At 37.1% G+C, this 57,671-nt stretch carries 56 protein-coding genes and 2 pseudogenes (1 of these 58 only partly in view); 46 read left to right on the top strand and 12 right to left on the bottom strand.

Annotated features, from left to right (window positions below; translation table 11 throughout):
- The 8 genes in view from NXS10_RS01695 to NXS10_RS01660 are tightly spaced (at most 48 nt apart) and all read left to right on the top strand, a layout consistent with a single transcriptional unit that may run on beyond the window.
- Positions 1–198: the 3' end of a sugar transferase gene (locus NXS10_RS01695; RefSeq protein ID WP_259136956.1), read on the top strand. 1,185 nt of this gene lie to the left of the window's left edge; the window shows 198 of its 1,383 coding nt (coding positions 1,186–1,383); the start codon falls outside the window, past its left edge; it ends in the stop codon at positions 196–198.
- Positions 199–1,377 (top strand): beta 1-4 rhamnosyltransferase Cps2T, encoded by a 1,179-nt coding sequence (cps2T, locus tag NXS10_RS01690; RefSeq protein WP_259136954.1) that lies wholly within the window; start codon positions 199–201, stop codon positions 1,375–1,377. It abuts the gene before it with no gap.
- A 2-nt stretch (positions 1,378–1,379) separates the two neighbouring features.
- Positions 1,380–2,318 (top strand): glycosyltransferase family 2 protein, encoded by a 939-nt coding sequence (locus NXS10_RS01685; protein ID WP_259136952.1) that lies wholly within the window; start codon positions 1,380–1,382, stop codon positions 2,316–2,318.
- 9 nt (positions 2,319–2,327) lie between these two features.
- On the top strand, positions 2,328–3,356 hold the full coding sequence (locus NXS10_RS01680) for a glycosyltransferase family 4 protein (RefSeq protein ID WP_259136950.1): 1,029 nt from the start codon (positions 2,328–2,330) through the stop codon (positions 3,354–3,356).
- A 48-nt stretch (positions 3,357–3,404) separates the two neighbouring features.
- The gene (locus tag NXS10_RS01675) at positions 3,405–4,586 is read left to right on the top strand and encodes an O-antigen ligase family protein (RefSeq protein ID WP_259136948.1); all 1,182 of its coding nucleotides are present in this window, start codon (positions 3,405–3,407) and stop codon (positions 4,584–4,586) included.
- Positions 4,587–4,614: 28 nt separating this feature from the next.
- On the top strand, positions 4,615–5,769 hold the full coding sequence (locus NXS10_RS01670) for a glycosyltransferase family 4 protein (RefSeq protein ID WP_259136946.1): 1,155 nt from the start codon (positions 4,615–4,617) through the stop codon (positions 5,767–5,769).
- A gap of 16 nt (positions 5,770–5,785) precedes the next feature.
- Positions 5,786–7,198 (top strand): oligosaccharide flippase family protein, encoded by a 1,413-nt coding sequence (locus NXS10_RS08595; protein ID WP_259136944.1) that lies wholly within the window; start codon positions 5,786–5,788, stop codon positions 7,196–7,198.
- A 33-nt stretch (positions 7,199–7,231) separates the two neighbouring features.
- Entirely contained in the window at positions 7,232–8,440 is a 1,209-nt protein-coding gene (locus tag NXS10_RS01660) for a nucleotide sugar dehydrogenase (RefSeq protein ID WP_259136943.1), read from the top strand.
- A 47-nt stretch (positions 8,441–8,487) separates the two neighbouring features.
- Here NXS10_RS01660 and NXS10_RS01655 read toward each other — a convergent pair whose 3' ends face one another.
- From NXS10_RS01655 to NXS10_RS01645, 3 genes are read right to left on the bottom strand one after another with little or no spacing between them, the layout of a single operon-like run.
- Positions 8,488–9,051 (bottom strand): ECF transporter S component, encoded by a 564-nt coding sequence (locus NXS10_RS01655; protein WP_259136941.1) that lies wholly within the window; start codon positions 9,049–9,051, stop codon positions 8,488–8,490.
- 19 nt (positions 9,052–9,070) lie between these two features.
- Complete coding sequence (coaC, locus tag NXS10_RS01650) at positions 9,071–9,616, bottom strand: phosphopantothenoylcysteine decarboxylase (RefSeq protein ID WP_259136939.1); 546 nt, start codon at positions 9,614–9,616, stop codon at positions 9,071–9,073.
- Complete coding sequence (locus tag NXS10_RS01645) at positions 9,609–10,295, bottom strand: phosphopantothenate--cysteine ligase (protein WP_259136937.1); 687 nt, start codon at positions 10,293–10,295, stop codon at positions 9,609–9,611. Before NXS10_RS01645 ends, coaC begins: the two co-directional genes overlap by 8 nt.
- 158 nt (positions 10,296–10,453) lie before the next feature.
- Between NXS10_RS01645 and NXS10_RS01640 the strand changes: the two genes are divergently transcribed.
- From NXS10_RS01640 to NXS10_RS01600, 9 genes are all read left to right on the top strand, one after another.
- Positions 10,454–12,124: a formate--tetrahydrofolate ligase gene (locus NXS10_RS01640; RefSeq protein ID WP_259136934.1), complete on the top strand. Its 1,671-nt coding sequence runs from the start codon at positions 10,454–10,456 to the stop codon at positions 12,122–12,124.
- A gap of 102 nt (positions 12,125–12,226) precedes the next feature.
- Positions 12,227–13,828: a cardiolipin synthase gene (gene cls / locus NXS10_RS01635; protein WP_373317976.1), complete on the top strand. Its 1,602-nt coding sequence runs from the start codon at positions 12,227–12,229 to the stop codon at positions 13,826–13,828.
- Positions 13,829–14,118: 290 nt separating this feature from the next.
- A complete protein-coding gene (locus tag NXS10_RS01630) occupies positions 14,119–15,195 on the top strand; it encodes an aspartate-semialdehyde dehydrogenase (RefSeq protein WP_259136929.1) in 1,077 nt (358 codons plus the stop codon).
- 34 nt (positions 15,196–15,229) lie between these two features.
- Positions 15,230–16,159, top strand: coding sequence for a 4-hydroxy-tetrahydrodipicolinate synthase (gene dapA, locus NXS10_RS01625; protein ID WP_259136927.1), 930 nt, complete (start codon positions 15,230–15,232; stop codon positions 16,157–16,159).
- Between the two features lie 109 nt (positions 16,160–16,268).
- Complete coding sequence (locus tag NXS10_RS01620; protein ID WP_259136924.1) at positions 16,269–16,607, top strand: ATP cone domain-containing protein; 339 nt, start codon at positions 16,269–16,271, stop codon at positions 16,605–16,607.
- Positions 16,608–16,703: 96 nt separating this feature from the next.
- Positions 16,704–17,273 (top strand): TMEM175 family protein, encoded by a 570-nt coding sequence (locus NXS10_RS01615; RefSeq protein ID WP_259136920.1) that lies wholly within the window; start codon positions 16,704–16,706, stop codon positions 17,271–17,273.
- A 94-nt stretch (positions 17,274–17,367) separates the two neighbouring features.
- Positions 17,368–17,937 (top strand): restriction endonuclease subunit S, encoded by a 570-nt coding sequence (locus NXS10_RS01610; RefSeq protein WP_259136918.1) that lies wholly within the window; start codon positions 17,368–17,370, stop codon positions 17,935–17,937.
- A gap of 84 nt (positions 17,938–18,021) precedes the next feature.
- Complete coding sequence (gene folE, locus NXS10_RS01605) at positions 18,022–18,585, top strand: GTP cyclohydrolase I FolE (protein WP_259136917.1); 564 nt, start codon at positions 18,022–18,024, stop codon at positions 18,583–18,585.
- Positions 18,586–18,641: 56 nt separating this feature from the next.
- A complete protein-coding gene (locus NXS10_RS01600; RefSeq protein WP_259136915.1) occupies positions 18,642–20,003 on the top strand; it encodes a DUF2130 domain-containing protein in 1,362 nt (453 codons plus the stop codon).
- 54 nt (positions 20,004–20,057) lie between these two features.
- Here the strand turns inward: NXS10_RS01600 and NXS10_RS01595 are convergent, their stop codons facing one another.
- From NXS10_RS01595 to NXS10_RS01585, 3 genes are read right to left on the bottom strand one after another with little or no spacing between them, the layout of a single operon-like run.
- The gene (locus NXS10_RS01595; RefSeq protein ID WP_259136913.1) at positions 20,058–20,861 is read right to left on the bottom strand and encodes an ABC transporter (permease); all 804 of its coding nucleotides are present in this window, start codon (positions 20,859–20,861) and stop codon (positions 20,058–20,060) included.
- A gap of 9 nt (positions 20,862–20,870) precedes the next feature.
- Positions 20,871–21,569 carry an ABC transporter ATP-binding protein gene (locus NXS10_RS01590; RefSeq protein ID WP_259136910.1) on the bottom strand — a complete coding sequence of 233 codons (699 nt, stop codon included), beginning with the start codon at positions 21,567–21,569 and terminating at the stop codon, positions 20,871–20,873.
- Position 21,570: 1 nt separating this feature from the next.
- The gene (locus tag NXS10_RS01585; RefSeq protein WP_259136909.1) at positions 21,571–21,939 is read right to left on the bottom strand and encodes a GntR family transcriptional regulator; all 369 of its coding nucleotides are present in this window, start codon (positions 21,937–21,939) and stop codon (positions 21,571–21,573) included.
- 182 nt (positions 21,940–22,121) lie between these two features.
- Between NXS10_RS01585 and NXS10_RS01580 the strand changes: the two genes are divergently transcribed.
- The 3 genes from NXS10_RS01580 to pyk all read left to right on the top strand — a co-directional run bounded on the left by NXS10_RS01580 (position 22,122) and on the right by pyk (position 27,881).
- Positions 22,122–25,223 (top strand): DNA polymerase III subunit alpha, encoded by a 3,102-nt coding sequence (locus NXS10_RS01580; protein ID WP_259136907.1) that lies wholly within the window; start codon positions 22,122–22,124, stop codon positions 25,221–25,223.
- Between the two features lie 81 nt (positions 25,224–25,304).
- Entirely contained in the window at positions 25,305–26,318 is a 1,014-nt protein-coding gene (gene pfkA, locus NXS10_RS01575) for a 6-phosphofructokinase (RefSeq protein WP_259136905.1), read from the top strand.
- A gap of 60 nt (positions 26,319–26,378) precedes the next feature.
- Positions 26,379–27,881 (top strand): pyruvate kinase, encoded by a 1,503-nt coding sequence (pyk, locus tag NXS10_RS01570; protein ID WP_259136903.1) that lies wholly within the window; start codon positions 26,379–26,381, stop codon positions 27,879–27,881.
- 175 nt (positions 27,882–28,056) lie between these two features.
- Here pyk and NXS10_RS01565 read toward each other — a convergent pair.
- The 3 genes and pseudogenes from NXS10_RS01565 to NXS10_RS01555 all read right to left on the bottom strand — a co-directional run bounded on the left by NXS10_RS01565 (position 28,057) and on the right by NXS10_RS01555 (position 29,297).
- A pseudogene (locus NXS10_RS01565) lies at positions 28,057–28,616 on the bottom strand (nucleotidyltransferase family protein).
- Between the two features lie 7 nt (positions 28,617–28,623).
- The gene (locus tag NXS10_RS01560; protein WP_259136901.1) at positions 28,624–28,806 is read right to left on the bottom strand and encodes a hypothetical protein; all 183 of its coding nucleotides are present in this window, start codon (positions 28,804–28,806) and stop codon (positions 28,624–28,626) included.
- A gap of 140 nt (positions 28,807–28,946) precedes the next feature.
- Positions 28,947–29,297 carry a hypothetical protein gene (locus NXS10_RS01555; protein ID WP_259136899.1) on the bottom strand — a complete coding sequence of 117 codons (351 nt, stop codon included), beginning with the start codon at positions 29,295–29,297 and terminating at the stop codon, positions 28,947–28,949.
- Between the two features lie 605 nt (positions 29,298–29,902).
- Here NXS10_RS01555 and truB point away from each other — a divergent pair.
- The 17 genes from truB to NXS10_RS01470 all read left to right on the top strand — a co-directional run bounded on the left by truB (position 29,903) and on the right by NXS10_RS01470 (position 45,701).
- Positions 29,903–30,784, top strand: a complete 882-nt coding sequence (truB, locus tag NXS10_RS01550) for a tRNA pseudouridine(55) synthase TruB (protein ID WP_259136897.1) — start codon at positions 29,903–29,905, stop codon at positions 30,782–30,784.
- 12 nt (positions 30,785–30,796) lie between these two features.
- Positions 30,797–31,729, top strand: a complete 933-nt coding sequence (locus NXS10_RS01545; protein ID WP_259136896.1) for a bifunctional riboflavin kinase/FAD synthetase — start codon at positions 30,797–30,799, stop codon at positions 31,727–31,729.
- Between the two features lie 43 nt (positions 31,730–31,772).
- Positions 31,773–32,186: a transcriptional regulator Spx gene (gene spx / locus NXS10_RS01540; protein WP_259136894.1), complete on the top strand. Its 414-nt coding sequence runs from the start codon at positions 31,773–31,775 to the stop codon at positions 32,184–32,186.
- Complete coding sequence (locus NXS10_RS01535) at positions 32,179–32,457, top strand: UPF0223 family protein (protein ID WP_259136892.1); 279 nt, start codon at positions 32,179–32,181, stop codon at positions 32,455–32,457. Before spx ends, NXS10_RS01535 begins: the two co-directional genes overlap by 8 nt.
- Complete coding sequence (locus NXS10_RS01530) at positions 32,447–33,220, top strand: inositol monophosphatase family protein (protein ID WP_259136890.1); 774 nt, start codon at positions 32,447–32,449, stop codon at positions 33,218–33,220. Before NXS10_RS01535 ends, NXS10_RS01530 begins: the two co-directional genes overlap by 11 nt.
- A gap of 72 nt (positions 33,221–33,292) precedes the next feature.
- The gene (locus NXS10_RS01525; RefSeq protein WP_259136888.1) at positions 33,293–33,664 is read left to right on the top strand and encodes a CidA/LrgA family protein; all 372 of its coding nucleotides are present in this window, start codon (positions 33,293–33,295) and stop codon (positions 33,662–33,664) included.
- 26 nt (positions 33,665–33,690) lie between these two features.
- A complete protein-coding gene (locus NXS10_RS01520; RefSeq protein ID WP_263008814.1) occupies positions 33,691–34,362 on the top strand; it encodes an LrgB family protein in 672 nt (223 codons plus the stop codon).
- 93 nt (positions 34,363–34,455) lie between these two features.
- Positions 34,456–35,760 carry an RsmF rRNA methyltransferase first C-terminal domain-containing protein gene (locus NXS10_RS01515; RefSeq protein WP_259136885.1) on the top strand — a complete coding sequence of 435 codons (1,305 nt, stop codon included), beginning with the start codon at positions 34,456–34,458 and terminating at the stop codon, positions 35,758–35,760.
- Positions 35,761–35,915: 155 nt separating this feature from the next.
- The gene (locus NXS10_RS01510) at positions 35,916–36,782 is read left to right on the top strand and encodes a phosphate ABC transporter substrate-binding protein PstS family protein (protein ID WP_259136883.1); all 867 of its coding nucleotides are present in this window, start codon (positions 35,916–35,918) and stop codon (positions 36,780–36,782) included.
- Positions 36,783–36,803: 21 nt separating this feature from the next.
- A complete protein-coding gene (gene pstC / locus NXS10_RS01505) occupies positions 36,804–37,721 on the top strand; it encodes a phosphate ABC transporter permease subunit PstC (RefSeq protein WP_259136881.1) in 918 nt (305 codons plus the stop codon).
- Complete coding sequence (pstA, locus tag NXS10_RS01500) at positions 37,711–38,595, top strand: phosphate ABC transporter permease PstA (RefSeq protein WP_259136879.1); 885 nt, start codon at positions 37,711–37,713, stop codon at positions 38,593–38,595. Before pstC ends, pstA begins: the two co-directional genes overlap by 11 nt.
- Before the next feature lie 27 nt (positions 38,596–38,622).
- Complete coding sequence (pstB, locus tag NXS10_RS01495) at positions 38,623–39,426, top strand: phosphate ABC transporter ATP-binding protein PstB (protein WP_259136876.1); 804 nt, start codon at positions 38,623–38,625, stop codon at positions 39,424–39,426.
- An 8-nt stretch (positions 39,427–39,434) separates the two neighbouring features.
- Positions 39,435–40,196 (top strand): phosphate ABC transporter ATP-binding protein PstB, encoded by a 762-nt coding sequence (pstB, locus tag NXS10_RS01490; protein WP_259136874.1) that lies wholly within the window; start codon positions 39,435–39,437, stop codon positions 40,194–40,196.
- Positions 40,197–40,224: 28 nt separating this feature from the next.
- Positions 40,225–40,878, top strand: a complete 654-nt coding sequence (gene phoU, locus NXS10_RS01485; RefSeq protein ID WP_259137339.1) for a phosphate signaling complex protein PhoU — start codon at positions 40,225–40,227, stop codon at positions 40,876–40,878.
- Positions 40,879–41,019: 141 nt separating this feature from the next.
- Complete coding sequence (locus NXS10_RS01480; protein ID WP_259137337.1) at positions 41,020–43,566, top strand: M1 family metallopeptidase; 2,547 nt, start codon at positions 41,020–41,022, stop codon at positions 43,564–43,566.
- 142 nt (positions 43,567–43,708) lie between these two features.
- Positions 43,709–44,389: a response regulator transcription factor gene (locus tag NXS10_RS01475; RefSeq protein WP_259136872.1), complete on the top strand. Its 681-nt coding sequence runs from the start codon at positions 43,709–43,711 to the stop codon at positions 44,387–44,389.
- Entirely contained in the window at positions 44,373–45,701 is a 1,329-nt protein-coding gene (locus NXS10_RS01470) for a sensor histidine kinase (RefSeq protein WP_259136870.1), read from the top strand. The genes NXS10_RS01475 and NXS10_RS01470 overlap by 17 nt, the downstream gene beginning before the upstream one ends.
- Positions 45,702–45,773: 72 nt before the next feature.
- On the opposite strand, the gene rpsT is transcribed toward NXS10_RS01470, so the two are convergent.
- Positions 45,774–46,025 (bottom strand): 30S ribosomal protein S20, encoded by a 252-nt coding sequence (gene rpsT, locus NXS10_RS01465; RefSeq protein ID WP_259136868.1) that lies wholly within the window; start codon positions 46,023–46,025, stop codon positions 45,774–45,776.
- A gap of 53 nt (positions 46,026–46,078) precedes the next feature.
- Positions 46,079–46,999, bottom strand: a complete 921-nt coding sequence (gene coaA / locus NXS10_RS01460; protein WP_259137335.1) for a type I pantothenate kinase — start codon at positions 46,997–46,999, stop codon at positions 46,079–46,081.
- 115 nt (positions 47,000–47,114) lie between these two features.
- Between coaA and NXS10_RS01455 the strand changes: the two genes are divergently transcribed.
- The 9 genes and pseudogenes from NXS10_RS01455 (at position 47,115) to nox (ending at position 56,346) form a co-directional block, all read left to right on the top strand.
- Positions 47,115–47,714: a class I SAM-dependent methyltransferase gene (locus NXS10_RS01455; protein WP_259136866.1), complete on the top strand. Its 600-nt coding sequence runs from the start codon at positions 47,115–47,117 to the stop codon at positions 47,712–47,714.
- Positions 47,701–48,977: pseudogene (locus NXS10_RS01450) on the top strand (pyrimidine-nucleoside phosphorylase). The gene NXS10_RS01455 and the pseudogene NXS10_RS01450 overlap by 14 nt, the downstream one beginning before the upstream one ends.
- Before the next feature lie 37 nt (positions 48,978–49,014).
- Positions 49,015–49,680: a deoxyribose-phosphate aldolase gene (gene deoC / locus NXS10_RS01445; protein WP_259136864.1), complete on the top strand. Its 666-nt coding sequence runs from the start codon at positions 49,015–49,017 to the stop codon at positions 49,678–49,680.
- Complete coding sequence (locus NXS10_RS01440) at positions 49,667–50,068, top strand: cytidine deaminase (protein ID WP_263008808.1); 402 nt, start codon at positions 49,667–49,669, stop codon at positions 50,066–50,068. Before deoC ends, NXS10_RS01440 begins: the two co-directional genes overlap by 14 nt.
- 61 nt (positions 50,069–50,129) lie before the next feature.
- A complete protein-coding gene (locus NXS10_RS01435) occupies positions 50,130–51,179 on the top strand; it encodes a BMP family lipoprotein (RefSeq protein ID WP_259136862.1) in 1,050 nt (349 codons plus the stop codon).
- Between the two features lie 135 nt (positions 51,180–51,314).
- Complete coding sequence (locus NXS10_RS01430) at positions 51,315–52,841, top strand: ABC transporter ATP-binding protein (RefSeq protein WP_259136860.1); 1,527 nt, start codon at positions 51,315–51,317, stop codon at positions 52,839–52,841.
- Positions 52,841–53,902, top strand: a complete 1,062-nt coding sequence (locus NXS10_RS01425; RefSeq protein ID WP_259136859.1) for an ABC transporter permease — start codon at positions 52,841–52,843, stop codon at positions 53,900–53,902. The genes NXS10_RS01430 and NXS10_RS01425 overlap by 1 nt, the downstream gene beginning before the upstream one ends.
- A gap of 1 nt (position 53,903) precedes the next feature.
- Positions 53,904–54,857: an ABC transporter permease gene (locus NXS10_RS01420; protein WP_259136857.1), complete on the top strand. Its 954-nt coding sequence runs from the start codon at positions 53,904–53,906 to the stop codon at positions 54,855–54,857.
- Positions 54,858–54,978: 121 nt separating this feature from the next.
- The gene (gene nox, locus NXS10_RS01415; protein ID WP_259136855.1) at positions 54,979–56,346 is read left to right on the top strand and encodes a H2O-forming NADH oxidase; all 1,368 of its coding nucleotides are present in this window, start codon (positions 54,979–54,981) and stop codon (positions 56,344–56,346) included.
- 105 nt (positions 56,347–56,451) lie between these two features.
- On the opposite strand, the gene NXS10_RS01410 is transcribed toward nox, so the two are convergent.
- Entirely contained in the window at positions 56,452–57,441 is a 990-nt protein-coding gene (locus tag NXS10_RS01410; protein WP_259136852.1) for an L-lactate dehydrogenase, read from the bottom strand.
- Between the last annotated feature and the right edge of the window lie 230 nt (positions 57,442–57,671).

The following is a 57,671-nucleotide window of genomic DNA, read 5'->3' as shown; positions in this document are numbered from 1 at the left end:
TTGCATCACTTTAAACGCTTAGCCATGAAACCTGGTATTACGGGTATGTGGCAGGTTAACGGTCGCAGTAATATTACGGACTTTGAAGAAGTTGTTGCCCTTGATATGTACTACATCAAAAATTGGTCTATCTGGTTAGACGTCAAAATTTTTCTAAAGACGATAAAAGTGATTTTAGTTAAAGAAGGGAGTAAATAGATGCCTCAATCCGTATATATCATAGGCTCAAAAGGGATACCTGCTAAGTACGGAGGTTTTGAAACTTTTGTCGAAAAATTGACACAGTATCAAAAAAATACAGAAATTCACTACTACGTGGCTTGTATGCGAGAAAATTCTGTTAAGTCTGATATTACAGCAGATAAGTTTGAATACAATGGTGCCACTTGTTTTTCGATTGATGTTCCAAATATCGGTCCAGCAAGAGCCATTGCCTATGATATTAAAGCTTTGAATATGGCAGTTGATCTAGCCGTTCAAAATCAGGATGAGTCACCTATTTTTTACGTTCTCGCTTGTCGTATAGGTCCTTTTATTAAAGAAATTAAGAAAAAAATAAAATCTATCAACGGTAAGCTGTTAGTTAATCCAGATGGTCATGAGTGGCTACGTGAAAAATGGTCTCTTCCTGTTCGCAAGTACTGGAAAATATCTGAGCAATTGATGGTAAAGCATGCTGATCTTTTGGTATGTGATAGTAAAAATATCGAAGCATATATTCGGAATGATTATAGCAAGTATCATCCGCATACAGCCTATATCGCCTATGGTACCGACTTGACCAAGTCATCTTTAATGCGAGATTCTAAAAAAGTTCGCCACTGGTTTTCAGAAAAAGCGATTACAGAAAAAAACTATTACCTTGTCGTTGGACGCTTTGTTCCAGAGAATAACTATGAGGCAATGATCAAGGGATTTATGGCATCGAACTCCAGTAAGCAGCTTGTCTTAGTTACTAATGTTGAAAAAAATGCTTTTTATGAAAAGTTGCGTAAAAAAACAGGCTTTGATAAAGATTCACGCATCAAGTTTGTTGGAACTGTCTATGATCAGGATTTATTGAAATATATCCGTGAGAATGCTTTTGCTTATTTTCATGGTCATGAGGTAGGAGGAACCAACCCCTCACTACTAGAGGCACTTTCTTCCACCCCTTTAAATCTTCTCTTAGATGTCGGCTTTAATCGTGAAGTCGGTGAAGATGGTGCCTTGTATTGGCAAAAAGATAAACTCCAACAGACTATTGAACAAGCAGAGCAAATGACACAAAAAGAACTGGCAGAGATAGAAAGAAAAGCTTATCAACGTGTAGCCGATGCTTATAATTGGGATGATATTGTTGAAATGTATGAAAAATTATTTATAGAAGGAAGATGAGAATGAAAAAAATTGCGATTATGATGGCAACTTACAACGGTGAGAGCTATATCAAAGAGCAACTCGATTCTATCTTATCTCAGACTAATCAAGATTGGATGTTGTTTATCCATGACGATCACTCAAGTGATAATACGTCTATGATTTTAAAAGAGTACGCTAAAAAATATTCTGAGATTGTACTCATTACGGATAGTAGTGTGGTCGGCGGTAGCTCCGAGAAAAATTTTTCAGCAATTCACAAGTGGGTGACAGACCATTACGATTTTTCTTATTTTATGTTTGCAGATCAAGATGATGTCTGGTACGAAACCAAAATCGAAGAGAGCCTTAAAAAGCTAGAGTCTGTTCCTGAATACAAGATTAAGCCTGTACTTGTGCATACGGATTTGGAGATTGTTGATGAACATCTAAACCAATTGGGAGAGTCTTTTTTTGCTTATCGTGCCTTAGATGCTTCGGTGAACGATTTAGCTCATTTATTAGTCCAAAACAATGTAACAGGCTGCACCATGTTTTGGAACAAGGCGTTAAATGTTAGATTACATTTAGATAGTGATAATGTAGCAATGCATGATTGGTGGATAACTCTGGTAGCAGCTAGTTTTGGTCGTATCGTTGTCCTCAATAAACCAACCATAAAATACCGTCAGCATGCACGTAATGTTGTTGGAGCTACTAAAGTCAATACTATTGGCTTCATTTTAAAAAGACTGATGGGAAGCTCCCACGTCAAGCAGACGCTTGCTTTGTCTTTTAAACAGGCAGAAGCTTTTTATAGTGTTTACATCGATCAGTTAGATACTCAATCAAAGAATATTTTAGAGCGTTTTATCGCCATTCCAAATAGAAATAAACTATCTAGAGTGTATCAAGTGACGAGATATGGATATCTTAAGCAAGGCAAAGTGCAAATTATTGGTGAGTTGCTCTTTGTGTAGGAGGCAAAGATGAAGATTAACTTTATACTACCTTTTAAGCGTATGACTGGAGGTATTCGAGTTGTTTATATTTATGCTAATTATTTGGTAGAGCAAGGTCATGATGTGACTTGCTATGTTCCTATGATTAGCTATAAAGGAAAAGGACAGTCAGCGCTTTATCGTCTCAAAGCCTCTTTAGGAAATACGATAAAAAAAGAGCAGTGGTTTGATCGAAAATTTTCCATTCAGTTAGTACCTTATATTAATGAAAAGTTTATACGAGATGCAGATGTTTCGGTTGCTACTGCTTGGCAAACAGCTTATGATGTTGCTCGTTTTTCTGAGAAAAAAGGTAGAAAATATTATTTTATCCAAGGATATGAGATTTTTAATGGTGATAAGAATCGAGTTGAAGCTTCCTATGAGTTGCCACTTCATTTGATAACTGTGACCAAGGGTCTAAAGAAAACGATATCTCAATTTACCTCAAAAGACATAGATATCGTTTATAATGGTTTGGCAGATGATGAGTATATCAAGGGCGATAAATCATTAGAGGCGACACCAAGTGTTGTGATGATGTATCATGAAAGTGAGCATAAACGTACACAAGATGGCCTAAAGATTATTAAAAAATTAAAAGAACGCTATCCTAGCTTAAAAGTCAACATATTTGGACGTAGGATTCCAGAAAAATTACCAAATGCTTATCATGTTGCAGTCAATCCTGAGCGTTTTGTCATTTTGGAAATGTATCGCAAGTCTGACATCTATTTATTTACGAGTGATATTGAGTCATGGGGGTTGCCAATTGTTGAAGCGATGGCAAATAAATGTGTTGTTGTCGGTAGAAAACTTGGTGCTCTATCTGAGTTAGGAAATGAGACGAATGCTGTTATCGTTGAGCATTTAGAGGATATAGAAGAGGCGGTATCCTCTCTATTAGAGGATAGAGACAAGCTAAAAAAAATTCAAGAAAAAGCTTATCAGACAGTGCAACCTTTACACTGGAAGAACTCTTGTCGAAAGTTTGAAGAACTTTTACTAGAAGATTAAAAGAAGTGGAGAAACGTTTTGTTATTGAGAAAACTGTTCGCTAATATCATGCCACTGTTTTGGTTATTTTTAATGGCAACTCTGTATACGGGGCAAAATGTAAATGCGTTTATTGTTTTGGCGTTTTTGTTAGGAACTGTTTATTTTGCTATATTCCACAAAAAACTAATACTGTCTAAAGATGATATTCCGATACTTTTTTTTATCTTTTATTATCTAATAATTACTATAATAAATGGTCAAAACATTATAGGATTTATCATTAGATTTGTTTGTCTCCCTTTTATTGTGATTGTTTTTGATCGTAGCCAAAGATACGACAGGTTGCACATCTTAAAACAGTTTCGAGATTTCATCGGTTTAACTGCTATATATGGTCTTGTGGAGTATATTATCCATTTTAATTACATGGCTTATTTTGTCAAAATTGATGCCGTTGAGTGGATAATTAAAATGAACAACGCTCCACTTTACTACCCTAGCTCAATATTTTTGCACTATACTTATTTTTCATATGTACTGCTGGTAGGCTTTATTTTAGAGCTAGTATTGCCTTATAAGCAGAAAATATTTAGTATACTATACCGATTACTGGTAGTAATAAATATTTTTTTATCTCAATCGCGTATTGTCTGGCTTGCCTTTCTTGTTGTGTTTCTTGTTAATTTGCTCTTTTTTACATCTAGGATGAAAATCGAGCGAAAAAAACTGATAAAATGGATGATTGCTTTCACCTGTTTTGTAGTATTCTCCATAGTATTTCATTTCTTTCAATTTATTTTTAGTTACATTACACAACGCTTCATCTCCCTTTTTTCTTATGGGTTATCTGATGGTTCTTTAGGTCAGCGTGTAGGAACGTTAAACAACTGGGGCGAATACTTTGATTTAAGTAGCGTAAAGGCTATATTTGGATCAGGATTTGGAGGAGTATCAGATTACTTACTCAATTATTCTTACTTCTCAGGGTATAGCACAGCAGACTCCACTATTACGGTGTTCTTGGTTGAATCTGGAGTAGTGGGACTCATATTATTTATTATAGCAATACTCAATTTACTGATACATGTTATAAATGTCAAAAATGAGTTTTCTCGTTTGTTGTTACTTTTGATAATAGGGACTTTATTAACGAGCCTAACAGTTGACTTTACTGCCAATTATGTTGTATTATACCTTTTCTATGTTGTTCTTATAGTATCATTGATGAATATAAGATATAAGGAATAGAGAATATTTGGATAGGGAAAACTATACTATGAAACACAATATTATGTATTTTTCATCTGTTTCTGATTTAACTTCGGGAGCAAGTCATTCCTTAGTTAAACTGGTATCCTTAGTTCAGAAGGCAGGACACAATGTTGTTGTTATTTTGACAGAACATGGTCCAATAGAGGACAAGTTAAAACAAGAAAAGATTTCCTACCATGTCATTAAACAATGCAGTTGGAATGTTTGGATGAAAAATGTAGCGGACAAGAAAGATTTCATATATCATCTCAAATATCCTCTGCGTCAGTTTATTAATAAACTTGCCATTCAAAAAATCACACGACTCGTTAGACAATATCACATTGATGTTATTCATATGAATACTCTGACTTCTTTTGTGGGAGCTGAGGTTGCCAAAAGAGAACATATCAAGTTAGTCTGGCATATACGTGAATTTATGGAAGAGGATTTGGGAATAGAGTTTTGTCAACCTAAAAAAGCAGTAGCTCTTGTGCATCAGGCAAATGCTACAATTGCGATTTCTCAGGCGATTGATATTAAGTTTGCTCCTATTTTTGCAGTTGATTGCCATGAAGTGATTTATAATGGTGTTTCTATAGAAGATTATTTTATTGATAAAACTCCTTTTTCAGCTGGCACTATTAGGTTATTGTCGTCAGGACGTATCATGCCTGGTAAGGGGCAAAAAGATTTGCTATTAGCACTTGCTATGTTATCAGAGCAAACACGTCGTAAGATTGTGTGTGACATGATTGGAAATGTTGAGAGTCAAGCTTACTTTGATGAACTCATGTCTATTAAAGAAAAGTACCAGTTAGACAACGTTCACTTCCATGGTTTTCAAAATGATACCAAGGCATTCTTTGAAAAGGCAGATGTTTTGTGTGTTTGCTCAAAAAAAGAAGCTTTTGGGCGTATCACTGTTGAGGGGATGCTATCTGGTGCGCTTGTTATCGGAACAAACTCTGGTGGAACAAAAGAAATTATCGATCATCATAAGACAGGATATCTTTATTCTCCAGAAAATGCGAAAGAGCTATGCACTATTTTAGAAGAAGTGGTCAAACATCAAGAAAAAGCGCAAAAAATTGCTAAAAAAGGACAAAATAAAGCGATTAAAATGTTTTCAGATACTGCAAATGCTCATAGTGTAACGTCTGTTTATGACTGCGTATAAAGTGATGGAGGCGTAAGTGAAAAAAAATTATCTTTATTTATTTAAAAATATTGGTTTACTAACACTTAGTAATTTTGGTTCGAAAATCCTTGTCTTTTTGCTTATTCCTCTTTATACGAGCGTTTTGACAACTGCAGATTATGGCATTTATGACTTATTTTACACCTCGATTTCTTTGTTGCTTCCGATTTTGACATTAAATATTTCAGAAGGTGTTTTGCGATTTGCGCTTGATAAAGAAAATGATGAGAGCATTATCTATTCCATTGGATTCAAAGTGACGGGGATTGGTTTTGGCATTCTAGTTGTTGCTTGCGTATTAAATCTTATTTTTAATCTCTCTCCTCTGTTAAATGAATATGGTTTTTATTTTGTTTTGTTGTATCTCACAACAGCAGTTTATCAGTTATTAACGTCATTTATCAGAGGAATTGATAAAGTGACGATATTATCTATATCCTCTGTCCTCAATACCATAGCTATTTTGATTTTTAATATTTTATTTTTACTCGTTATCAAAGAGGGATTGATTGGTTATTTTTGGGCAAATATCTTAGGAACACTACTGCCTATTGTGTATCTTGTCTACAAAATTCATCGTTATAACATTACACTAACAAAGCGCCAAGACAAAGGATTAGAGCGTGAGATTATTGCTTACAGTCGTCCTCTTATTTTAAATTCATTAGGCTGGTGGTTGAACAATGCTGCAGATCGGTATATAGTTATTGCTTTTTGTGGTGTTGCGGCTAGCGGTGTTTATTCTGTAGGCTATAAAATTCCATCGATTTTAAATATTTTTGCCAATATTTTTAATCAAGCATGGGTGTTATCTTCTGTAAAATCTTTTGACAAAAAAGAGGATATCACTTTTTTTGAAAAGGTCTATAGCAATTACAATATGATGTTAGTGATTTTGTGTTCATTGTTAATTGCAAGTAGTAAACTGTTAGCGGTATTTTTATATGCAAATGCTTTTTATAAAGCTTGGATTTACGTACCGTTTTTATTGATTGCCAATGTTTTTGGGGCGATTTCAGGATTTGCTGGTGGCATTTTCTCAGCCGCTAAAGATTCTAAAATCTACAGTATCTCGACTTTGATAGGAGCAGGTGCTAACATTATCTTTAATGTTATCTTGGTCTATTCGATTGGAGTGATTGGTGCTGCTATCTCTACTATGTTATCTTATTTTGTTGTTTGGCTCATTAGGCTATACACCATGAAAAAGTATATCTCACTTAATCTGACATTATTACGCGATTGTCTAGCTTATCTGCTTTTAGTTGTTCAGTCAGTGGCTCTGATAGTAATCTCTAAAGATACTGTCATGTATCTTTCACAATGTGTAGCAATCGTCCTATTGATCTTACTGTTTAGAAGAGAGGTGGCAGGTATAAAATCCTCTCTTTTGACCTTATTTAACTGAAAATCTTCTATTTGACATATAAAGGAGGCAAAAATGAAAATAGCAATTGCAGGTACAGGTTATGTTGGTTTATCATTGGCAACTTTACTATCTCAGAATCACGAAGTGACAGCTGTTGACATCATTCCTGAAAAAGTGGAAATGATCAATCAGCGCATTTCACCTATTCAAGATGATAGAATTGAAGAATATTTTGCGACCAAGACATTACATTTAACTGCAACTTTAGATGCACAAAGCGCTTATCGTGATGCAGATTTTGTCATTATAGCTGCTCCAACTAATTATGATAGCCAGAAAAATTTCTTTGATACTTCAGCAGTGGAAGTAGTCATTGAGCAGGTTTTAGAAGCCAATGAGACAGCAATCATGGTCATTAAGTCAACGATTCCAGTTGGATACACTAGTCATGTTCGCCAAAAGTATAATACAAATCGTATTATTTTTAGCCCAGAATTTCTCAGGGAATCTAAGGCACTTGAGGATAATCTTCATCCTTCACGTATTATCGTAGGGACAGATTTGTCAGATGAGCTACTGGCCCAAAAAGCTCATGATTTTGCCGAATTGTTAAAAAAAGAATCCTTAGATAAGGACACACCAATGCTCGTGATGGGCTTTACAGAGGCGGAGGCTGTTAAGCTATTTGCCAATACTTACCTTGCTTTGCGTGTTTCTTACTTTAATGAGCTAGATACCTATGCTGAAAGTAGAGGACTTGATACAAAGCAGATTATTGAAGGAATTGGTTTAGATCCTAGAATCGGCAGTCACTATAATAATCCTAGCTTTGGTTATGGTGGCTATTGTCTGCCAAAAGATACCAAACAGCTACTTGCCAATTATTCAGACGTTCCTCAGAATATGATGTCAGCTATCGTTGAGAGTAATCAAACTCGAAAAGATTTTATTGCTGAACGTGTCTTGCAATTGGCAGGCTTTAAAGAAAATCAGAAGGAAGTTGTTGTCGGTGTCTATCGCCTCACCATGAAGAGTAATAGTGATAATTTTCGTCAAAGCTCTATCCAAGGAGTCATGAAACGTATTAAATCTAAAGGGGTTAAAGTTATTATTTTTGAACCTAGTTTAAAAAACGAAGAACGTTTCTTTGGCAGTGAAGTCGTTAATGATTTAGAAACTTTTAAAAAAATGAGTCATGCTATTGTTGCTAATCGTTATGATGAATCCTTAGATGATGTTAAGGATAAAGTTTATACACGTGATATTTTTAGACGAGATTGAAAAAAACTAGTTCTATACGATTATCGTATAGAACTAGTTTTTTTAGGTTAGCGCTGTTTTAAAACAGGAACGATAGCCAGTGTCAGAATGATAGAGATAATGAGCTCAACTAGAGAATTGGCAGAGAGAATGACAGCAAGGAGATTTTTAAAGTCATTGCCGTAAAAATGTCCAAAGAAAATGTAGATGCCTAATAGAACAAAAATGGTATTTGTCACAGAACCAACAGCTCCTGCTAGCGCTAATGCTAATTTTCCGTGTAGGAATCTAGCGATATAGTAAGGAAATACACCAATCAATATACGTGGCAAAAAGGCGATGACAAGGGATGCTAGATTGCCATGCTCAACAAAGGGAGAAAATAGATAACTAGAAGGCATAAGTATAGTTGTATTGACAATCATACTGAGTAAGCCCATAAGTCCCCCTAAAGTTGCTCCGATACGAGGTCCATAGATGATAGAGGCGATAATCACAGGAATATGAACGATGGTTGGTCTGATTGGAACAGGCCAGAGATTAAAGATAAAAATCGTGAGAAAGTGGATGACAAGCATAATAGCAAAAAAGATAGCTATAACAGCAATGTTATATGATTTTTGTTTTTTCATAAGAACTCCTCAGATGTAGCTAATGTAATGTATCGTTGATAGTTTGAATGATGACCTCGAGATGAGCGAGAGCACCACGTCCAACATCTCCGCAAGCAAGCAAACTCTCCCGAGGTTTTATCTCACAAAAACCAGCTTGTTTGAGGAGGGACAAATTCGCCTGGGTGATGGGATTGTCGTACATTTTGGTATTCATAGCTGGAGCCAGAATCTTTGGCACATTTTGGGAAAGAGCCAGCGCTGTAGCCGTTACGATATTGTCAGCAAATCCGTGTGCTAAATGAGCGATAGTATTTGCTGAAGCAGGTGCTAACAAAAAAAGGTCACAGCTTTTTGCTAAGTCAATATGGTTGATGACTTTGGGATTTTCCTCAGTCATGAGATTCATATGAACGGTATTTTTAGAGAGTACTTGCAGCGTTAGTGGTGTGATAAATTGACTGGCAGCTTGTGTCATAAGAACCTGCACATCATAGCCAGACTGTGTCAATTGATTGGCTAAATCAGCAGATTTGTAAGCAGAAATACTACCTGAAACAGCAAGGATAATCTTTTTTTTAGTCATGAGTCACCACTTTCTCGTAAATAAGTTGTGCAATCTCCTTTTTGTTATGAGCTTCAAAGGCTGTATTTTCAGTGAGGAGATAGGCGTGATGTCGTTTTGTATCAATTTCTGCCAAGTCATTTGCTAGAATATAGTCTGCTTGATTACGTCGGAGACTTTCTCTAGCAATACAAAATAGTTCTTCTTTTGGGACATTAACCAAGAGTTTAAAGCCGATAAGGAGAATATCAGGATTCCAAATTTTGATATGAGAAATAATTTTTGGTGTTTTTTTGAGAAAGAGTACCTGATAGTCGCTATCTGATGAGATTTTAGTTTCTGTGTTTTTTTGATTCAAAAAAGATGTGAGATCATCAGCTTCGCAAACGCTTTCTAAATCAGTCATATAAATAGGACTGTAATCAGAAACAGCCATGCTGTGAATGATAGCTTCCTGTGTTTTGACAAGAGGTTCAAGTAGTTCTTTAAGGTGATTAACATTAGAAACAATTTTGACGGTAAGGTTGGGATGTTGTGACGGTTTGATAGCTTGTTTTGTTGTAACCAAGGTGACATCGTGTCCTTTATCTAAAAAGGTTTGAGCAATGAGACTACCAAGAGCGCCAGTAGCATGGTTAGTAATCCCCCTCACACGGTCAATCTCTTCTGTTGTTCCACCAGAAGTAATTAAAATTTTCATGGAGATATTGTAACAAAAAAAGATCTATTCGTAAAGTATTTAGCCAAAAGGAAAAGTGTGATGAATAAAATAACGAACGTTTAAATATAATCCATAAAAAACGTGCGTTTATTATGGATGTTTGTTATAATAAAACTATAAAGATAGAGAGGTGTCGAATGAAATCTGATATTGAAATTGCACAAAGTGTGACCTTAAAACCTATTGCTGAGGTAGTTAAACAAGTAGGAATTGATTTTGATGATTTGGAACTTTATGGCAAATATAAAGCAAAATTATCATTTGATAAGATTGAAAAAATAAAAGCAAATAAGCTAGGGAAGCTTATTTTGGTGACAGCTATCAACCCAACACCAGCAGGTGAAGGAAAGTCTACTATGTCTATAGGACTCGCTGATGCACTCAACAAAATGGGTAAGAAAACCATGATTGCTTTACGTGAACCCTCCCTTGGTCCAGTTATGGGGATCAAAGGAGGTGCAGCTGGAGGAGGTTATGCACAAGTTCTTCCAATGGAAGATATCAATCTCCACTTCACAGGTGATATGCATGCGATTACGACAGCAAATAATGCCCTTTCTGCCTTAATTGATAATCATCTTCATCAAGGAAATGAGCTTGGTATTGACCAACGTCGTATCATTTGGAAACGTGTTGTTGACCTTAATGATCGTGCCCTTCGTCATGTCACAATTGGTTTGGGTAGCCCTGTTAATGGTATTCCACGTGAAGATGGTTTTGACATCACTGTTGCCTCAGAAATCATGGCAATTTTATGCTTAGCAACTGATATTAATGATTTGAAAGAACGTTTGGCAAATATCGTGGTTGCTTACCGTTATGATCGTACACCAGTTTACGTTCGTGACCTTAAAGTTGAAGGTGCTTTGACACTTATCCTTAAAGACGCTATCAAACCAAACCTTGTTCAAACTATTTACGGAACACCAGCTTTTGTTCACGGCGGTCCATTTGCCAACATTGCTCATGGTTGTAACTCTGTTCTTGCAACAGCAACAGCGCTTCGTTTAGCTGATTACACAATTACAGAAGCGGGATTTGGTGCTGATCTTGGTGCTGAAAAATTCCTTGATATTAAAACACCAAATCTTCCAACAACACCAGATGCTGTTGTTATTGTTGCCACAATTCGTGCCCTTAAAATGCATGGTGGTGTAGCTAAAACAGACCTTGGCAAAGAAAATGTTGAAGCGGTTCGCACTGGATTTGCTAACCTTAAACGTCACGTTGAAAATGTTCGTAAATTTGGCCTACCAGCAGTCGTAGCAATTAATGAATTTGTTGCAGATACTGAAGCTGAAATTGCTGTGCTTAAAGAACTTTGTGCTGAAATTGACGTTCCAGTAGAACTTGCTAGTGTTTGGGCAAATGGTCCTGACGGTGGTATCAACCTTGCTAACGCTGTTGTTAATGCTGTTGAAAATGGCAATGCCGAGTACGAGCGCCTTTATTCAGACGAAGATTCTCTCGAAGAAAAAGTCACTAAAATTGTGACTGAAATCTATGGCGGTGACAAAGTTATCTTTGGTAAAAAAGCCAAAACACAATTAAAACAGTTTGCCCAATTCGGTTGGGATAAATTGCCAGTTTGTATGGCCAAAACGCAATACAGCTTTTCTGATAACCCAAGTCAGCTAGGAGCGCCTACAGATTTTGCTATTACGATTCGTGAATTTGTTCCCAAAATAGGTGCTGGATTTATCGTTGCATTGACAGGAGATGTGATGACAATGCCTGGTCTTCCTAAAAAACCAGCTGCGCTCAATATGGATATCACTCCTGATGGAACAGCTATTGGACTATTTTAATTAGAAAAGTCAAGCTAAGCTTGACTTTTTTTCTGTGACATTTTAGTTGATTGCAGCTACAAGTCTAGCGATTTGTGCTATAATGGAAACAATATCGTTTTTATAAAAAAGGAGGATAGTCTTATCGTATCCAAATCAAAACCTATTTATCTATTGAAAAAAGGACAGCGCGGACTTGAGCGAATATTATTTAGTCGATTGATATTGATTATTTTGCTTTTGTTTTTGCAAATCGTCTTTATAGCAAAAGCATATATATGGTTGGATCAGTATCGTACATGGTTCTTTATTATCGAACGTCTTTTGTCACTCTTAGCTATTTTTTACCTCATCAATGGTGCAATGGATGCTCTATCGCGTGTGACATGGCTTATTTTGATTATGATAGCGCCTCTTTTGGGCTCTGCTCTGCTCCTTTATACACGACTTGATCTTGGCTATCGTGAACTCAAAAGGCGTATTGAGGTTGTGACAGAAGAGTCTGCTCAGTTTTTACAGACAAAACCTGAGATTTTGACAGCTTTAAAGAGTAGTACTTCAACGACTTACCATTTGGTACGTTATTTTGAAAAAAGTCGAGGTAATTTCCCTGCTTATCAAAACACTCAGGTTATCTATTTTCCACTAGGAGAGCATTTTTTTAGTGACTTTAAAAAGGAACTTCTAAATGCTAAAAAATACATTTTCCTTGAGTTTTTCATCATCGATGAGGGTATTATGTGGGGAGAAATTTTAAATATTTTAGAACGAAAAGTTTCTGAAGGTGTTGAAGTGCGTGTTATGTATGATGGATTAGTTGAGATTACTAAACTATCAACTGACTATGTTAAGAGACTTGAGGCAATTGGTATCAAAGCCAAGTCTTTCTCACCTGTAATGCCATTCTTATCGACTTACTATAATTATCGTGACCACCGCAAAATTGCTATCATTGATGGTGAGGTTGCTTATACAGGCGGTGTGAATCTGGCTGATGAATATATCAATGTTATCAATCGCTTTGGACATTGGAAAGATACAGCTATTAAGCTAAAGGGTGACGCAGTGGACAGTTTCTTGCTAATTTTTTTACAGTTATGGTCTACGACAGAGCGTGAACTTCTTGAAATGACTGTAAAACCTTATCTGGTAGAACATGATATTTTGCCAGATACAAGTGGCTATGTTATTCCTTATGCAGACTCACCGCTTGATCAAGATAAAGTCGGTGAGAATGTCTATATTGATATTTTAAACCATGCTAGGCGATATGTTTACATCATGACACCTTATCTCATTTTAGACAGTGAGTTGGAACACGCTATACGTTTTGCTGCTGAACGGGGTGTAGATGTCCGTATCATCATGCCAGGTATCCCAGATAAACCAATGGCTTACTATTTGGCAAAGACTTACTATCGCCAACTTATGAATTCTGGAGTGAAAATTTATCAATATACACCTGGATTTGTGCATGCTAAAGTCTTTGTTAGCGATCATAGCAAAGCTGTGGTAGGAACAATTAACCTTGATTACCGTAGTTTATATCACCATTTTGAATGTGCTACCTATATGTACAAGGTTGATGCTATTAAGGATATCTATGCAGACTTTTTAGATACACAAGAAAAGTCGGAGTTGGTCACTATAAAGATGTTAAAAGAGCGACCATTATATCAAAAAATAGCAGGTTCTCTTGTTAAAACGATTGCACCACTTTTATAAGTAGTCAAGATAGAAAAAATATGTTATAATGAGTTCATGCGATGAGTCGATGAGTGGTATTGTATTGCCACTTTCGTTAAGGGAGGTCATTAACGCAGGAGCGGACTTTGGTTAGTTGTGTGAACCTACTAACCACACTGAGAAGTGCCCATGTGCTGAGAGTTTCTCTCAGCTTTTTTTGTTAGCATTTTTACTGTTTTCAGTCTTTTCAATTGTAGTCAAAAGTAGTATAATGGTGTTATTATAATTTTAGAAAATTTTGATGTCAAAGGGATTTCGGAGGTAGTTTTATGGCTTATACCGTTGCAATTGTAGGTGCTACAGGAGCTGTGGGGACACAAATGATTGAACAGTTGGAGAGATCAACACTCCCTATCGCTAAGCTGCGCTTACTCTCATCAAGTCGTTCCGCAGGAAAAACATTACAGTTTAAAGGAAAAGATATTGTAGTTGAAGAAACGACAGAAAGCTCTTTTGAAGGTGTGGATATTGCTCTCTTTTCTGCAGGTGGTTCAACATCTGCCAAATACGCTCCTTATGCTGTTAAAGCTGGTGCAGTCGTTGTAGACAATACATCTCATTTCCGTCAAAATCCGAATGTACCTCTTGTTGTTCCTGAGGTTAATGCGCATGCATTAGATGACCATAAAGGGATTATTGCCTGTCCTAATTGTTCAACGATTCAGATGATGGTTGCTCTTGAGCCTGTGCGTCAAAGGTGGGGACTTGAACGTATCATTGTGTCGACCTATCAGGCAGTCTCTGGTGCAGGAGCTCGTGCAATTGAAGAAACTAAACGTGAATTGAGAGAGGCAGTAGTTGATGGTGTTAACCCTAAAGATTTGAAAGCTGATATTTTGCCAGCAGGTGGGGATAAAAAGCATTACCCAATCGCTTTTAATGCTCTTGCTCAAATTGATGTTTTTACAGACAACGACTATACTTATGAAGAGATGAAAATGACCAACGAAACCAAGAAAATTATGGAGGATGATGCCATCAAGGTTTCAGCGACATGTGTTCGTATCCCAGTTCTATCAGCACATTCTGAGTCTGTTTATATTGAAACAAAAGTAATAGCTCCAATTGATCAAGTCAAAGAAGCGATTGCAAGCTTCCCAGGAGCAATAGTGGAGGATAATCCCTCACAACAAATTTATCCCCAAGCAGTTAATGCTGTCGGTAAACGTGAGACTTTTGTTGGACGTATCAGAAAAGATTTGGATGCCCCTAAAGGTATTCATATGTGGGTGGTTTCTGATAATTTATTAAAGGGTGCTGCTTGGAATTCTGTCCAAATTGCAGAGACATTGCACGAACGCAATCTTGTTCACCCAACAAAAGATCTTAAATTCCCATTGGAATGATGGGGATATTTGGAACAATAGAAAAGAGAAATCTATGTCAATTCAGAATTTAAAAAATATAAAGTTGATTACAGCTTTGGTGACACCATTCAATGAAGATGGTTCAATCAATTTTGACGCACTTCCAAAGTTAATTGAACATTTGTTAGCACACCACACAGAAGCTTTGTTACTAGCAGGAACAACAGCTGAAAGTCCAACATTAACGCATGATGAGGAGTTAGAGCTTTTTGCAGCAGTGCAAAAGATAGTAGCAGGGCGTGTTCCTTTGATTGCAGGTGTTGGTACTAATGATACGAGAGACTCAGTAGATTTTGCAAAGGAAGTAGCTGAATTTGGTGGCTTTGCAGCGGGTCTTGCTATCGTTCCTTACTACAACAAACCTACTCAAGAGGGGCTTTACCAACACTTCAAGGCAATTGCAGATGCAAGTCATCTACCTATCATCATCTATAATATCCCAGGGCGTGTGGTCGTTGAATTAGCACCTGATACTATTTTACGCCTAGCTGATCATCCTAATATCATAGGAGTTAAGGAATGTACCTCCTTAGATAATATGGCATATTTGATTGAAAACAAGCCTGATGATTTTCTTGTTTATACAGGTGAGGATGGCGAAGCTTTTCATGCTATGAATTTAGGAGCTGACGGTGTTATAAGTGTTGCCTCACATACCAATGGTGATGAGATGTATGAAATGTTAAACGCAATTGAAATTGGCGACATTAAAAAAGCAGCTAAGATTCAACGTCAGTTTCTACCAAAGGTCAATGCGCTCTTTTCTGTAGCTAGCCCTGCTCCAGTGAAAGCAGTTCTTAATTATTTGGGATTTGATGTCGGGCCTCTTCGCCTTCCTTTAGTGTCATGTACTGAAGAGGAAGCGGATAAGATTATTAGGGTTGTTTTAGGAAATACCAAAGGTCCTCATTATGTGACAGGTGTCCTTCGTCCAGATTATTAAGTGCTTATATTTAAGTTTTCAATCTTTTTCAATGTTGAAACTTGACAAATGATGGAAACATTTGAATAATAAATTTATAGACAGAAAAACTAGGATTGGGGGAGTGTTTATGCAAATAACAAAACGAAATGGTCAAGTTGTTGAATTTGATGCCGACAAGATTTATCAAGCTATTTTGAAAGCTGCACAAACAGTTTATGTGCTGGATGATTCCTTTCGTAAAGAGTTAGCGCAAGTAACTAAAAAAGTTGTTATTGATTTGCAAGAAGCACAAGTAGAGCGCCCAACGATTAGCATGGTACAGTCTTTGGTGGAGAATCGTTTGTTAGATGCAGGCTATATTACCATAGCGGAGCATTACATTGCCTATCGTTTACAGCGTGATTTAGAGCGCAATGGTTACTCAGATCGTTTAGCGGTTCATTTGCATTTTGAAAAATTAAAATAAAAGTATTTGCTTATTTAGAATGTGAAAAGAGATTTTCATTTTAACTAAGTACTATAGTTTTAAGTCAAATAAAATTCTAAGGAGACGCAATCAAGGATGAATAAAGAACGTCTTGTGGCTTTTACAGATGCTGTTTTAGCGATTATTATGACGATCTTGGTCTTAGAGCTTGAAAAGCCAGAGCATATATCTTGGCAAGGTTTTTGGAATTTGCGCATGAATTTTCTTGCCTATACGATTTCCTTTTTTTGGTTAGGAACTATGTGGGTCAACATGCACCGTTCTTGGGATGGGGTTAAACAGATCAACAATAAATTGGTTTGGATTTCCATACTGTTGTTGTTTTTTGCTTCTTTCTTTCCTTATGTCACTATCATCGTAGCTTCTGATTTTTATAACCCTGTTGGGCAGGCAGTTTATGGTATTATTGTTTTGCTTGTAACCCTCACGAATGTTTGGATGTACGATGAGTTATCAAAAGTTTCAATTCATCATGATAAGGATCGAGAGATTATCATAAATCATAATGATAAAGTCATGGCTTTAGATGTTGCAATTAAGGTGGTTGGTTTAATTTTGACATTGACATTTTTACCTTCTGCTATGATGTGGTCTGTTTTTATAACAGCATTATTTCTCATTGTACCAAGATCGATTAAAGACTAGAAGAATATCTAGTCTTTTTTGTTATACAAAGCTGATTAAAACTTAAAATAATGTTATAATACTAAGAGAATTATTTTTTGGGGGAATTGTTTAAATGTCCAAAGATTATTCTCTTTTGTCTGAAATTGCTGATGTTTTTAAAGGCAAGGCGGTGCCTGCTAAAGCAGAGACAGGAGATATTGCTGTTATTAATTTGATTGATATGACACCATTAGGTATTTCTTATGAGAGGTTACGGACTTTTTCAGCGAATCCAAAAACTATTTCACGCTACCTATTAGAAACAGGAGATGTTTTAGTGGCTTCTAAGGGAACACAGCACAAGGTTGCAGTCTTTGAAAAGCAGGATTTTCCAGTGGTAGCCAGCGCTAATATTACTGTTTTGCGTCCCAGAGAGCATTATAACGGCTATTATTTAAAGTTCTTTTTGGATTCTGAAGATGGGAGACGTCAGCTAAAAGAAGCAGATCACGGTAACGCTGTGATGAATATAAATACTAAAGTGTTAGCTGGTATTAAAATACCAAATATTCCACCAGTCAAACAGAGCTATATGGCGCAACGTTATCTACAAGGTTTGGCGGATTATAAGCGTAAATTAGTACGGGCTAATCAAGAGTGGAACAAAATCCAAGCTGATATTGAGCATCAACTCTTCTCCTGATTTTTCATATTTAGGGAGATAAATGAATTGTAAGAGACTCGTAGTAGAATAAAAGTATAGATATGATTTAGAAAGCAGGTTGTTATGGACTTAGAAAAGGCAGAGATGGCGGTTTATCAACTTCTTGAAGCCTTAGGAGAAAATCCAAATCGTGAGGGTCTAAGAGAGACACCATCTCGTGTAGTACGTATGTACCAAGAAATGTGGCAAGGACTTGGTAAAAATCCTAAGAGTGAATTTACAGCTGTCTTTAATGAAGGAAATGGCGAGGCGGTCATTGTGCGCAATATTCCTTTTTACTCTATGTGTGAACATCACCTAGTCCCTTTTTATGGGAAAGTGCACATCGCTTACTTACCAAATAGCGATGGGCAGGTGACAGGTTTAAGCAAGTTAGCGCGCTGTGTTGAAGTAGTGAGCAAACGACCTCAAGTACAGGAGCGCTTAACAACTGAGATTGCAGATGGTATTGAGCAGGCATTAAAACCACAAGGAGTTTATGTTTTTGTTGAGGCAGAGCATATGTGTATGACTATGCGAGGTATCAAAAAACCAGGTAGTAAGACAATAACAACGACAAGTCGTGGGTGTTATCGAAAAGATGCTCAATTACGCCAAGAATTATTGTCACTGTTGAAATTAGAGTGAAGTAATAAACGAGTCTATCTCGTTTCTTTTTTATAGTATAGATAAAAGGAGATAATATGAACACTATTAGTTGCCCACATTGTGGTACGGTTTTCACCATTAATGAATCTGAATATAGTCAGTTACTAGCACAGGTGCGCAGTGAGTCTTTTGAAAAGGAATTGCACGAACGCTTAGAGCGTGAGTCAGCTCTTTTAGAAGAAAAGGCTAAAAATCAGTTACAAGAAAGTCTTTATCAAAAGGATAAAGTTATTGAACATCTCGAACACAAACTCACCACTTTAGAAAATCAACAAGAAATTAAATTGGAGCAGATTTTATCTGGCAAAAATCAAGAGATTATGAACTTGAATTTCAAAATTCAGCAGTTTGATGCTGAAAAAAAGCTGATTGTCAAAGATAATGAGCAACACTTATCAGAACAACTTGCTAAAAAGGATGCCGAGATAAAAGAGATGGAAGCAAGACTTACAACGTGGCGCTTAGAGCAAGAAAATAAATTGCAGGTCTCTGTTAGTTCTATTGAAAAAGAAAGAGATGTTCTTAAAAATCAACTTCAGTTACAAGAAAAAGAGCAAGCCTTATCATTGTCAGAAATTAAAATGGAGTATGAAGCTCAACTAAAAGCAGCCAATGAACAAGTGGCATTTTATAAAAATTTCAAAGCACAACAGTCAACTAAAGCGATTGGTGAGAGCTTAGAAATTTATGCAGAAACAGAATTTAACAAGGTTCGTCAGATTGCTTTTCCCAATGCTTATTTTGAAAAAGATAATCAAATATCTAGTCGAGGTTCAAAAGGGGATTTTATCTATCGTGAAAAAGATGAGAATGATGTTGAGATACTATCTATTATGTTTGAGATGAAAAACGAAGCAGACAATACACAAAAAAAGCATAAAAATGAAGATTTTTTCAAGGAACTTGACAAAGATCGTCTAGAAAAAAACTGTGAATATGCTGTTCTTGTAACTATGCTTGAGCCAGATAATGACTACTACAATATCGGCATTGTTGATGTCAGTCACAAGTATGATAAGATGTATGTCGTCCGTCCGCAATTTTTTATTCAACTCATTGGAATTTTGCGTAATGCTGCTTTGAATGCTTTGAAGTACAAACAAGAATTAGAGTTGGTGCGTGAACAAAATATTGATATTACACACTTTGAAGAAAATTTAGATATTTTCAAGACAGCTTTTGCCAAAAATTACAATTCGGCCAGCAAAAATTTCCAAAAAGCTATTGATGAAATTGACAAAGCAATCAAACGAATGGAAGCAGTTAAAGCTGCTCTGACAACTTCTGAGAATCAGTTACGTCTAGCTAATAATAAATTAGAAGATGTTTCTGTGAAAAAGCTGACTCGTAAAAATCCAACGATGCGAGCAAAATTTGAAGAGCTGAAAGGAAAGTAGAAAAAGTGAGATTTGTGGAATGCAAAAAACCTTAGTTTAACTAAGGTTTTTTGATTATTGGATATTTAGTTTTGTTTGAATAATATAATGGGTTAAGAGATAAGCGATGATAGCTCCGATGATATTATAACCCATAGCAAAGAGGAGATAATGGCTGTTGATAGTTCCGCTATGACCATTATTGATAAATAAATTTGTAGAATCTAAATGTACCCATGCTCCTACTATATTATTGAGGAAAGCGATAAGTGCATAGGTGATGATTGCTATGACAATACGATGATTTCGAAAGAGCTGACCAATGGCTATAGCTAGGTAATAGAAGATAATAGAAGAAATAAAGGCAACAAAGAAATAACAAATGGTAAGGATACCTGTTGAGGATGCTACTAACTTTCCAATGGTTGGTAAAATGGTTAAAAGCTGCCCTATCCCAGTGATAGGTGTAAGAATACATAAAAGTGCAATGATAATCACAGTAAAGCTGATAAATTCAAGAATCATAGCTGAAAGCCATTTACTAAAGATTATTTGATGGACAGACACAGGCAAGGTTAATGTGAGATAACCTTCACGTCCAAAGATGTTTGTATAAAAGCGTTTGATGATAATGACAAGTGTTCCGATAACAGATACTGCAATTAGAAATCCAAAGCCAAGCATCGACATGCCTGTGATAATATTTGTGATAGTAGAAGTGCCACTAGAAAACGCTAAACTTCCATTATCTGAGAGTTTGCTCGCTGATTGTCTTAGAAAAATCCCAATGATAAGTGCAACAGCAATAAGTGCTAGGTTAACGGTCAGATACCACTTTCTGATAGATTTCAATTCATATTTAATTAGTTTTCCAAACATAATAACCTCCTAAGCCTTAAAGGTATCGCGAAAGATGCGATCAATGGATTTGCCATATTCTTCACGCAAGTCATCTGCATTACCATTTAAGACGATATGACCATTTTTTAAAAAGATGACTTCGTCTAGAATTGACTCAATATCTGCGATAAGGTGCGTTGATATGATGACGGATGCATCCTCGGAGTAGTTATTAATGATGGTCTTTAGGATATAATCGCGTGCTGCAGGATCGACTCCACCGATTGGTTCGTCCAAGACATAAAGTTTAGCATTGCGACTCATCACGACAATGAGTTGTACTTTTTCTTTATTGCCCTTGGAGAGATTTCTTAAGCGCTCGTTCAAATCCAAGCCAAGATCCTTACAGAGACGTTCTGCACGTTCCAAATCAAAGTCCTCATAGAAATCTTCAAAGTAAGCGAAGATATTTTTAATTTTCATATTATCATTCAGATAGGTCGTATCAGGCAGATAAGAAACGATCTTTTTTGTTGCAACAGATGGTTTATATCCGTCAATAACCAACTCACCTCTCGTCGGCTTTAAAAGCCCATTGATGAGCTTAATAAGTGTTGTTTTACCACTACCGTTTGGACCTAATAATCCGATGATTTTTCCACTTGGTAAGTTTAGCGTAACATCCTCTAAAGCAGTTTGTTTTCCATAGTTTTTAGTGATGCGATGCACTTGTAAAATATCTGTCATCTCATTTTTCTCCCTTGATGTAATCCTCTAGAATGGGAACAATATCGCTTTGTTCAAAACCAATATTGATCATTTTTTTGACAAACTGTTCTAGTTCCGTTGTTGCAACTTCTTTACGGATGTTTGCAATCAATGCTTCATCATCTGTTACAAAACGCCCTGATGTGCGTTTTGAGTAGACCAACCCCTCGCGCTCTAATTCTGTAAAAGCTCGTTGCATGGTATTAGGATTGACACCAGCTTCTTGAGCATAATCACGAACAGTTGGTAATTTTTCACCAATCTGGATATCTTGACTAATAATTTTAAGCTTGATATGTTGAGCAATCTGTGCATAGATTGGTAACTTTTCATCAAAAGTCCAAGCCATAAAAGGACACTCCTTTTTTAATAATTGAATAAGATAGCGAAAAAGCTTTGTAATTTATGTTATATTTTTATAATACAATAGTCTAACTAAAAAGTCAAGACTTTACACATGATTAAAGTTTTAAGTGAGTACAAAATTTAGTATAATAGTAAAAGAAAAAGCATTATGTTTTGGAGGTCGTCATGTTTGCGCAGCTAAATACAAAAACTGTTTACTCCTTTATGGATAGTTTGATAGATCTTGACCATTATATTTCAAGAGCAAAAGAGCTTGGTTATCAAATGATTGGTATCATGGATGACAATATGTATGCTGCCTATCATTTTGCCAAAAAGGTACAAAAAGCGGGGTTAAAACCGGTAATTGGTGCTGAATTAAAGTTAAAACTGGATAAAATAGAGATTAGAGTTCAGTTGATAGCGCTTGATAGTGTGGGTTATCGTCATTTGATGAAGTTAGCTACAAAAGCAATGACTACTGGTGTGAAAAGTCAGGATATTATAGAGTATCAAGTGGGATTGGCGGTGGTTGTACCTTATCAAGAGGATTTGGAAGGATTAGAATTAGGGGTTGACTTTTTTTGGGGAGTGTCGCCTAAGTCGCCCCAAAAAGTTTATGATAGACCCACCATTGCTGTGATGACTGTTCGTTATTTTGCTAGCAGTGACCGTGAAAGTTTGCAAGTACTTCGTGCAATAAAGGCTAATGTTTCGCTTCGAGAAATACCCACTATTACTCAAGAAGAATTGTTTTTACCTATTCATGTGGTCGAAGAGATGTTTCTAAGTTCACATCCGCAAGCACTCACGAACTTAGAGAGTCTTGTGAAAAACATCAACTATACTTTTGATAATCAATTGAAACTGCCTATATTTAATCCGCAAGTGCCTGCGAGCAGAGAGTTGCGCCAGAGGACAGAGGAAGGACTCAAAAAGAAAAACCTTTGGACAAAATCATATCAAGACCGCCTTTACAACGAGTTAGCTATTATCCACCGCATGGGATTTGATGATTATTTTTTGATTGTCTGGGATTTATTGCGCTTTGGTCGTAGTCGTGGTTATTATATGGGAATGGGGCGTGGATCTGCAGCTGGCAGTTTGGTCGCCTATGCTCTAGATATTACAGGCGTTGATCCTATTAGAAATAAGTTGCTTTTTGAACGTTTCTTAAATGAAGAACGTTTCAGTATGCCTGATATTGATATTGATTTACCAGATATTTACCGTGGTCAATTTCTTCACTATGTTCGTGAACGCTATGGGAGCAATCATACAGCACAAATTGTCACTTTTTCAACATTTGGTGCAAAGCAAGCTATTCGTGATGTGTTTAAACGTTTTGGGATGCCTGAGTATGATTTGACCAACCTCACTCGAAAAATAGGTTTTCGAGATACTCTGAGTACCGTTTACGGAAGAAATCTTTCCTTTCGCCAACTAATCACTAAGCGTCCAGAATATAAAAAAGCTTTTGAGATTGCAAAGCGCATCGAAGGTAATCCTCGTCAGACTTCCATTCACGCCGCTGGTGTGGTGATGATCGATGACGACCTGACCGATCATATTCCGCTCAAGAGTGGTGATGATATGATGATTACGCAGTACGATGCTGGTGCCGTTGAGGCAAATGGTCTACTCAAGATGGACTTTTTGGGATTACGTAATTTGACCTTTGTCCAAAAAATGAAGGAAAAGGTTCTAGCTGATTACGGTGTGACTATTGATATTGCCAGCATTGACCTAGAAGACAAAGAGACATTAACGTTATTTGCCAGCGGTCGAACGAAAGGTATTTTTCAATTTGAACAGGCGGGTGCTATCAGTCTTTTAAAGCGTGTAAAACCAAATTGTTTTGAGGATATTGTCGCAACGACAAGTCTAAATCGCCCTGGCGCTAGTGATTATATTGATAATTTTATCAATAGACGCTTCAAACGGGAAAAAGTAGACCTTCTTGATCCTGCTATTGCTTCTATCTTAGAGCCAACGTATGGTATTATGCTTTATCAAGAACAGGTTATGCAAATTGCTCAAGTCTATGCAGGTTTTACATTAGGTAAAGCTGATTTGTTGCGTAGGGCTATGTCCAAGAAAAAAGCAGATGAGATGCAGAAAATGAGTGACGATTTCATCAAAGGAGCTGTAGCTTTTGGACATCGACGTGAAGCGGCAGAGCAGATTTTTGAACGTATGGCTAAATTTGCAGGTTATGGTTTTAATCGTAGTCATGCTTATGCGTACTGTGCTCTTGCTTTTCAGATTGCTTATTTCAAAGTTCATTATCCAGATGCTTTTTATAGTGTCATGTTGAATGATTCAAATACAGATTACATCACAGATGCTCTAGAAGCAGGCTATCAATTGGTTACGTTATCTATTAATACTATCCCTTACAGAGACGAAGTTAAGGATAAGAAAATTTCCTTAGGCTTAGTTAATATTAAAGGTTTTCCAAGAGAATTAGCTGATTGGATTCATGACAATCGCTCTTTTAAGAGTATTGAAGATTTTCTTATTCGTTTACCTGAGCGTTTCCGCAAAAAAGAGTTGATTGAGCCTCTTGTGGCCATTGGTTTGTTTGATAGTTTTGAATCAAATCGCAAAAAAGTTTGGAATAACCTAGACAGTCTACTTGTTTTTGTCAATCAACTAGGAAGTCTTTTTGCAGAATCTTCCTATAATTGGCAAGACAGTGAAGACTATACTGTTGCTGAGAAATATCAGCTGGAGCAAAAGATTTTAGGAGTGGGTATCAGCCCACATCCACTAAAAGTTTTAGCCAAACAAGCTATACATTCCTATACGGATTTATCGTATTTAGAGATAACCGCTCGAGCAACTATTCTTGTTCAAATTGAGCGCATTAAGATTATTCGTACCAAGTCAACTGGGAAACAAATGGCATTTTTAAGCGTGACAGATACAAATAAAAAGTTAGATGTCACTGTTTTTCCAGAAGTCTATACCAAATATAAAGAACATTTACATGAAGGAGGTTACTACTATCTCACAGGTAAAATCAACGAACGCAATAATCGTTTGCAAATGCTATTAGAAATAGCAGAAGAAGTGATAAATGAGCATCTGTGGATTTTACTTGAAAATCATGATTATGATCAGACGATTGCAGATATTTTAAAAAAATATCCTGGTAATATTCCTGTAATCATTCATTACCAAGAGAGTAAAGAGACATTGAGGAGTCAACATCACATGGTTGAAAAAACGTTTTCTTTGGAAGAAGAGTTGCATGAATTTGTCTTGAAAACGGTTTTTCGATAAAAAAATGATATAAACTTCTCCATTTTTTGTCGCATGTGCTATAATAAGAATGTTAAAACATTTAAAGGAGTATCAAGCAAAATGAAACGTATTGCTGTATTGACCAGTGGCGGTGACGCTCCTGGGATGAACGCTGCTATTCGAGCAGTTGTTCGTAAAGCAATTTCTGAGGGAATGGAAGTTTATGGCATCAACCGAGGGTACGCCGGTATGGTTGACGGAGACATCTTTCCCTTAGATGCACGCAGTGTATCCAACACGCTTTCACATGGTGGGACTTTTTTGCGCTCAGCACGTTATCCAGAGTTTGCTCAACTAGAAGGGCAACTAGCTGGTATCGAGCAATTGAAAAAGCACGGTATTGAAGGTGTCGTTGTTATTGGTGGAGATGGCTCTTACCATGGTGCGATGCGCTTGACAGAGCATGGTTTTCCTGCGGTAGGACTTCCAGGAACTATTGACAACGATATTGTCGGAACAGATTATACAATTGGTTTTGATACCGCTGTTCAGACAGCTACAGAAGCCTTGGATAAAATCCGTGATACATCTGCAAGTCACCATCGTACTTTTGTTGTCGAAGTGATGGGACGTAATGCTGGTGATATTGCGTTATGGTCTGGTATCGCTGCTGGTGCAGATCAAATTATTATCCCAGAAGAAGATTTTGACATGAATGCTGTCGTTGCTAATGTGCGTGACGGTTATGAAAATAAAGGAAAATCACATCATCTTATCGTGCTTGCTGAAGGTGTCATGAGCGGTGAAGAATTCGCAGCAAAAATGAAAGAAGCAGGCGATACAAGCGATCTTCGTGTGACAAACCTTGGTCATATTCTTCGTGGTGGAACGCCTACAGCTCGCGATCGTGTGTTAGCATCTTGGATGGGAGCACACGCAGTAGAATTGCTCAAAGAAGGGCGTGGTGGTTTAGCTGTCGGTATTCATAACGAGGAGCTTGTTGAAAGTCCTATTTTAGGAACAAAAGAAGAAGGGGCTTTGTTTAGTATTACAGATGATGGTAAAATCAAAGTTAATACGCCACACAAAGCACGCCTTGACTATGCGACTCTTAATCGCGATTTAGCACACTAAAACATTACTATCTTACATACGTTATTAAATAACACATAATAGAGGGAGTTCATATTTATCATGAATAAACGTGTAAAAATTGTTGCAACACTTGGTCCTGCGGTAGAATTTCGCGGTGGGAAAAAATTCGGCGAAGATGGTTACTGGGGTGAAAAATTGGATGTTGAAGCTTCAGCACAAAATATCGCTAAGTTGATTGAAGCAGGGGCTAACGCTTTCCGTTTTAATTTCTCACATGGTGATCACGCTGAGCAGGGCGAACGTATGGCAACTGTACGACGTGCTGAAGAAATCGCTGGAAAACGTGTTGGTTATTTGCTAGACACCAAGGGACCTGAAATGCGTACAGAGTTGTTTGAGGGTGATGCCAAAGAATACTCTTACAAGACAGGTGATAAACTTCGTGTTGCAACAAAACAAGGTATCAAATCAACTAGAGATGTTATTGCTTTGAATGTTGCTGGTGGTCTTGATATTTTTGACGATGTGGCAGAAGGACAAACTATCCTTGTTGACGATGGAAAGCTTGGTCTTACAGTTCTTTCAAAAGATACTGCTACTCGTGAATTTGTAGTTGAGGTGCAAAACGACGGTATTATCGCTAAACAAAAGGGTGTTAATATTCCTAATACTAAAATTCCATTCCCTGCACTTGCTGATCGTGATAATGCGGACATTCGTTTTGGTCTTGAAAAAGGTTTGAACTTTATCGCTATTTCATTTGTTCGTACAGCTAAAGATGTCAATGAGGTTCGTGCTATCTGTGAAGAAACCGGTAACGGACACGTAAAATTATTTGCTAAAATCGAAAACCAACAAGGTATTGATAACCTTGATGAAATCATCGAAGCAGCTGATGGTATCATGATTGCTCGTGGTGATATGGGTATTGAAGTACCGTTTGAAATGGTTCCAGTTTATCAAAAAATTATTATTGATAAAGTCAATGCTGCAGGTAAGGTTGTTATCACAGCAACAAATATGCTTGAAACAATGACCGATAAACCACGTGCAACTCGTTCAGAAGTCTCTGATGTCTTTAACGCTGTTATCGATGGTACTGACGCAACGATGCTATCAGGTGAATCTGCAAACGGTAAATACCCACTTGAGTCAGTAACAACAATGGCAACTATTGATAAAAATGCTCAAACACTTCTTAATGAATATGGTCGTCTTGATTCAACTAAATTCAGTCGTACAACTAAGACTGAGGTAGTTGCTTCAGCTGTCAAAGATGCAACGAATTCAATGGATATCAAATTGGTTGTTGCCTTGACAGAATCAGGAAATACCGCTCGCTTGATTTCAAAATATCGTCCTGATACAGACATCCTAGCTGTTACGTTTGATGAATTGACACAACGTTCATTGATGCTTAACTGGGGGGTTATCCCAGTGGTGACTGAAAAGCCTTCTTCAACTGATGATATGTTTGAAGTAGCTGAACGTGTAGCTCTTCAGACAGGTTTGGTGCAATCTGGAGATAATATTGTTATCGTAGCTGGTGTTCCAGTTGGTTCAGGCGGTACTAACACAATGCGTATTCGCACAGTTAAATAAAACAATGAAACAAAAAAAACGTTGATTTTACAACGTTTTTTTTGTTTTTAAGTAACCTTTATTATTTAGAATTTTAGCTACTTGATTAGTTGAAAAAGGTTATTTCATTAGTCTACGCTGATTATAATATAAAGACAAGTAACAAAGCCCAGATAAAGTATCTGAGCTTTGTTATCTATTTTTGAGCGAATCGCCGTTTGTAGAGTCTGTGGCTTTTGATGTTTTGTGAAGCCTCCTTTTCGTTCCCTATTTGCAACTCCCATGGATAGTAGAAGTTGCTTTGAAAATAAACGTGGACACCAATATATCCTTTGACATCTCGTAAGTACCAATTTTAAGTTTATAGTTATCTTTCCGCTTGCCTAGGCGTTTTAGTATAGCAATGATGTCATCGGATCTAGTATCACTCTAGCACCAAAAATATCGTTAAGAATATAATATTATTGAAAGGATATCTTGTCTCCTTTTTTTTATAGCAATCTATTTTGTCTAAGATACTTTCTGAGATCTTGACTCGATAGTAAAAGGGAATATCTTTGACATCTGCTTGATAAAGATATTCGTTGACAGATTCGTGTAGGTTCAGACGGTAATGTAGAATGTATTCTGTTAGGACTTTGTTAAAGGTTTTTGAAAGATTAACTTTTGTGACTTTGTCTGTTTCAAAATAATCTTTTGAATATTGCTTATGCATCTTGTTGATTCCACTACTAAGCGTTCTACTTTCTCAATCATATCTTTATCACCAAGGCAACCCATCTTTTTTGGCTTTTCTATCTTCCTTTTCTAATCTATAGTCTTCTATAATGGTATAAATAGCCTTGGTGATTTTGACTACTATCCAAAAGATGGTAAAAAAGCCTAAAAGGACAAGGAAGAGAATAATTTCGCCTGAACCTAGAAAAAAGAGAATAAGACTTCCCATATCATACCTCCTAAGAATTAAGAATGTCTCTGATAATATCCCATAACAGGAGTACAGTTTGGATAAAGGTCAAGAGAAAAAAGGCAAATAAACCTACACAAAAGCAGATAACGACAAAAGCGGCTAATGTTCCCATGGTGTTACTCCTTATCTATAGTCTTACGTTTTCTTTTTTTTGCTGATATAGCTGGGCGCTCTGCTCCTAGCTTCATGCGTACTTGGGCGGTAAATAGCCCTTTATTTCGGCAATATTTAGCAAAATTGTACAAGCGCATAGCGTTTTTAAAAGTCATGTTTTCAATTTTGGCTCTACCTACTCTAAGGCTATGGATGGTAAAAGAGCCGATGCCTGTTCTTTTGGTAATGAAAAACGTATCTACTTCATAGCGGTTGTATGTTGTATCCCAGCTTTCTAACATGGCTATAATTTCGGCTTTCATATGATAATAGGAACGCGGTAAGTCATCTAATTTCTGTTGTTTTTTAGGCATCGTCTTACTCCCCCTCTAATGCTTTAAGAGTATATAAAGTAACAGTTCAAACAAACTAATCCGACTCTTTTTAGAATGTTTACCTATTAAATCACGTTTTCTAAAAAATGATAAGCCTTTTATAATATTACAATCTTATTATACAATCATCTAGTCTATAAAACAAGTTTTTCAATAAAGAATAAGGGTATTTTTAAGTTCTTTCTAGCATTTTATTTCAGGTTCTTTTTTGTTGCTTTGATTAGCTGGACTATACCGCTAAGGGCTGAACCTAGTCCTATTTCTAATGCGCTAATCAAGTCGGATAAATTTGAATTTTTCACTGTTTTTTTGTTGTGATTTTTATGTTACTTTTTACCGTCTTTATTATCAAACAATAGTAGCACAATAATAGTCAGAAACAAATTATAAAATATTGTCCTCATTGCCTTAACACCCCTTTTTACGTTCATATTTGCTAAACTTGCTTTTTTGCTTTATGCCTGCCTTTACTGTGTAAAGACTTGCAAGCGCTGAAATGTACTTTTTTCATCACATCTTACAACTTTTCTATAGCCAAGTGTAGAGGGTATGAATTACTGAGGGATATATGTTATAATAGTACTATGATTACAGGTATTATCAATTTAAAAAAAGAAGCGGGAATGACATCACACGATGCGGTATCTCATCTGCGCCGCTTGTTGAAAGAAAAAAAGATTGGTCATGGTGGAACGCTTGATCCTGATGTAGTAGGGGTCTTACCAATTGCTGTCGGCAAGGCAACACGTGTTTTAGAATATATGACAGACAGTGGAAAAGTTTATGAAGGACAAGTGACGCTTGGATTTTCAACCACCACAGAAGACAGCAGTGGCGAACTTGTTAAGAAAACTCCTGTTTCGCTGGAACTCTCAGAGGCAGAAGTAGATGAAGCAATGGCGTCTTTTATCGGAAGTATCACGCAGATTCCTCCTATGTATTCAGCTGTTAAGGTCAATGGAAAAAAATTGTATGAGTATGCACGCACTGGTCAAGTTGTTGAACGCCCAGAGCGTCAAGTGACTATTTATGACTTTATCCGCACAAGTTCCTTAGTATTTGATGAGGAATGTTGTCGATTTAATTTCCGAGTAGCTTGTGGCAAAGGGACTTATGTTAGAACTTTGGCAGTAGATTTAGGAGTAAAGCTAGGGTATAGTAGTCACATGTCTCAACTTATACGAACTGCTTCAGCCGGTTTACAACTAAAGGATGCTCTAACACTTGATCAAATAGCGGATAAAATTGAGCAAAACGATAATAGCTTTTTATTACCTATAGAGTATGGTGTCTGTGACCTTCCGCAATGTGAGCTGAATCAAGCGCAAAAAGAAGATGTATCGTTTGGTCGGACTCTTTTTCTTTCTGAAAAAGAAGACTTGTTAGCTGGTTTTTATGAAGGAAAGGTCATTGCTATTTTAGAGCGACGAGGAGCGCAGTATAAACCTAGAAAAGTATTGATGTAGAAATGAGCAACGATGGAAATTTATAACATTACGCACTATAGTCAGTTGGATGATAAAAATGAGTCTGTTCTTGTGCTTGGTTATTTTGATGGTCTTCATAGAGGGCATAAGGCTTTATTTGATAAAGCAAGGGAAATTGCACAAAAAGAACAACTTCGGATTGTTGTATTGACATTTAAGGAAAACCCGCAGCTAACTTTTGATAAGTATCACCCTGATTTACTAAAGCATTTAACATATCCCCAAAGACGCTATGATAAGTTTGCGGAATATGGTGTGGATACACTGTATCTGACAGATTTCACCACTGCTTTTTCCCATATCTCATCTGATGATTTTATTAAGCATTTTATAAAAGGAGTGAATGCTAAGGCTGTTGTTGTCGGATTTGATTATAAATTTGGCTATGATCGTACCGATAGCGCTTATCTTGCTAGACACTTTGAAGGTGAGGTGTATACCCTTTCTCAAGTATCAGAAGACGGAGAAAAAATTAGTTCGAGTCGCATTAGGAAACTCATTTTAAAGGGTCAAATTGCACAAGCAAATGCACTTTTAGGTTACCCTTTTTCGACACGTGGTATTGTTGTGCATGGCGATGCTAGAGGGCGTACGATTGGTTTTCCAACAGCCAATCTAGCTCCTATTGATAGGACTTTTTTACCAGCTGATGGTGTTTATGTGACTAAAGTTCACTTTGCAGGAAAAGACTATGACGCTATGACTAGTATCGGAAAAAATATTACTTTTGGAGGAACAGAATTAAGATTAGAAGCTCATCTTTTTGATTTTTCAGAAGAGATTTACGGAGAGACGATAGAGATTATCTGGATGGATAAAATTAGGGATATGATTCAATTTTCAGGTATTGATGAATTAGTTTTTCAGCTCGAAAAAGATAGAGAATTTGTGTTAAATTGGAAAAAGAATAGTCAAAAAATGTAAAATTGTGTATAATCTTATTAGAGTAAAATTAAGAGGAGCTTTCATGATTACCTTATTTCTATCTCCTAGTTGTACGAGTTGCCGCAAAGCGCGTGCTTGGCTTAATAAACATCATCTTGAGTTCAAGGAACATAATATTGTGACAAGCCCTCTATCTAAAGAAGAGTTGCTGTCCATTTTGTCACTCACAGAAAATGGTACAGAAGATATTATTTCAACGCGTTCAAAAGTTTTTCAAAGACTAGATATTGATGTAGATAATTTATCAGTTTCTGATTTGATTGACCTTGTGTCTACCACTCCGAGTCTTTTGCGTCGTCCCATTATTTTAGATAACAAAAGGATGCAGATTGGCTTTAATGAAGATGAAATTAGAGCCTTTTTGCCTAGGGATTATCGTATACAGGAGTTGCAAGAGGCGACTTTAAGGGCAGAAATCGAGGGAACAAATGAATAATAATTATGCGTATCCTATTGATTTGTCGTGGAGCACTTCTGAGGTTGCAACAGTACTTACTTTTTTAAATCAAGTGGAAAAAGCTTATGAAAGTAAAGTACAAGCGCAAGAAGTGTTGAAAAGTTATATAAACTTTAAACAAATTGTTAAAAGTAAAGCTCAAGAAAAGCAAATCGATCGTAACTTTAAAAAAAGTAGTGGTTATTCTACCTATCGGGTAGTCCAAGCAGCTAAAGAAAAAGAAGAAGGAATGATTTCTCTTGAAAAGTAAATTTGAGTTTGCAAAACGATTGATCAAGAAAGCAGGGCAGATGATTTTACAACGTTTGTCTGATGAGTTTGTCATTGAGGAAAAAGATCGATTCGATGACTTAGTGACATCACTAGATAAAGAGGTTCAAGATTTTATCGTTGCCGAAATTCGCAAAAATTACCCCAAAGATGCTATCCTAGCAGAGGAAAATAATCTTCGCCACTCGGTGAAAGAGGGGAATGTTTGGGTGCTAGATCCGATTGATGGAACAATCAATTTTATCGTGCAGAGAGATTATTTTGCTATTTTGCTGGCTTATTATGAGGGAGGTCAGGGACAGTTTGGTTTTATCTATGATATCATCAATGATAGACTTTTTCATGGTGGAGGATTATTTGATGTGTATATGAACGACGAACGGCTTTGTGCTTATCAAGATAGACCACTTTCTAGAAGTTTGATTGGTGCAAATAGTGGCATGTATGCTCAGAATGATCATGGTATTCGTGATTTTATCCAGCAGAGTTTAGGGTTGCGTATTTATGGTGGAGCTGGTATTAGTATGGGGCATGTTCTTACTGGAAAGTTGTTAGCTTACTTTTCGTATTTGCAACCATGGGATTACGCTGCCGCTAAAATATTGGGTGATAAACTGGGCTATGTTCTTTTGACATTGGATGGTAACGAACCTGATTTTACCCATCGTCAAAAGGTCATGTTTGTTCCAAAAATAAAACTTCCCCTCATCACCAAAGCGATGAGGGATCATGAAAGTCAATGAAAATTTTGAAATTCTCTTGAAAAAATGAAAATAAGTAGTAAACTGGAGGTATCAAATGTAAGGAGCATTCTTGTGAGGCTATATGTTCAGTTGATGTATATTTTAATTTTTTCAATGTTGGGAGAGTGTCTATCGGTTGCTTTTTCATTGCCTGTGCCAGGAAGTATCATTGGTCTCGTTTTACTTTTTCTGGCTTTGCAGTTTAAAATCATTAGATTGCGCCATATCTATGATGTTGGACAGTTTTTACTGAGTAATATGACGATTTTATTTTTGCCAGCAGCTGTTGGAGTTATGGATAAGTTTGATGTGATTGCCCCTAATCTTCTTGGTATTGTTGTGATTACTTTGGGTGCTATTGTGATAAATATTGTAACGATAGGTTTTGTTGTGCAAGTTATTAAGAGACGCTACGAAGGCGATTATACAGATAGAGAGGGCTAGTCGTGAGCAGTCTTACAGTCAATCCTATGTTTGGGATTATGTTATCTATTATGAGTTATTTATTGGGGCTTTTAGTATTTAGACGATTTCCCCATCCTCTGACTACGCCATTATTGGTAGCGACGATTGTACTTATTACCTTTTTGAAAGCAACGCATATCTCATATCATGATTATTATATTGGTGGAGCTTATCTAAACATGTTGATTGTTCCATCGACAGTAGCACTGGGAATTCCTTTATATCGTTCGTTTCATTTGATGCGACATCATTTTAAAAGTATTTTGATAAGTATTACAATAGCAACGCTTATCAATACCGTATACACTGCCTTGGTAGCAAAATTTTTTGGAATGAAGTATTTTCTTGCTATTTCTTTATTTCCTAAATCAGTCACAACAGCGATGGCTATTGGTATTACGGATAAGATGAGTGGAATTATGACAGTGACCTTAGTTGTGGTTGTAATCACTGGGATTTTAACGAGTGTTTTTGGTCCAACGTTACTCAAGTTATTTAGAATTGATGATCCTGTTGCCATCGGTTTAGCTTTAGGTGGTACAGGTCATGCTATTGGAACGGGTACGGCTTTTAAATACGGTTATATCGAAGGTGCGATGGCAGGACTGGCTATCGGTATCACCGGTATTATGTACGTGATTATTAGTCCGATTATTGCACAATTAGTTTTGACTTAAAACGTCTGTTAGGTTTTTAACAGACGTTTTAGATAATATTAGGATAGAGAAAATAACGTCCACAAAAAGGAATTTTTGTAGTATAATGGAGCTATGCATTTACCAGTAGATTTTATCAAAAAATATAAAAAATTGCTTGGTGATGAAGCATCGGCTTTTTTTGCGAGTTTTGACGATGAAGCGGTAGCTGCTTTTCGAACAAATCCTTTAAAAAAAGCACAGGTCACCTTTGAGCACCCTATTCCCCAGACTCCGTGGGGCTATTATGGCAAAATTTCTGGGAAATCGGTGGCTCACACAACGGGTCTTATCTATTCTCAGGAACCCGCTGCGCAAATGGTGGCACAGGTCGCTAGTCCACAAAAGGGCATGCGGATACTAGACTTGTCAGCAGCGCCTGGGGGAAAGTCTACACATTTGCTTTCTTATCTGGACAATACAGGTATCCTGGTGAGTAACGATATCTCAACCAAGCGTAGCAAGATATTAGCGGAGAACATTGAGCGCTTTGGTGCTCGAAATACTATTGTGACCAATGAATCTTCTCATCGTTTAGCAAAAGTATTTTCAGGTTATTTTGATATGATTGTTTTTGATGGTCCTTGCTCGGGTGAGGGAATGTTTCGAAAAGATCCGGCAGCTATACAGTATTGGCATCGTGGTTATCCTAGCGAATGCGCTGCTCTCCAAAAAGAAATCTTGCAAGAAGCGCTAAAAATGCTAGCTATCGGGGGTAAGCTCATTTACTCAACTTGTACTTGGTCACCAGAAGAGAATGAAGATGTTGTTAAGTGGTTATTAGAAACTTACCCTTATTTAGAGTTAGTTGATATACCTAAGATAAATGGCATGGTTGCAGGGATTGATATATCAGAAGTGGCACGGATGTATCCTCACCATTTTAGAGGCGAAGGACAGTTTGTAGCAAGCTTACGAGATACACGCTCAAAAAAGGTTGTATCTTTTAAGACTGCTAAAAGTAACCTCACAAGACAACAACAAATATACTGGCAAGACTTTACGAAAAAGTATCTCAATCAGTCTTTGAAAGGTATACTACAGGTATTTGGCAATCAGTTGTATTTATTACCAGAGGAGTTACCTGATTTAAAAAACGTTAAGATTATCCGCAATGGTCTTCATTTGGGAGTGTTTAAGAAAGGACGCTTTGAACCTTCTTTTGCTCTTGGAGTTGCCTTATCATCAGATGAAGTTCGTCATACAATTGAAATTGATATAGAACAGTTTGTTACCTATGTATCAGGGAACGTGGTCAAACTGAATAAGTCTGTTCCAAATGGCTGGTATCAAGTCTTGTGTCAAGGAAACGGCTTGGGTTTTGCTAAAGTAACGGCTGACACACTCAAAAATTTTTATCCAAAAGGGTTACGGTTTTAAATTTAACTGTTATTGAATACAATCTTTCAAAAGATGGCTAGGCAAGTTAGTTTTCTTATGATATATTGAATGAGAAGATACTGGAAGGAGTATATCTTCGCTTATCTCTTCGGAGATAGTATATGTGATTTTAACTTAGAACAGGATTGGTGTTTATGAAAAAAAGACACAGGATTTTGACACTAACTTTAGTGGTTTTATCCGTTTTATCACTTAGTGCTTGTGCAAAGTGGATTGAGAAAGGACAATCCATAAATAGTGTTGGTTCAACTGCTTTGCAACCGCTAGTTGAAGCAGCTGCGGAAGAATTTGCTGTGCAGCATGTCGGTAAAACTATTAATGTCCAAGGTGGTGGTTCAGGAACGGGTCTTTCTCAAGTTCAGTCGGGAGCTGTTCAAATCGGAAACAGTGATGTTTTTGCCCAAGAAAAAGAGGGAATTGATGCAAAGATTCTCAAAGATTATCAAGTGGCAGTAGCAGGTCTTGCTGTTATCGTTAATAGTCAGGTGAAAGTTGATAATTTAACAACTAAGCAATTGCGTGATATTTTCACAGGAAAGGTGACCAATTGGAAAGAGTTAGGTGGACAGGATTTAGAGATTTCTATTATCAATCGTGCTACAAGTTCTGGTTCACGTGCAACGTTTGATCTGACGATTATGGATGGTCATAGTGCTATTCGTAGTCAAGAGCAAGATTCAAATGGAATGGTCAAGTCAATTGTCTCACAAACACCTGGAGCAATTTCTTATCTCGCCTTTGCCTATGTTGATGACTCTGTAAAGACGCTCAAGTTAAATGGTTATGGGCCAACCTCTTCCAATGTTGCAACCAATAAATGGATTTTATGGTCTTATGAGCACATGTATACCAAAGGTGTAGCAAAAGGAATAACTAAAGAGTTCATCGATTTTATGCTAAGTGATGAAGTTCAAAATCATATCGTTAAAAGTATGGGATATATTTCTATCAACGATATGAAAGTTACGAAGGATGCTGATGGGAATGTTACAGCTAAATGATTTTCAGATTGGAAAGAGAAAATGGAAAATAAAGAATTGGTCAAACAATTAACCACCCCCTCAAAAAACTCACGGTTAGAAAAGTTCGGAAAAATGATTACTTTTCTTTGCTTGGGGCTTATCGTCTTTATCGTTATGATGATATTAGTATTTATTGCGCAAAAGGGATTGTCAACTTTCTTTGCGGATAAAGTTAATATTTTCGAATTTCTATTTAGCGGTACGTGGAATCCAAGTATCAAATTGTTTGGCGCTGCTCCGATGATTTTAGGATCATTTATTGTGACTATCCTTTCTGCTATTGTGGCAACACCCTTTGCCATTGGTGCAGCTGTTTTTATGACAGAAATTTCTCCTAAGTATGGAGCTAAGATATTGCAGCCAGCTGTTGAACTTTTGGTTGGTATCCCATCTGTTGTTTATGGTTTTATTGGTTTACAAGTCATTGTTCCTTTTGTACGCTCGATTTTTGGAGGTACTGGTTTTGGTATCTTATCAGGAGTGTTTGTCCTCTTTGTTATGATTTTACCAACCGTTACATTTATGACAGTTGATAGTCTAAAAGCTGTTCCGCGTCATTATAAGGAAGCTAGTCTTGCTATGGGAGCTACACGTTGGCAAACCATTTGGCGTGTCATTTTGAATGCAGCACGTCCTGGTATCTTTACGGCGATTGTTTTTGGAATGGCTCGTGCCTTTGGTGAAGCATTAGCTATTCAGATGGTTGTTGGCAATTCGGCGGTTATCCCTACCTCCCTAACGACACCAGCTGCGACTTTGACTTCTATCCTTACCATGGGAATTGGAAATACCGTTATGGGAACTGTTCAAAATAACGTTCTCTGGTCGTTGGCACTTGTCCTTTTGGTAATGAGTCTTGCTTTTAATACAGTGATAAAATGGATTACTAAGGAGAAAAAGAAAAACTATGAACGCTAAAAAATGGGATAAAATAGCTACAGCGACACTTTATACAATTGCAAGTATTATCGTTCTTATTCTTGCTTCCTTACTCATTTACATTTTGGTGCGTGGATTGCCACACGTTTCCTGGCAGTTTCTAACTGGAAAATCATCTTCTTACCAAGCTGGAGGAGGGATTGGTATTCAATTGTATAATTCTTTCTTTCTTTTGGTTATTACTTTGCTTATTTCTATTCCTTTGTCGTTAGGAGCAGGGATTTACCTGTCAGAATATGCTAAAAAAGGACGAATGACTAATTTTATACGTACTTGTATTGAAATACTATCCTCGCTTCCATCTGTTGTTGTTGGTCTGTTTGGTTATTTGATTTTTGTTGTGCAATTTGAGTATGGATTTTCCATTGTGTCTGGAGCGCTAGCACTTACTGTATTTAATCTACCTCAAATGACACGCAGTGTGGAAGATAGCTTGCGCAATGTCCATCATACACAACGTGAGGCAGGATTGGCTTTAGGCATTTCGCGTTGGGAGACAGTTCTTCATGTTGTCGTTCCTGAAGCTTTACCAAGCATCGTTACAGGTATTGTGTTGGCATCGGGTCGTATCTTTGGTGAAGCAGCTGCACTTATTTACACCGCTGGTCAGTCTGCACCTGCTCTTGATTGGTCAAACTGGAATCCACTTAGTGTGACTAGCCCAATCTCAATTTTCCGTCAAGCCGAAACCTTATCTGTTCATATTTGGAAAGTTAACAGCGAAGGAACGATTCCAGATGCAACACAGGTCTCTGCAGGAAGCGCTGCGGTTCTTTTAGTTGTTATCTTGATTTTCAATTTATCAGCGCGTACTCTTGGAAAAAAATTACACAGCAAGTTAACATCTGCATAAAGTTATAAAGGTTTTAAAGGAGTTTTTATGGCAGATTATAATTGGAATGAGCGCCATATTATCACTATCCCTGAGGACAAAATCACCCTTCAAACTAAGAATCTTCATGTTTATTATGGTGATAAAGAAGCTATTAAAGGGATTGATATGCAGTTTGAAAAAAATAAAATCACAGCCCTTATCGGTCCATCTGGTTGTGGAAAATCTACTTATCTACGAAGTCTTAACCGCATGAATGATACTATTGATATCGCTAAAGTAACGGGTGAAATTCTTTATGAGGGGATTGATATTAATGCTTCAAATATCAATGTATATGAAATGCGTAAGCATATTGGTATGATTTTTCAACGCCCAAATCCATTTGCAAAGTCCATTTATAAAAACATCACATTTGCTTATGAGCGTTCTGGTGTGAGAGATAAACAGTTTTTAGATGAACTTGTCGAAACTTCCCTCAAGCAAGCTGCACTATGGGAGCAAGTGAAAGATGATTTGCATAAGTCCGCTTTCACCCTATCAGGGGGTCAGCAACAGCGTCTTTGTATTGCTCGTGCTATTGCGGTAAAACCAGACATTTTACTTATGGATGAGCCAGCATCAGCACTTGATCCGATTGCAACGATGCAGCTGGAAGAGACGATGTTTGAGTTGAAAAAAGACTATTCCATTATCATTGTAACGCACAATATGCAACAAGCAGCAAGAGCTAGTGATTATACTGCATTTTTCTATCTCGGAAATTTGATTGAGTATGATAAAACTAATAATATCTTTCAAAATGCTAAATTACAATCTACTAGCGATTATGTCTCAGGTCACTTTGGATAGGAGGATTCATGACAAAAAAACCAATTTTAGATGTACATGATTTATCAGTCTATTTCAATAAGAAAAAAGCGTTAAATAGTGTTTCTATTGATTTTTATCCAAATGAAATTACTGCCCTTATCGGTCCGTCTGGTTCTGGTAAATCGACATTGCTTCGTGCTATTAACCGCATGCATGATCTTAATCCAGAAGTCACATTAACAGGTGCTGTTGATTATAATGGACACAATGTCTATAGTCCAAAAATGGACACCGTTGCTTTACGTAAAGAAATTGGTATGGTTTTTCAACAACCAAACCCTTTTCCAATGACAATTTATGAAAATGTTGTTTATGGACTGAGGTTAAAGGGGGTTAAAGATAAAGAACGACTTGATGAAGCTGTAGAGAACTCGTTACGTGGTGCTTCTATTTGGGACGAAGTCAAAGATCGTTTGCATGATTCAGCTACTGGTTTATCTGGAGGTCAGCAACAGCGAATATGTGTCGCAAGGGTCTTAGCTACAAATCCCAAAATCATCCTTCTTGATGAGCCAACGTCAGCGCTTGATCCTATTTCAGCAGGGAAAATAGAAGAAACACTTTACGATTTGAAAGGACAATATACGATGTTAATCGTAACACGTTCGATGTCTCAAGCTTCTCGTATTTCTGACCGCACAGGTTTCTTTTTAGATGGAAAGCTTATAGAGTACGGCAACACTAAAGAAGTATTTCTCAATCCAAAACATAAAGAAACAGAAGAATATATCTCTGGAAAGTTTGGCTAATAAAAATAAAAAGGAAAGTGAAAGTATGATGTTACGTTCAAAATTTGAAGAAGAATTAGAAAAGCTATACAATCAGTTCTATGCAATGGGGACTGAGGTTGTTGGACAACTCAATAAAGCTGTCCGTTCCTTTGTCACACATGATCGTGAATTGGCTAGAGAAGTCATCGAAAAGGATGAAGTAGTCAATGAGTTCGAATCAAAATTAGAAAAAAAATCTCTTGAAATCATTGCCTTACAACAACCAGTCTCTCAAGATTTACGCACGGTTATCACTGTTTTGAAAGCATCTAGCGATGTTGAGCGTATGGGGGATCATGCAGCTTCTATTGCAAAAGCTACCATTCGCATGAAAGGTGAAGAACGTATTGCAGTTGTTGAAAAACAAATTAATGAGATGGGAAAAGCAGTTAAACAAATGCTTGAAGAAGCTTTTGAGGCTTATATAAACCTTGATAGCGACCGTGCTTATGAAATCGCAGCTTCAGATGAAAAAATCGATAATTATTTTCGTGATATTCAAAATTTAGCTATTGAAGAAATTAAAAAGCAACCGGCTACTCTTTTTGCGGGTAAAGAATATTTTCAAGTGATTATTTTCTTAGAACGTATTGGTGACTATGCACGCAATATCTGCGAATGGATTGTTTACCTTGAGACAGGCAAAATCATTGAAATGTAATTTCTTATTGTTTTACATCTATTTCATTTTTGAGATAGATGTTTTTATATGTGGGAAGGAGTTCGTGTAAATCATTAGGTCTAGTATTCTTATTTGTTTTGTGCTATAATACAGTAGAATATTGAGGAATTAGTGAGGAAAATCATGCAAGTTGAGCATTTTGTAAACACTTTTGTCCCAGAGAATTATAATCTTTTCTTGGAAATTAGTCGAAAAGACAAAGTTTTTACAGGTAATGTTGCCATTAACGGTGAAGCTCTTGATAACAAAATTTCGCTTCACCAGAAAGCGTTAGTGATTCATTCCATTTTATTAGATAATCAAGAATTACCTTTTGAAAAGGACGATGCTAATGAGGCAGTCCATATTGAATTGCCAGAGACAGGAAGTATGACACTTGTCATTGAGTTTTCGGGCACTATCACGGATAATATGACAGGAATTTACCCATCTTACTATAAATTGGATGGAGTGACTAAGGAAATTATCTCAACCCAGTTTGAAAGTCATTTTGCAAGAGAAGCTTTTCCATGTGTCGATGAGCCAGAAGCTAAGGCAACCTTTGATTTGAGTTTGAAATTTGACGAAGAAGAGGGCGACTTAGCTTTGTCCAATATGCCTGAGATTGATGTTGAGCGCAGAAAAGAAACAGGTTTGTGGACTTTTGAGACAACGCCACGTATGTCGTCTTATTTGTTAGCATTTGCTTTTGGAGCTTTGCATGGAGTAACAACGAAAACTAAAAATGGAACTTTAGTTGGCTCTTACACAACACGTGCTCATCAAGTGCAAGAATTAACTTTTTCGCTCGATATTGCTAAGCGTGTCATTGAATTTTATGAAGATTACTTTGGTGTTTTCTATCCTATTCCGCAGTCACTTCATGTAGCTATTCCAGATTTTTCAGCTGGTGCTATGGAAAACTGGGGGCTAGTGACTTATCGTGAGATTTATCTCTTGGTGGATGAAAATTCGACTGTGTCAAGTCGTCAGCAGGTCGCTCTTGTCATCGCTCATGAAGTAGCTCACCAATGGTTTGGTAACTTGGTAACCATGAAATGGTGGGATGATTTGTGGCTCAACGAGTCCTTTGCCAATATGATGGAATATGTAGCGATTGCAGCAATTGAACCTAGTTGGAATATTTTTGAAGATTTCCAAACAAGTGGTGTGCCTTTAGCTCTTAAACGTGATGCGACTGTTGGGGTGCAGTCTGTCCATGTCGAGGTCAATCATCCAGATGAAATTAACACTTTATTTGATCCTGCTATTGTCTACGCTAAAGGAAGTCGACTGATGCATATGCTCCGTCGTTGGCTGGGAGACGAAGCTTTTGCTAAAGGATTAAAAAATTACTTTGAGAAGTATCAATACAGTAATACTGTAGGTTATCAGCTTTGGGAAGTTTTGTCGCAAGCGTCTGGAAAAGATGTTGCAGCTTTTATGAATTCTTGGTTAGAGCAATCAGGATATCCTGTGGTAACGGTCAGTGTGCAAGACGATGTCTTGGTGATTTCACAAAATCAATTCTTTATCGGTGAAAAAGATGAGAAGAAACGATTGTGGCAGATTCCGTTAAATAGCAACTGGGAAGGCTTGCCTGAAGTTCTTACAGAAAAGAGTATCTCTATTCCAAACTATAGCGACCTAGTTCAACGAAATGATGGCGCTCTTCGTCTCAATACAGAAAATACTGCACATTATGTGACGGAGTACACTGGTGAATTATTGGACAATCTTTTAGAAGAATTACAAGAGCTGGATAATGTTTTTAAACTTCAAGTTATACAAGAGCGCCGTTTGTTGGCTGAAAGTGGACGTATTTCCTATGCAAGTCTTGTGCCTTTGATTGCCAATCTCAAACACGAAACCTCCTATTTGGTAACTGCTGCTATTAGGCAAGTTATAGATGGCTTGAAGCTTTTTGTGACAGAAGGTTCTAAAGAAGAGGAAGCCTTTAAAAAACTTGTTGCTTTAATTAGTAGAGAAAACTATCATCGTCTTGGATTTGAAAAGCATGATGGTGAGAGTGATGAGGATGAGATGGTACGTCAGATAACACTTGCTAATATGATTTTTTCAGGTGATAGCACAGTAACTGAAAAAACGAGTCAGATTTTTGCCAAATATGAAAATCATCTTGCTGATATCCCTGCGGCTATTCGTTCTCTGGTTCTTATCAATCAAATGAAGGTAGCTGAAACAGAGGATTTAGTTAGTCACTATCTTGACTTGTATGCCTCAGCAACAGATGGTTCTTTTCAACGTCAGTTAGCACAAGCTTTATCAAAGACGACAAATACTGCTCATTTAGAACTTCTTCTTAGCAAATGGAAGGATAAGACGGTCGTTAAGCCACAGGATTTAGCTAGCAGTTGGTATTTTGCTTTCCTATCTAGTGATTTTACGCAAGGTGTAGCTTGGCAATGGGCGCAAGAAAATTGGGATTGGATTAAAACGACACTAGGCGGTGATATGAGTTTTGATAGATTTGTGATTTATCCTGCTAACAAATTTAAAACCCAAGAACGTTTAGATGAGTTTAAAGCGTTCTTTGAACCTCAATTGAACGATAGGGCTATTAGTCGTATGATTGCTATGGGAATTAAAGAAATTTCAGCACGTATTGCTTTAATTCAGTCTGATAAAACAGCTGTTCTTGCAGCAATTAAATCAGCGATAGATTAGTTTGTCGGTGACAAAACCTACGACTTCGTCGCAGGTTTTTGCCGTAATTTAGATGTTATTAAGTTTTCTGTGATATCTTTGAGTGAGATAAACGAATACTAAAGACACTTATTGTCTCGCAGACTTGAAGAAAGGGGCAGTTATGATTAAGATTTTATTGATTGAAGATGATTTGAGCTTATCTAATTCTGTGTTTGATTTTTTGGATGACTTTGCAGATGTTATGCAAGTGTTTGATGGCGAAGAAGGGTTGTACGAAGCCGAGAGTGGTATTTATGACCTTATTTTGTTGGATTTGATGTTACCTGAAAAAAATGGTTTTCAAGTCTTAAAAGAACTTCGTGAAAAGGGAAATATGACACCTGTTTTGATTATGACTGCTAAGGAAGGACTAGATGATAAAGGACATGGTTTTGAGCTAGGAGCTGATGATTATCTGACGAAACCTTTTTATCTTGAAGAATTAAAGATGCGTATCCAAGCACTTCTTAAACGTTCTGGTAAGTTGACCAATAATAACTTGGCTTATGGGGATGTAACTGTTGATACTTCAACTAATGTGACAACTGTTGGTGACAAAACTGTTGAGTTGCTTGGAAAAGAGTTTGATTTGCTAGTCTATTTTTTACAAAATCAAAATGTCATTCTTCCTAAATCTCAGATTTTTGATCGCATTTGGGGATTTGATAGTGATACGACCATATCAGTTGTTGAAGTTTATGTCTCAAAAATTCGCAAAAAATTAAAGGGAACTCAATTTGTTGATAATTTGCAGACGTTACGTAGTGTGGGGTATATTCTAAAAAATGCTGAAGAGCAATAATATTAAAAGTATCCTATCTTCCGCAGGATTCGAGCATTTTTTCCATTTTTTTACGGTTTTTTCAGGCATTTTCATTATTATGACTACTCTGATTTTGCAAGTGATGAGGACAGGTCTTTATGCTTCGCCAGATAGTAGCTTGACTGCCATTGCTAAGAATGCAAACCAATATGTCGCACTTGCTGTGGCTAGGACGATTACAGTGACTGAAACGGATAGTAGTGATGATAACGACACAACCTATGAACCCAAGATTTCTATTACTAAAGCAACATCTAATATAGATATCATCCTTTTTGATGAAAAGGGGAATCGTCTAACGGAAAATACCAATTTTTCAAAACTGCAAAATTTAGATGTGGATGTTAGAAAACGTGGTACAATTATTTCAGCAACGGTTCCTAGTCTTTTTACCAAAGAAAATGAACATTACCACTACATTACCGTTAAGGTACATGATACCAATTATCCTAATGTTAAGTATATGACTATTGCCGTCAATGTCGAGCAGCTCGTTGCAGCAAAAGAACGTTATGAGCGTATTATTATCACCCTAATGGTAATTTTCTGGATCGTTTCCATCGGAGCAAGTATTTACTTGGCGATGTGGACCAGAAAGCCAATCATTGAAAGTTACGAAAAGCAAAAGAGTTTCGTTGAAAATGCTAGTCATGAGCTTAGAACACCGTTATCCGTTTTGCAAAATCGCTTAGAGGTATTATTACGTAAACCTAATGAGACAATTCTGGATAATTTTGAAAATCTTGCCTCTAGCTTAGAAGAAGTTCGCAATATGCGTTTATTAACAACTAATTTACTAAATTTGGCTAGACGAGATGATGGTATTAAAGCCGATTTGACACTAATTACACCAGAAGAAATTGAAACTATCTTTGAAAATTATAGCTTAATCGCCGAAGAAGGTGGCAAACAATTCAATCCTAAAAATCTCGTAGTACGTTCCTTTAAAAGTGACCGAACACTTTTAAAACAAGTGATGACTATCCTGTTTGATAACGCTATGAAATACACTGGAGATGATGGTGTGATTGATTTTACCGTGAAAACAACTGAGCGAACATTGCTATTGTCTATTGCAGATAATGGTTTTGGTATTAGTGATACAGATAAAAAGAAAATATTTGATCGATTTTATCGAGTGAGCAAAGCAAGAACGCGCCAACAAGGTGGTTTTGGCTTGGGATTATCTTTAGCACAGCAAATTGTCAAATCTTTAAAGGGTTCTATCATGGTAAAAGATAACACCCCTCAGGGAACAATTTTTGAAGTGAAAATACCAATTAATAAGTAAAAAAGAAGTATCTTTTTAGATACTTCTTTTTTACTTATTATGAAAAAGTTGATTTACAAACCTTTTCATAAATTAGTTTGCTAATTTTGCTGCAAGACGAGCTTTATCGCGACTTGCTTTGTTTTTATGAATCAAACCTTTTGATTTTGCTTTATCAATGCTAGAAGAAGCAGCACGGAAGAGTTCTTCACTTGGGTTTGCTTCAAAAGCTTTGATTGTAGAACGCATAGCTGATTTTTGAGCTGAGTTCTTTGCATTCTGCTTAACGTTAAGTTCAGCGCGTTTAATAGCTGATTTGATATTTGCCAATGTCTTTACCTCCATATTGATTTAACTATCCTATTATATCGAAATAATTTGTATTTGACAAGTCCTTATCATTTTTTGAGAAAAATTTTATCAATCTTGTGGTTATTAGCTTTATGTAAAATCACTTCGGCACGATTACGTGTTGGCTCAATATAGTTTTCTAAATTAACGAGATTGATAGTTTTCCAAATATCCCTAGCCATTGATAAAACAGCACTTTTAGACATGGTGGTGAAGCGGTGATAGTAATTTGTTTTATCTTTTTTAGCGAGTTCTAAAAGACTTTCAAAGCGTTCCAAATACCATTTTTCAATTTGACGACTATCGGCATCAATATAGATTGAAAAATCAAAATAGTCACTGATATAGAGGCGGTTATTTTGCTGATTTTGGAAAACATTTATCCCTTCAATGATGAGAAAATCAGGATCTGCTATGGTTTGCATACGATTGGGGAGGACGTCATAGATTTCATGTGAATAAATAGGGGCATACGCTTTTTTTGTATTTTTGATAGCATCCAAAAAATTTAGTAGCCTTTCCATATCATAGGACTCTGGAAACCCTTTGCGATTGAGAATGCCTTTTTTCTTCAAGGTAATATTAGGATATAAAAAGCCATCTGTTGTTACGAGTGAAACTCGTTTATTGGGGAAAGTACGCGCTAAAAGTAATTGCAAGAGTCGGCTAGTTGTTGATTTACCAACGGCAACTGAACCTGATATGCCAATGATAAAGGGAGATTTGCTCTCTTTTTTTTTGAGAAAAATACTTTTTGCAAATGCCAAATTATCTCTTGAGCGTTTATAGATCTCAATGAGGCTAATAAGTGGAAGGTAAATTTCTTGGACATCGATGGTGTCAATGCGATCATTCAGACTTTTGATTGCTTCAAGTTCTTTTTCAGTCAACAATAGATTGCTTTGTTGATGGAGTTTTTGCCACTCAGATCGTGACAGCTGTTCAAAATTGATAAATTCGTCAGTCATCATATTATCTCCTAGTGTTCTCTTATTATACCATCTCGGTGAGAAATTGAAAACCATTTCAAGTTGTGATACAATTTGATTAGAAACAAAAGTCATCTAAGATAAAGGAGTAGCAATGGCTAACATGTATTATGAAGAATACCCAGATGCCGCTCACGACGTTCATGAACTCACAGTTGAGTTATTGGGGCAATCTCTGCGTTTACTAACAGATTCAGGAGTATTTTCTAAAAAAATGGTGGATTATGGCAGTCAGGCTTTGCTTAAAACGCTTGATTTTAAAAGGGGAGAGCGTCTTTTAGATATAGGTTGTGGCTATGGTCCGTTGGGTATAACTCTTGCTAAAGCGCAAGATTTGGATATTACCATGGTTGACATCAACCAACGTGCGGTTGCTCTAGCCCAAAAAAATGCTATAGTAAATGCTGTTGAAGCAAATATTTTTCAGTCTAATCTTTATGAAAAGGTTACAGGAACTTTCCAACATATTATCAGTAATCCACCCATCAGAGCAGGAAAAAAAGTTGTTCATACCATTATCGAAGATAGTGTTACCTACCTTGATGTTGGCGGTGATTTGACGATTGTTATTCAGAAAAAACAAGGAGCTCCTAGCGCTCAATCTAAAATGAAAGAAGTATTTGGTAACTGCGAGATTATCAAAAAAGATAAAGGGTATTACATTTTAAGGAGCACAAAGGATGAGAGCAGTTGATTTGATCCAAAAGAAACGTGATGGTGGAGAGTTATCTACAGCAGAGATTGAGTGGTTCATTGCAGGGTATGTTGACGGTAGTGTGCCAGATTATCAAATGTCGGCGTTTGCGATGGCTGTTTGCTTTCGAGGAATGTCTATGCGTGAAGTAAGGGATCTTACCATGTGTATGGTTAAGTCTGGTGATGTGATTGACTTGTCATCTATTTCGGGTATAAAGATAAATAAACACTCAACAGGTGGTGTAGGAGACAAGGTAACACTCATCTTGGCACCCCTCGTTGCCAGTTTTGGTGTGCCTGTTGCTAAGATGAGTGGACGAGGTCTTGGGCACACAGGAGGAACATTAGATAAGCTCGAATCAATTAAGGGATTTCAAAGTGAACGTACAGAAGAAGACTTTATCAATCAAGTAAAAGCAAGTAATCTTTCAGTGATTGGGCAATCAGACAAATTGGTTAAGGCGGATAAGATGCTTTATGCACTTCGTGACGTTACAGCTACCGTAGATAGTATCCCTTTGATTGCAAGCTCTGTGATGAGTAAAAAAATCGCAGCAGGCGCAGATAAAATCTTACTTGATGTCACGGTTGGTAATGGGGCTTTTATGAAAACAGTTGATGAAGCTCGACGACTTGCTAGAACAATGGTGGATTTAGGAAATGAAGTGGGGCGCCAAACTGTAGCTGTTATTACCGATATGTCCCAACCTCTGGGTTGTGCTATTGGTAATCGTCTCGAGGTGTTAGAAGCACTAGAGATTATGCAGGGAAGAGGGCGATGTGATTTGACGCAGTTTATCTGTGATCTAGCCAAGATAATGCTTGATTTAGCAGGAGTAAAAAAATCTGTTGAGGAGATTTATCATCATCTTATCAATGGATCTGCACTGCATAAGTTTCAGGAGATGGTGGTAGCGCAAGGTGGTGATTTAGACGATTTATATCGTAGTTCTCGAGCTAAATATACAACGAACATTATTGTTGAGAAAGAAGGTTACATTGAAAGTTTACCAGCCTTAGAATTTGGTCTTTTTGCTATGAAACTTGGAGAGGACGCTTAGTCAAAACTGATAAAATCAATTATGAAACAGGGATTGTTTTTCATAATAAGGTTGGAGATAGTGTTAAAGTGGGTGATAATCTAGCGACAATCTACTCAGATAAAATATTAGGTGAAAAAGAGGTTACAGAGTTTAAAAAAAATGTTAAAATAGGTAAAGAGAGAACAGCAGTATGCGAAATCATCGAAATTATCTCATAATTTCGATAAAAGATGATATTACAAAAATGGAGACGTTATGACTTCTGTCAATATGTATATTGATCATACTCTGCTAAAGCCAGAGAGTACACAGGAACAAATTAAACAATTAACCGATGAAGCAAAAGCTTATCATTTTGCAAGTGTTTGTGTCCATCCAACTTGGGTGGCTTATGCTAAAGAACAGCTAAAAAACAGTAATATCAAGGTCTGTACGGTAATTGGTTTTCCTCTAGGAGCATCGACAAGTCGAACAAAAGCTTTTGAGACGCAAGATGCTATTTCTAATGGTGCCGATGAAGTGGATATGGTCATCAATATTGGAAAACTCAAATCTAGACAGTACGATGAAGTTGAGGAGGATATTCGTGCTGTTGTTGATGCAAGTGGAGGTAAGCTAGTCAAGGTCATCATTGAAGCATGTTTATTGACCAATGATGAAAAGGTTAAAGCGTGTCAACTATCTGTAATAGCTGGTGCGGATTATGTGAAAACATCAACTGGCTTTTCATTACATGGTGCTACGGTAGAAGATGTGGCTTTAATGCGTCAAACGGTAGGTTCAAATGTTGGAGTTAAGGCAGCAGGTGGTGCTCGTAGTTTAGCAGATGTAGAAGCATTCATTGCAGCTGGTGCAACGCGTATCGGAACATCTGCAGGAGTCAATATAGTATCTGGAGATAAAGTAGATGGTGGATATTAGTGATAAGGAGTTGGTAGAGTTAGCCATCAAAGCTAGTGAGAAAGCCTATGTCCCTTATTCACATTTTCCGATAGGAGTAGCGGTTAGAGCTAAAAGTGATGCTGTTTTTACAGGATGCAATATTGAAAACGTCAGTTTTGGTTTGACAAACTGTGGAGAGAGAACTGCGATTTTTAAGGCTGTTTCGGAGGGGTGCACAGTGTTATCTGCAATTGCTATTTATGGTCATTCCGCCAAACCAATTTCGCCATGTGGCGCTTGTCGCCAAGTAATGAGTGAGTTTTTTGCTCCATCTGCTAAAGTCATTTTGATTGCAGAAGATGGTATGACGACGGTCGAGACGACGGTCGAGGAGTTACTTCCATATTCGTTTACAGATTTAACATAGTCTGTAAAGATTCAAAGTCGTAAGACTTCAGTATTTTAGTTTTTAGGGAGGGTTCATTTTGATGAACAAAAAGAAGGTTATCGGTTTAGGTCTAGCGGCGGTTACTGCACTTGGCTTGGCTGCGTGTAGTAGTCATAAAGCGAAGTCAAGTAGCACAAACAGTAGCTTAAAAGTTGCTATGGTTACGGATGTTGGTGGTATTGATGATAAATCATTCAACCAGTCTGCGTGGGAAGGTCTGCAAGCATGGGGAAAAAAGCATAACCTCAAAAAGGGAAAAGGGTATGATTATTTCCAATCAACAAATGAATCAGAATACACCAACAACTTGGATACTGCTGTCTCAGGTGGTTACCAATTGATTTTTGGTATCGGATTTGCACTTCATGATGCTGTTGAAGATGCCGCTGATAACAATACCGATACAAACTTTGTCCTTATTGATGACGAAATCAAGAAGAAAGATAATGTTGCAAGTGTTCTTTTTGCAGATAATGAGGCTGCCTATCTTGCAGGTATTGTAGCTGCTAAAACAACTAAGACAAAAACGGTCGGTTTTGTAGGAGGACAAGAAAGTACAGTTATTGACCGTTTTGAAGCTGGATTCAAAGCTGGTGTTAAGTCAGTTGATGATACTATTCAAGTCAAAGTTAATTACGTTGGTTCATTTGGTGATGCAGCAAAAGGAAAAACAATTGCAGCCGCTCAATATGCAGAAGGGGCAGATGTTATCTACCATGCAGCAGGTGGTTCTGGAACAGGAGTCTTTAGTGAAGCTAAATCTATCAATGAAAGTCGGAATGAAGCTGATAAAGTGTGGGTAATTGGTGTTGATCGTAACCAAAAAGAAGATGGTAATTATAAATCTAAAGATGGACAAACATCTAACTTTGTTCTTGCTTCTACTATCAAAGAAGTTGGCAAAGCGGTTCAATTGATTTCCGATGATACACTTGATGGTAAGTTTCCTGGCGGAAAAACTACACGTTATGGTCTGAAAGTGGGCGGTGTAGATATTGCTCTTACCAACACAAGTGCAGATACGAACGCTGCTGTCAAAGAAGCAAAGCAAAAAATTATTGACGGAGATATCAAAATCCCCGAAAAATAATTAATCTTAGAAGAAAGGCGGTCTAAGAGATCGCTTTTTTCTAAGCTGAGGTATATCACAATTATATCTCAGTAAAGCATGCCTATAGGTGTGTTTTACTGAACTATAATTGTTATTTCTTGAAAGGGAGAAGATATGTCTAAGCATGTCATTGAAATGAAGGAAATTACCAAAAAATTTGGTGATTTTGTTGCAAATGACCATATCAACTTGTCCATTCAAAAGGGTGAAATCCATGCATTGTTGGGAGAAAATGGTGCTGGAAAATCGACTCTTATGAATATGTTAGCTGGCTTGTTGATACCAACTAGTGGTGAGATTGTAATCAATGGTAATCGTGTTACAATTGATTCGCCATCAAAATCCTCTCAGCTTGGTATTGGGATGGTGCACCAACACTTTATGTTAGTGGAAGCTTTTACTGTTGCTGAAAATATCATTCTTGGGACAGAAACTATAAAAAATGGAGTGCTAGATCTGAAACAGGCAACCAAAGATATTGAAGCATTATCTAAAAAATACGGTTTGGCAGTTGATGCTCATGCTAAAGTGTCCGATATTTCTGTTGGGATGCAACAACGTGTTGAAATTTTAAAGACACTTTATCGTGGTGCTGACATTCTTATCTTTGATGAGCCAACAGCTGTTTTGACACCTTCAGAAATCGCAGAGCTTATGGATATTATGCGTAATCTCGTCAAAGAGGGCAAGTCTATCATCCTTATTACGCATAAGTTAGATGAGATTAGATCTGTAGCAGACCGTGTGACAGTTATTCGTCGCGGTAAGAGTATTGAGACAGTTGAGGTAGCTGGTATCAGTTCTGCAGACTTAGCGGAGATGATGGTGGGACATTCTGTTTCCTTTGTGGCAGAAAAAGTACCAGCAAAGCCACAAGACGTTATCCTATCTATTAAAGACTTAGTGGTTAATGAAAACCGTGGTGTGCCTGCTGTTAAGCAGTTAAATCTTGATGTTCGTGGTGGTGAGATTGTTGGTATCGCAGGAATTGATGGTAATGGTCAAAGCGAGTTGGTGCAAGCTATTACAGGTTTAAGAAAGATTAAATCAGGAAGTATCGCTATCAAAGGACAAGATGTTACCCATTTGACAACTCGTAAAATTACAGAACTGAGTGTAGGGCATGTCCCTGAAGATCGTCACCGTGATGGTTTAGTTCTTGAGATGACTTTAGCTGAAAATATGGCATTGCAGACTTACTATAAAGAACCAATGAGTAAACATGGTATTCTTAATATCAGTAATATCAACGAAAAAGCTCGTAAATTGATGAAGGAATTTGATGTCCGTGGAGCTAATGAATTAGTACCAGCAAAAGGATTCTCAGGAGGAAATCAGCAAAAAGCTATTATTGCGCGGGAGCTTGATCGAGATCCAGATCTTTTAATTGTTAGCCAACCAACTCGTGGTTTAGATGTTGGGGCAATTGAGTATATTCATAAACGACTGATTGAAGAGAGAGATAAAGGTAAAGCAGTACTTGTGGTGAGCTTTGAATTGGATGAGATTCTCAATCTTTCAGACCGTATTGCTGTTATCCATGATGGAAGTATCCAAGGTATCGTCATACCTACTGAAACAAATAAGAAAGAGTTAGGTATTTTGATGGCTGGTGGTAATGTTGGAAGAGGAGGCGAGTAATGTCTAAACAGATTCAACGAATTGCGGTTCCTCTCATTTCAGTATTCTTGGGAATCGTTCTAGGTGCTATTATTATGTTTATCTTTGGCTATGATCCCATTTGGGGATATGAGGAACTTTTTACTAAGGCTTTTGGCAGTGCTAAAGATATTGGTGAAATTTTTACAAGTATGGGTTCACTTATTTTAGTGGCACTTGGTTTTGCAGTAGCTAGTCGAGCTGGTTTCTTTAATATTGGATTACCAGGACAAGCTTATGCTGGTTGGATTGCTGCTGGATGGTTTGGTTTGTCAAATCCTGATATGAGTCGTCCATTGAGCATTATATCTACAGTCCTTATTGGGTTGATTGCTGGTGGTATTATTGGAGCTATTCCAGGTATTTTACGTGCTTATCTTGGGACAAGCGAAGTTATCGTAACAATCATGATGAATTATATCGTTCTTTACTCAGGCAATGCTGTTATACGAAATCTTTTTGCTAAAAGCATAATGCGTAATGCGGACTCTAGTATAAAAGTTTCTGAAAATGTATCTTATCAGACAGCTTGGTTAGATACATTGACCAATCACTCTCGGATGAATATTGGTATCTTTATTGCCATTATTGGTATGATTATCATTTGGTTCTTGCTCAATAAAACGACTCTTGGCTTTGAAATTCGTTCGGTTGGATTAAATCCAAATGCTAGTGAGTACGCAGGTATGTCTGCTAAACGTACAATCATTTTATCAATGATTATCTCAGGTGCATTTGCAGGTTTGGGTGGAGTTGTCTACGGTCTTGGAACTTTTGAGAATGTCTTTGTGCAGGCAAGTTCTGTATCCATTGGTTTTGATGGTATGGCGGTAGCTCTTCTTGCTCAAAATAATCCTATCGGTATTCTTTTTTCAGCTTTTCTCTTCTCATTTCTTAGCGTTGGTTCATCAGGAATGACAATCGCTGGAATTCCCAAAGAATTGGTTAGCATCATAACGGCTTTGATTATTTTCTTTGTCGGTGCGCATTATATCATTGAGCGTTTCATTAAGTCCAAAAAACAAATGAAAGGTGGTAAGTAAAGTGTCAATTACAACATTATCACTTTTAGTCTCAACAACTTTAATTTATGCAACCCCCTTGATTTTGACCAGTATTGGTGGTACATTTTCAGAACGTAGTGGTGTAGTTAATGTTGGTTTAGAAGGTATCATGGTCATGGGAGCTTTTTCTGGAGTGGTTTTTAATCTAGAATTTGCAGATATATTTGGCAGCTCTACACCATGGATAGGTGTGTTAGTTGGTGGGATTGTTGGGCTCTTATTCTCAGTTATCCATGCAGTCGCTACAGTCAATTTCCGTGCTGATCATATTGTCAGTGGTACTGTACTCAACCTTTTAGCACCTGCTCTTGCTGTTTTTCTTTGCCGTGTTATCTACAATAAAGGACAAACAGACAGTATTACGCAATCATTTGGTAGATTTGATTTTCCAATACTTACTAAAATTCCAATTATTGGCGATATTTTCTTCGCAGGTACCAGCGCTATTGGTTATGTGGTGGTTGCCTTTACTTTTTTAGCGTGGTTTATCCTTTATAAAACACGTTTTGGTTTACGTTTACGGTCGGTAGGAGAGCATCCTCAAGCGGCTGATACTCTTGGAATTAATGTTTATGCCATGCGTTATATGGGGGTTCTCATTTCAGGTTTACTTGGAGGTATGGGAGGGGCTATCTATGCACAATCCATCTCAGGTAATTTTGCTGTAACCACTATCTCTGGACCAGGCTTTATCGCCCTTGCAGCTATGATTTTTGGGAAATGGAATCCAATAGGTGCTATGCTAGCTAGTCTTTTCTTTGGTTTATCGCAAAGCTTGGCCGTTATCGGTGGCAATCTAGCACTGTTAAAAGCTATTCCGGCAGTGTATTTACAAATTACACCGTATGTTCTAACGATTATCGTTTTGGCTGTCTTTCTTGGAAAAGCAGTAGCACCAAAAGCAGATGGTATTAACTATATTAAATCTAAATAAAAACTTCTCTCAAATGAGAGAAGTTTTTTAAGTCATTCGAAAAAGATATGTAAAAATATTGTAAGCGGTTTACAAATATGGTATAATGTCATTGTAAGATGTAGAAAAGAGGAATTTCATTATGAGTAAAATTGTTGTTGTTGGAACAAATCATGCTGGTACAGCAGCTATCAAAACCATGCTTAGTAACTACGGAGAAGAAAATGAGATTGTTACATTTGATCAAAACTCAAACATTTCTTTTCTAGGGTGTGGAATGGCACTTTGGATTGGTAAACAAATTGATGGACCAGAAGGTTTGTTTTATTCAGACAAAGAGCAATTAGAAAGTATGGGGGCAAAGGTGTATATGGAGTCTCCTGTATTGGATATTGATTTTGATAAAAAAGAAGTTAAAGCTCTTGTCAATGGTAAAGAGCATATTGAGTCCTATGATAAACTGATTTTAGCGACAGGTTCACAGCCTGTTATTCCATCAATTAAAGGAGTTGAAATTGAAGAAGGCTCAAATGAATTTAAAGCAACTCTTGAAAATCTTCAATTTGTAAAACTTTACCAAAATTCAGCAGAAGTTATTGAAAAATTGGCTAAACCAGGTATCAATCGTGTGGCTGTTGTAGGTGCAGGTTACATTGGTGTCGAATTAGCGGAAGCTTTCCAACGTATCGGTAAAGAAGTAACACTTGTTGATATCGCAGAAACTTGTATGGTTGGTTACTATGATCGTGACCTAACAGATTTGATGAGTAAAAACCTAGAAGAACACGGAATTCGTTTAGCTTACGGTCAAGCTGTCCAATCAGTGGAGGGGGATGGCAAGGTTGAACGTCTTGTGACAGATAAAGAAATCTTTGATGTCGATATGGTTATTATGGCAGTTGGTTTCCGTCCAAATACAGCACTTGGTAAAGGACGTCTTGACACTTTCCGAAATGGAGCATGGGTGGTTGATAAGAAACAAGAAACTAGTCTAAAAGATGTTTATGCTATCGGTGACTGTGCTACTGTCTATGATAACTCTTTAGATGATGTGAACTATATTGCCCTTGCTTCAAATGCTGTGCGTACAGGCATCGTAGCAGCTCACAATGCTTGTGGTCATGAACTTGAAGGTATTGGTGTTCAAGGATCAAATGGTATCTCTATTTATGGTTTTCACATGGTGTCAACAGGTTTGACGCTTGAAAAAGCGAAACAAGCAGGCTACAATGCTGTTGAGACAACCTATACAGACTTGCAAAAACCAGGTTTTATCAAACATGATAACTATGAAGTGACGATTAAGATTGTCTATGATAAGGATAGTCGTGTCATTTTAGGTTGTCAGATGGCTTCTTACGATGATATTGCATTAGCTATTCACCTCTTTTCTCTCGCTATTCAAGAAAAGGTCACTATCGAAAAATTAGCATTGACAGATCTCTTCTTTTTACCACATTTCAATCAACCTTATAACTATATCACAATGGCTGCTTTATCAGCTGAATAAATCAAAAAGTGAGTTGACGGATAATCAACTCACTTTTTGATGGTAATCTAGAAAAACAAACAAACAAAGAAACAACCTCAGGTTTTTTCTTTACTGAATTAGACCTTAGTTTTTAGAAGCTGCTTGGAATTCTGGGTTTTCCCATGCTTCGTCGATGATAGCTTTCAGTTCTTTAGCGGAAGATTGCATTTGTTGTAACTCTTTGTCGTTAAGTGGAATGTTAACCGGACGCACGATACCGTGAGCACCAACGATAGCTGGTTGACCAATGTAGCAATCAGTGACACCTTCGTATTGACCATCTTGGAATACAGAAACTGGAAGAACGGCCTTTTCATCATCAAGGATAGCTTTAGTGATACGAGCAAGTGCTACAGCGATACCGTAGAAAGTAGCACCTTTTTTATTGATGATAGAGTAAGCGGCATCACGGACACCTACAAAGAGATCGACAAGTTCTTCGCCATTGAAATTTTGAACATCTTGAAGGTAACTTTCAAGATTTACACCAGCAACATTAGCGTGTGACCAAACAGCAAATTCAGAGTCACCGTGTTCACCCATGATGTAAGCATGGACAGAACGAGCGTCTACCCCAAGTTTTTCAGCAAGTGCTTGACGGAAACGAGCTGAATCAAGAGAAGTACCTGAACCAATAACACGTTCTTTAGGGAAACCAGAGAATTTCCAAGTTGAGTAAGTCAAAACGTCAACTGGGTTTGCAGCGACAAGGAAGATACCGTTAAATCCAGATTTGACAATTTCAGTAACGATTGATTTGTTGATTGCAAGGTTTTTACCAACAAGATCAAGACGCGTTTCACCTGGCTTTTGAGGAGCTCCAGCAGTGATAACAACGAGGTCAGCGTCTGCACAGTCTGCGTAAGTTGCAGCATAAATTTTCTTTGGTGAAGTGAAAGCAAGAGCGTGTGAGAGGTCTTCAGCATCACCGACAGCTTTATCAAATAACGCTGGGATTTCAACGATACCCAATTCTTGTGCGATTCCTTGGTTAACAAGTGCAAATGCGTAAGATGAACCTACGGCACCGTCACCGACAAGGATAACTTTTTTGTGTTGTTTAGTTGCAGTCATTATCTAAACATCTCCTTAAATTTATTCTGGGGAAAATCCCATACCCATTTATTTTAGCACTTTCAAAGCACTATGTCACTAGGAAAGGTGAAAAAATTGGAAAATGATAAAAATATCACAAGTAACTTTCAGAAAAGTGTTGCTTGTGTTCTGCCATAATTCTTTTAATGTTCGGAGTATATCAATAAAAATAAAGGAAATTAAGAGAAAATATGGTATACTAATGGTAG

The organism is Streptococcus sciuri (assembly GCF_024814375.1).
Lineage (GTDB): Bacteria > Bacillota > Bacilli > Lactobacillales > Streptococcaceae > Streptococcus > Streptococcus sciuri.
This window is presented reverse-complemented; position numbering and strand designations above follow the sequence as displayed.

Coding starts and splice junctions, on each gene's coding strand:
- NXS10_RS01515 (WP_259136885.1), top strand. CDS start 34,456: ATGCATTTACCAGTAGATTTTATCAAAAAATATAAAAAATTGCTTGGT.
- NXS10_RS01685 (WP_259136952.1), top strand. CDS start 1,380: ATGAAAAAAATTGCGATTATGATGGCAACTTACAACGGTGAGAGCTAT.
- folE (WP_259136917.1), top strand. CDS start 18,022: ATGGACTTAGAAAAGGCAGAGATGGCGGTTTATCAACTTCTTGAAGCC.
- NXS10_RS01580 (WP_259136907.1), top strand. CDS start 22,122: ATGTTTGCGCAGCTAAATACAAAAACTGTTTACTCCTTTATGGATAGT.
- NXS10_RS01620 (WP_259136924.1), top strand. CDS start 16,269: ATGCAAATAACAAAACGAAATGGTCAAGTTGTTGAATTTGATGCCGAC.
- deoC (WP_259136864.1), top strand. CDS start 49,015: ATGACTTCTGTCAATATGTATATTGATCATACTCTGCTAAAGCCAGAG.
- NXS10_RS01545 (WP_259136896.1), top strand. CDS start 30,797: ATGGAAATTTATAACATTACGCACTATAGTCAGTTGGATGATAAAAAT.
- NXS10_RS01640 (WP_259136934.1), top strand. CDS start 10,454: ATGAAATCTGATATTGAAATTGCACAAAGTGTGACCTTAAAACCTATT.
- cps2T (WP_259136954.1), top strand. CDS start 199: ATGCCTCAATCCGTATATATCATAGGCTCAAAAGGGATACCTGCTAAG.
- coaA (WP_259137335.1), bottom strand. CDS start 46,999: ATGACTGACGAATTTATCAATTTTGAACAGCTGTCACGATCTGAGTGG.
- NXS10_RS01455 (WP_259136866.1), top strand. CDS start 47,115: ATGGCTAACATGTATTATGAAGAATACCCAGATGCCGCTCACGACGTT.
- NXS10_RS01435 (WP_259136862.1), top strand. CDS start 50,130: ATGAACAAAAAGAAGGTTATCGGTTTAGGTCTAGCGGCGGTTACTGCA.
- NXS10_RS01655 (WP_259136941.1), bottom strand. CDS start 9,051: ATGAAAAAACAAAAATCATATAACATTGCTGTTATAGCTATCTTTTTT.
- phoU (WP_259137339.1), top strand. CDS start 40,225: ATGTTACGTTCAAAATTTGAAGAAGAATTAGAAAAGCTATACAATCAG.
- pyk (WP_259136903.1), top strand. CDS start 26,379: ATGAATAAACGTGTAAAAATTGTTGCAACACTTGGTCCTGCGGTAGAA.
- NXS10_RS01425 (WP_259136859.1), top strand. CDS start 52,841: ATGTCTAAACAGATTCAACGAATTGCGGTTCCTCTCATTTCAGTATTC.
- dapA (WP_259136927.1), top strand. CDS start 15,230: ATGTCAATTCAGAATTTAAAAAATATAAAGTTGATTACAGCTTTGGTG.
- NXS10_RS01585 (WP_259136909.1), bottom strand. CDS start 21,939: ATGGCTTGGACTTTTGATGAAAAGTTACCAATCTATGCACAGATTGCT.
- NXS10_RS01520 (WP_263008814.1), top strand. CDS start 33,691: ATGTTTGGGATTATGTTATCTATTATGAGTTATTTATTGGGGCTTTTA.
- NXS10_RS01670 (WP_259136946.1), top strand. CDS start 4,615: ATGAAACACAATATTATGTATTTTTCATCTGTTTCTGATTTAACTTCG.
- nox (WP_259136855.1), top strand. CDS start 54,979: ATGAGTAAAATTGTTGTTGTTGGAACAAATCATGCTGGTACAGCAGCT.
- NXS10_RS01590 (WP_259136910.1), bottom strand. CDS start 21,569: ATGACAGATATTTTACAAGTGCATCGCATCACTAAAAACTATGGAAAA.
- NXS10_RS01615 (WP_259136920.1), top strand. CDS start 16,704: ATGAATAAAGAACGTCTTGTGGCTTTTACAGATGCTGTTTTAGCGATT.
- pstB (WP_259136874.1), top strand. CDS start 39,435: ATGACAAAAAAACCAATTTTAGATGTACATGATTTATCAGTCTATTTC.
- NXS10_RS01645 (WP_259136937.1), bottom strand. CDS start 10,295: ATGAAAATTTTAATTACTTCTGGTGGAACAACAGAAGAGATTGACCGT.
- NXS10_RS01410 (WP_259136852.1), bottom strand. CDS start 57,441: ATGACTGCAACTAAACAACACAAAAAAGTTATCCTTGTCGGTGACGGT.
- pstB (WP_259136876.1), top strand. CDS start 38,623: ATGGCAGATTATAATTGGAATGAGCGCCATATTATCACTATCCCTGAG.
- NXS10_RS01510 (WP_259136883.1), top strand. CDS start 35,916: ATGAAAAAAAGACACAGGATTTTGACACTAACTTTAGTGGTTTTATCC.
- NXS10_RS01535 (WP_259136892.1), top strand. CDS start 32,179: ATGAATAATAATTATGCGTATCCTATTGATTTGTCGTGGAGCACTTCT.
- NXS10_RS01630 (WP_259136929.1), top strand. CDS start 14,119: ATGGCTTATACCGTTGCAATTGTAGGTGCTACAGGAGCTGTGGGGACA.
- NXS10_RS01595 (WP_259136913.1), bottom strand. CDS start 20,861: ATGTTTGGAAAACTAATTAAATATGAATTGAAATCTATCAGAAAGTGG.
- NXS10_RS01475 (WP_259136872.1), top strand. CDS start 43,709: ATGATTAAGATTTTATTGATTGAAGATGATTTGAGCTTATCTAATTCT.
- pstC (WP_259136881.1), top strand. CDS start 36,804: ATGGAAAATAAAGAATTGGTCAAACAATTAACCACCCCCTCAAAAAAC.
- NXS10_RS01610 (WP_259136918.1), top strand. CDS start 17,368: ATGTCCAAAGATTATTCTCTTTTGTCTGAAATTGCTGATGTTTTTAAA.
- truB (WP_259136897.1), top strand. CDS start 29,903: ATGATTACAGGTATTATCAATTTAAAAAAAGAAGCGGGAATGACATCA.
- NXS10_RS01660 (WP_259136943.1), top strand. CDS start 7,232: ATGAAAATAGCAATTGCAGGTACAGGTTATGTTGGTTTATCATTGGCA.
- NXS10_RS01430 (WP_259136860.1), top strand. CDS start 51,315: ATGTCTAAGCATGTCATTGAAATGAAGGAAATTACCAAAAAATTTGGT.
- NXS10_RS01675 (WP_259136948.1), top strand. CDS start 3,405: ATGCCACTGTTTTGGTTATTTTTAATGGCAACTCTGTATACGGGGCAA.
- NXS10_RS01440 (WP_263008808.1), top strand. CDS start 49,667: ATGGTGGATATTAGTGATAAGGAGTTGGTAGAGTTAGCCATCAAAGCT.
- NXS10_RS01600 (WP_259136915.1), top strand. CDS start 18,642: ATGAACACTATTAGTTGCCCACATTGTGGTACGGTTTTCACCATTAAT.
- spx (WP_259136894.1), top strand. CDS start 31,773: ATGATTACCTTATTTCTATCTCCTAGTTGTACGAGTTGCCGCAAAGCG.
- pfkA (WP_259136905.1), top strand. CDS start 25,305: ATGAAACGTATTGCTGTATTGACCAGTGGCGGTGACGCTCCTGGGATG.
- pstA (WP_259136879.1), top strand. CDS start 37,711: ATGAACGCTAAAAAATGGGATAAAATAGCTACAGCGACACTTTATACA.
- coaC (WP_259136939.1), bottom strand. CDS start 9,616: ATGACTAAAAAAAAGATTATCCTTGCTGTTTCAGGTAGTATTTCTGCT.
- rpsT (WP_259136868.1), bottom strand. CDS start 46,025: ATGGAGGTAAAGACATTGGCAAATATCAAATCAGCTATTAAACGCGCT.
- NXS10_RS01680 (WP_259136950.1), top strand. CDS start 2,328: ATGAAGATTAACTTTATACTACCTTTTAAGCGTATGACTGGAGGTATT.
- NXS10_RS01555 (WP_259136899.1), bottom strand. CDS start 29,297: ATGCCTAAAAAACAACAGAAATTAGATGACTTACCGCGTTCCTATTAT.
- NXS10_RS01560 (WP_259136901.1), bottom strand. CDS start 28,806: ATGGGAAGTCTTATTCTCTTTTTTCTAGGTTCAGGCGAAATTATTCTC.
- NXS10_RS01470 (WP_259136870.1), top strand. CDS start 44,373: ATGCTGAAGAGCAATAATATTAAAAGTATCCTATCTTCCGCAGGATTC.